The sequence below is a fragment of the Roseibium sp. MMSF_3412 genome, from assembly GCF_030733265.1.
In the GTDB taxonomy this organism is placed as follows: domain Bacteria; phylum Pseudomonadota; class Alphaproteobacteria; order Rhizobiales; family Stappiaceae; genus Roseibium.
In genome coordinates this window covers 1-56126 of the sequence record NZ_JASHJI010000026.1, presented here as the reverse complement: position 1 = coordinate 56126, position 56126 = coordinate 1, and the positions used below count along the sequence as shown (strand labels likewise).

General features: G+C 58.8%; 59 protein-coding genes (1 of these 59 running past the window's edge). 23 read left to right on the top strand and 36 right to left on the bottom strand.

Annotated elements, in window-relative coordinates; all coding sequences use genetic code 11:
- The 12 genes from RBB49_RS28030 to RBB49_RS27975 form a co-directional block, all read right to left on the bottom strand.
- On the bottom strand, positions 1-1084 hold the 5' portion of the coding sequence (locus RBB49_RS28030) for a cobalamin-independent methionine synthase II family protein (RefSeq protein WP_306146279.1). Its footprint begins 50 nt before the window's first position; the window shows 1084 of its 1134 coding nt (coding positions 1-1084); the start codon lies at positions 1082-1084; its stop codon lies beyond the left edge, outside the window.
- A 43-nt stretch (positions 1085-1127) separates the two neighbouring features.
- Entirely contained in the window at positions 1128-2093 is a 966-nt protein-coding gene (locus RBB49_RS28025; protein WP_306146278.1) for a cupin domain-containing protein, read from the bottom strand.
- A 21-nt stretch (positions 2094-2114) separates the two neighbouring features.
- Positions 2115-3083 (bottom strand): ester cyclase, encoded by a 969-nt coding sequence (locus RBB49_RS28020; RefSeq protein ID WP_306146277.1) that lies wholly within the window; start codon positions 3081-3083, stop codon positions 2115-2117.
- The gene (locus RBB49_RS28015) at positions 3070-4101 is read right to left on the bottom strand and encodes a LacI family DNA-binding transcriptional regulator (protein ID WP_306146276.1); all 1032 of its coding nucleotides are present in this window, start codon (positions 4099-4101) and stop codon (positions 3070-3072) included. The genes RBB49_RS28020 and RBB49_RS28015 overlap by 14 nt, the downstream gene beginning before the upstream one ends.
- Entirely contained in the window at positions 4101-4868 is a 768-nt protein-coding gene (locus RBB49_RS28010) for an SDR family NAD(P)-dependent oxidoreductase (RefSeq protein WP_306146275.1), read from the bottom strand. Before RBB49_RS28010 ends, RBB49_RS28015 begins: the two co-directional genes overlap by 1 nt.
- Complete coding sequence (locus RBB49_RS28005) at positions 4865-5914, bottom strand: ester cyclase (RefSeq protein ID WP_306146274.1); 1050 nt, start codon at positions 5912-5914, stop codon at positions 4865-4867. The genes RBB49_RS28010 and RBB49_RS28005 overlap by 4 nt, the downstream gene beginning before the upstream one ends.
- A gap of 1 nt (position 5915) precedes the next feature.
- A complete protein-coding gene (gene hisD, locus RBB49_RS28000; RefSeq protein ID WP_306146273.1) occupies positions 5916-7226 on the bottom strand; it encodes a histidinol dehydrogenase in 1311 nt (436 codons plus the stop codon).
- A gap of 144 nt (positions 7227-7370) precedes the next feature.
- Positions 7371-7907, bottom strand: a complete 537-nt coding sequence (locus RBB49_RS27995) for an ester cyclase (protein WP_306146272.1) — start codon at positions 7905-7907, stop codon at positions 7371-7373.
- Between the two features lie 41 nt (positions 7908-7948).
- Positions 7949-9106: a carbohydrate ABC transporter permease gene (locus RBB49_RS27990; protein WP_306146271.1), complete on the bottom strand. Its 1158-nt coding sequence runs from the start codon at positions 9104-9106 to the stop codon at positions 7949-7951.
- Entirely contained in the window at positions 9103-10128 is a 1026-nt protein-coding gene (locus tag RBB49_RS27985; protein WP_306146270.1) for a carbohydrate ABC transporter permease, read from the bottom strand. Before RBB49_RS27985 ends, RBB49_RS27990 begins: the two co-directional genes overlap by 4 nt.
- A gap of 132 nt (positions 10129-10260) precedes the next feature.
- Positions 10261-11466, bottom strand: a complete 1206-nt coding sequence (locus tag RBB49_RS27980; RefSeq protein ID WP_306146269.1) for an ABC transporter substrate-binding protein — start codon at positions 11464-11466, stop codon at positions 10261-10263.
- 77 nt (positions 11467-11543) lie between these two features.
- A complete protein-coding gene (locus RBB49_RS27975) occupies positions 11544-12599 on the bottom strand; it encodes an ABC transporter ATP-binding protein (protein WP_306146286.1) in 1056 nt (351 codons plus the stop codon).
- 195 nt (positions 12600-12794) lie between these two features.
- Here RBB49_RS27975 and RBB49_RS27970 point away from each other — a divergent pair, with 195 nt between their 5' ends.
- Entirely contained in the window at positions 12795-13733 is a 939-nt protein-coding gene (locus RBB49_RS27970) for an ester cyclase (RefSeq protein ID WP_306146268.1), read from the top strand.
- A 47-nt stretch (positions 13734-13780) separates the two neighbouring features.
- Here RBB49_RS27970 and RBB49_RS27965 read toward each other — a convergent pair whose 3' ends face one another.
- The 5 genes from RBB49_RS27965 to RBB49_RS27945 form a co-directional block, all read right to left on the bottom strand.
- A complete protein-coding gene (locus RBB49_RS27965; RefSeq protein WP_306146267.1) occupies positions 13781-14305 on the bottom strand; it encodes a ricin-type beta-trefoil lectin domain protein in 525 nt (174 codons plus the stop codon).
- Positions 14306-14351: 46 nt separating this feature from the next.
- A complete protein-coding gene (locus tag RBB49_RS27960) occupies positions 14352-14927 on the bottom strand; it encodes a cupin domain-containing protein (protein WP_306146266.1) in 576 nt (191 codons plus the stop codon).
- 16 nt (positions 14928-14943) lie between these two features.
- Positions 14944-16836, bottom strand: a complete 1893-nt coding sequence (locus tag RBB49_RS27955; protein WP_306146265.1) for a TRAP transporter fused permease subunit — start codon at positions 16834-16836, stop codon at positions 14944-14946.
- Positions 16837-16913: 77 nt separating this feature from the next.
- Positions 16914-17840, bottom strand: a complete 927-nt coding sequence (locus RBB49_RS27950; protein WP_306146264.1) for a TAXI family TRAP transporter solute-binding subunit — start codon at positions 17838-17840, stop codon at positions 16914-16916.
- 115 nt (positions 17841-17955) lie between these two features.
- Entirely contained in the window at positions 17956-18225 is a 270-nt protein-coding gene (locus tag RBB49_RS27945; protein WP_306146263.1) for a hypothetical protein, read from the bottom strand.
- A 218-nt stretch (positions 18226-18443) separates the two neighbouring features.
- On the opposite strand from RBB49_RS27945, the gene mscL reads away from it, so the two are divergent.
- Entirely contained in the window at positions 18444-18878 is a 435-nt protein-coding gene (gene mscL, locus RBB49_RS27940) for a large conductance mechanosensitive channel protein MscL (protein ID WP_306146262.1), read from the top strand.
- Positions 18879-18945: 67 nt separating this feature from the next.
- On the opposite strand, the gene adhP is transcribed toward mscL, so the two are convergent.
- The 5 genes from adhP to cyoA all read right to left on the bottom strand — a co-directional run bounded on the left by adhP (position 18946) and on the right by cyoA (position 23962).
- Complete coding sequence (adhP, locus tag RBB49_RS27935) at positions 18946-19962, bottom strand: alcohol dehydrogenase AdhP (protein WP_306146261.1); 1017 nt, start codon at positions 19960-19962, stop codon at positions 18946-18948.
- Between the two features lie 121 nt (positions 19963-20083).
- A complete protein-coding gene (gene cyoD, locus RBB49_RS27930) occupies positions 20084-20389 on the bottom strand; it encodes a cytochrome o ubiquinol oxidase subunit IV (protein WP_306146260.1) in 306 nt (101 codons plus the stop codon).
- 8 nt (positions 20390-20397) lie between these two features.
- The gene (gene cyoC, locus RBB49_RS27925; protein ID WP_306146259.1) at positions 20398-21003 is read right to left on the bottom strand and encodes a cytochrome o ubiquinol oxidase subunit III; all 606 of its coding nucleotides are present in this window, start codon (positions 21001-21003) and stop codon (positions 20398-20400) included.
- A complete protein-coding gene (locus RBB49_RS27920) occupies positions 21003-23042 on the bottom strand; it encodes a cbb3-type cytochrome c oxidase subunit I (protein WP_306146258.1) in 2040 nt (679 codons plus the stop codon). Before RBB49_RS27920 ends, cyoC begins: the two co-directional genes overlap by 1 nt.
- Positions 23042-23962: a ubiquinol oxidase subunit II gene (gene cyoA, locus RBB49_RS27915; RefSeq protein ID WP_306146257.1), complete on the bottom strand. Its 921-nt coding sequence runs from the start codon at positions 23960-23962 to the stop codon at positions 23042-23044. The genes RBB49_RS27920 and cyoA overlap by 1 nt, the downstream gene beginning before the upstream one ends.
- A 395-nt stretch (positions 23963-24357) precedes the next feature.
- On the opposite strand from cyoA, the gene phnX reads away from it, so the two are divergent.
- From phnX to RBB49_RS27890, 5 genes are all read left to right on the top strand, one after another.
- Positions 24358-25140 (top strand): phosphonoacetaldehyde hydrolase, encoded by a 783-nt coding sequence (gene phnX, locus RBB49_RS27910; protein WP_306146256.1) that lies wholly within the window; start codon positions 24358-24360, stop codon positions 25138-25140.
- Between the two features lie 189 nt (positions 25141-25329).
- Positions 25330-26151 carry a serine protease gene (locus RBB49_RS27905; RefSeq protein WP_306146255.1) on the top strand — a complete coding sequence of 274 codons (822 nt, stop codon included), beginning with the start codon at positions 25330-25332 and terminating at the stop codon, positions 26149-26151.
- Positions 26148-26309, top strand: a complete 162-nt coding sequence (locus tag RBB49_RS27900; RefSeq protein WP_306146254.1) for a hypothetical protein — start codon at positions 26148-26150, stop codon at positions 26307-26309. The genes RBB49_RS27905 and RBB49_RS27900 overlap by 4 nt, the downstream gene beginning before the upstream one ends.
- The gene (locus RBB49_RS27895; protein ID WP_336623448.1) at positions 26299-27087 is read left to right on the top strand and encodes an NAD kinase; all 789 of its coding nucleotides are present in this window, start codon (positions 26299-26301) and stop codon (positions 27085-27087) included. Before RBB49_RS27900 ends, RBB49_RS27895 begins: the two co-directional genes overlap by 11 nt.
- A gap of 104 nt (positions 27088-27191) precedes the next feature.
- A complete protein-coding gene (locus RBB49_RS27890; protein WP_306146252.1) occupies positions 27192-27716 on the top strand; it encodes an Hpt domain-containing protein in 525 nt (174 codons plus the stop codon).
- Positions 27717-27721: 5 nt separating this feature from the next.
- On the opposite strand, the gene RBB49_RS27885 is transcribed toward RBB49_RS27890, so the two are convergent.
- The 5 genes from RBB49_RS27885 to RBB49_RS27865 all read right to left on the bottom strand — a co-directional run bounded on the left by RBB49_RS27885 (position 27722) and on the right by RBB49_RS27865 (position 33037).
- Entirely contained in the window at positions 27722-28615 is an 894-nt protein-coding gene (locus RBB49_RS27885) for a DMT family transporter (protein ID WP_306146251.1), read from the bottom strand.
- Positions 28616-28756: 141 nt separating this feature from the next.
- Entirely contained in the window at positions 28757-29788 is a 1032-nt protein-coding gene (locus RBB49_RS27880; protein ID WP_306146250.1) for a DUF2336 domain-containing protein, read from the bottom strand.
- Positions 29789-30011: 223 nt separating this feature from the next.
- A complete protein-coding gene (locus RBB49_RS27875; RefSeq protein WP_306146249.1) occupies positions 30012-31247 on the bottom strand; it encodes a transglycosylase SLT domain-containing protein in 1236 nt (411 codons plus the stop codon).
- Positions 31248-31836: 589 nt separating this feature from the next.
- Entirely contained in the window at positions 31837-32439 is a 603-nt protein-coding gene (locus RBB49_RS27870; RefSeq protein WP_306146248.1) for a flavin reductase family protein, read from the bottom strand.
- Between the two features lies 1 nt (position 32440).
- Entirely contained in the window at positions 32441-33037 is a 597-nt protein-coding gene (locus tag RBB49_RS27865; RefSeq protein ID WP_306146247.1) for a nitroreductase, read from the bottom strand.
- 402 nt (positions 33038-33439) lie between these two features.
- Here RBB49_RS27865 and RBB49_RS27860 point away from each other — a divergent pair, with 402 nt between their 5' ends.
- Complete coding sequence (locus tag RBB49_RS27860) at positions 33440-34465, top strand: hypothetical protein (protein WP_306146246.1); 1026 nt, start codon at positions 33440-33442, stop codon at positions 34463-34465.
- A 328-nt stretch (positions 34466-34793) separates the two neighbouring features.
- On the opposite strand, the gene RBB49_RS27855 is transcribed toward RBB49_RS27860, so the two are convergent.
- From RBB49_RS27855 to RBB49_RS27845, 3 genes are all read right to left on the bottom strand, one after another.
- Positions 34794-35750, bottom strand: coding sequence for a lysophospholipid acyltransferase family protein (locus RBB49_RS27855; protein WP_306146245.1), 957 nt, complete (start codon positions 35748-35750; stop codon positions 34794-34796).
- A gap of 36 nt (positions 35751-35786) precedes the next feature.
- Positions 35787-37757: a threonine--tRNA ligase gene (thrS, locus tag RBB49_RS27850; protein WP_306146244.1), complete on the bottom strand. Its 1971-nt coding sequence runs from the start codon at positions 37755-37757 to the stop codon at positions 35787-35789.
- A gap of 151 nt (positions 37758-37908) precedes the next feature.
- The gene (locus RBB49_RS27845; protein WP_306146243.1) at positions 37909-38355 is read right to left on the bottom strand and encodes an Lrp/AsnC family transcriptional regulator; all 447 of its coding nucleotides are present in this window, start codon (positions 38353-38355) and stop codon (positions 37909-37911) included.
- Between the two features lie 130 nt (positions 38356-38485).
- Here RBB49_RS27845 and RBB49_RS27840 point away from each other — a divergent pair, with 130 nt between their 5' ends.
- On the top strand, positions 38486-39385 hold the full coding sequence (locus RBB49_RS27840) for a DMT family transporter (protein ID WP_306146242.1): 900 nt from the start codon (positions 38486-38488) through the stop codon (positions 39383-39385).
- On the opposite strand, the gene RBB49_RS27835 is transcribed toward RBB49_RS27840, so the two are convergent.
- The 3 genes from RBB49_RS27835 to RBB49_RS27825 all read right to left on the bottom strand — a co-directional run bounded on the left by RBB49_RS27835 (position 39380) and on the right by RBB49_RS27825 (position 42086).
- The gene (locus tag RBB49_RS27835; protein ID WP_306146241.1) at positions 39380-41161 is read right to left on the bottom strand and encodes a radical SAM protein; all 1782 of its coding nucleotides are present in this window, start codon (positions 41159-41161) and stop codon (positions 39380-39382) included. The two genes, RBB49_RS27840 and RBB49_RS27835, sit on opposite strands and share 6 nt — an antisense overlap.
- Before the next feature lie 83 nt (positions 41162-41244).
- Positions 41245-41604, bottom strand: a complete 360-nt coding sequence (gene yidD, locus RBB49_RS27830; RefSeq protein WP_306146240.1) for a membrane protein insertion efficiency factor YidD — start codon at positions 41602-41604, stop codon at positions 41245-41247.
- A gap of 29 nt (positions 41605-41633) precedes the next feature.
- Positions 41634-42086, bottom strand: a complete 453-nt coding sequence (locus RBB49_RS27825) for an iron-sulfur cluster assembly scaffold protein (protein WP_306146239.1) — start codon at positions 42084-42086, stop codon at positions 41634-41636.
- A gap of 288 nt (positions 42087-42374) precedes the next feature.
- Between RBB49_RS27825 and folE the strand changes: the two genes are divergently transcribed.
- From folE to RBB49_RS27775, 10 genes are all read left to right on the top strand, one after another.
- On the top strand, positions 42375-43007 hold the full coding sequence (gene folE / locus RBB49_RS27820) for a GTP cyclohydrolase I FolE (RefSeq protein WP_306146238.1): 633 nt from the start codon (positions 42375-42377) through the stop codon (positions 43005-43007).
- A gap of 49 nt (positions 43008-43056) precedes the next feature.
- Positions 43057-43512, top strand: coding sequence for a phosphoribosyl-AMP cyclohydrolase (gene hisI / locus RBB49_RS27815; protein WP_306146237.1), 456 nt, complete (start codon positions 43057-43059; stop codon positions 43510-43512).
- 373 nt (positions 43513-43885) lie between these two features.
- Entirely contained in the window at positions 43886-44407 is a 522-nt protein-coding gene (gene napF, locus RBB49_RS27810) for a ferredoxin-type protein NapF (protein ID WP_306146236.1), read from the top strand.
- Entirely contained in the window at positions 44404-44706 is a 303-nt protein-coding gene (locus RBB49_RS27805; protein ID WP_306146235.1) for a chaperone NapD, read from the top strand. The genes napF and RBB49_RS27805 overlap by 4 nt, the downstream gene beginning before the upstream one ends.
- The gene (napA, locus tag RBB49_RS27800) at positions 44693-47185 is read left to right on the top strand and encodes a nitrate reductase catalytic subunit NapA (RefSeq protein WP_306146234.1); all 2493 of its coding nucleotides are present in this window, start codon (positions 44693-44695) and stop codon (positions 47183-47185) included. The genes RBB49_RS27805 and napA overlap by 14 nt, the downstream gene beginning before the upstream one ends.
- A 27-nt stretch (positions 47186-47212) precedes the next feature.
- Complete coding sequence (gene napG, locus RBB49_RS27795) at positions 47213-48025, top strand: ferredoxin-type protein NapG (RefSeq protein WP_306146233.1); 813 nt, start codon at positions 47213-47215, stop codon at positions 48023-48025.
- Positions 48022-48945, top strand: a complete 924-nt coding sequence (gene napH / locus RBB49_RS27790; protein ID WP_306146232.1) for a quinol dehydrogenase ferredoxin subunit NapH — start codon at positions 48022-48024, stop codon at positions 48943-48945. The genes napG and napH overlap by 4 nt, the downstream gene beginning before the upstream one ends.
- A 5-nt stretch (positions 48946-48950) precedes the next feature.
- The gene (locus RBB49_RS27785) at positions 48951-49403 is read left to right on the top strand and encodes a nitrate reductase cytochrome c-type subunit (protein ID WP_306146231.1); all 453 of its coding nucleotides are present in this window, start codon (positions 48951-48953) and stop codon (positions 49401-49403) included.
- Positions 49404-49433: 30 nt separating this feature from the next.
- Positions 49434-50141 (top strand): NapC/NirT family cytochrome c, encoded by a 708-nt coding sequence (locus tag RBB49_RS27780; protein WP_306146230.1) that lies wholly within the window; start codon positions 49434-49436, stop codon positions 50139-50141.
- Between the two features lie 39 nt (positions 50142-50180).
- Positions 50181-50474, top strand: coding sequence for a hypothetical protein (locus tag RBB49_RS27775; RefSeq protein ID WP_306146229.1), 294 nt, complete (start codon positions 50181-50183; stop codon positions 50472-50474).
- A 169-nt stretch (positions 50475-50643) separates the two neighbouring features.
- Here the strand turns inward: RBB49_RS27775 and RBB49_RS27770 are convergent, their stop codons facing one another.
- Together RBB49_RS27770 and RBB49_RS27765 are read right to left on the bottom strand one after the other, a co-directional pair.
- Positions 50644-51075, bottom strand: coding sequence for a CBS domain-containing protein (locus tag RBB49_RS27770; RefSeq protein ID WP_306146228.1), 432 nt, complete (start codon positions 51073-51075; stop codon positions 50644-50646).
- Positions 51076-51189: 114 nt separating this feature from the next.
- The gene (locus RBB49_RS27765; RefSeq protein ID WP_306146227.1) at positions 51190-51975 is read right to left on the bottom strand and encodes a rhomboid family intramembrane serine protease; all 786 of its coding nucleotides are present in this window, start codon (positions 51973-51975) and stop codon (positions 51190-51192) included.
- Positions 51976-52511: 536 nt separating this feature from the next.
- Here RBB49_RS27765 and RBB49_RS27760 point away from each other — a divergent pair.
- Together RBB49_RS27760 and RBB49_RS27755 are read left to right on the top strand one after the other, a co-directional pair.
- Positions 52512-53156 carry a PAS domain-containing protein gene (locus RBB49_RS27760; RefSeq protein WP_306146226.1) on the top strand — a complete coding sequence of 215 codons (645 nt, stop codon included), beginning with the start codon at positions 52512-52514 and terminating at the stop codon, positions 53154-53156.
- 321 nt (positions 53157-53477) lie between these two features.
- Positions 53478-54107, top strand: coding sequence for a PilZ domain-containing protein (locus RBB49_RS27755; protein ID WP_306146225.1), 630 nt, complete (start codon positions 53478-53480; stop codon positions 54105-54107).
- A gap of 93 nt (positions 54108-54200) precedes the next feature.
- On the opposite strand, the gene RBB49_RS27750 is transcribed toward RBB49_RS27755, so the two are convergent.
- Positions 54201-54386, bottom strand: a complete 186-nt coding sequence (locus tag RBB49_RS27750; RefSeq protein WP_306146224.1) for a hypothetical protein — start codon at positions 54384-54386, stop codon at positions 54201-54203.
- A 361-nt stretch (positions 54387-54747) separates the two neighbouring features.
- On the opposite strand from RBB49_RS27750, the gene RBB49_RS27745 reads away from it, so the two are divergent.
- Positions 54748-54963, top strand: a complete 216-nt coding sequence (locus RBB49_RS27745) for a dodecin domain-containing protein (protein WP_306146223.1) — start codon at positions 54748-54750, stop codon at positions 54961-54963.
- A 499-nt stretch (positions 54964-55462) separates the two neighbouring features.
- Positions 55463-56077: a transglutaminase-like cysteine peptidase gene (locus tag RBB49_RS27740; protein WP_306146222.1), complete on the top strand. Its 615-nt coding sequence runs from the start codon at positions 55463-55465 to the stop codon at positions 56075-56077.
- Positions 56078-56126: the final 49 nt, after the last annotated feature.

Genomic DNA, 56126 nt, shown 5'->3' with positions numbered 1-56126 from the left:
TTGCGAACGCGATCTCCGGGTCGACAGCCCCATAGCCTGCAAATGTGCCGAAGCCGCAGTCGGAACCGGCAATCACCCTGTCCATGCCGACGATCTCAACGAAGCGGTCCAGCCGCTGCGCAACCACTTCCGGGTGTTCAACGAAATTCGTCGTCGTGTCGACAACGCCCGGCACCAGGATCTTGTCATCCGGGATTTCCGATTTCCGGTCGCGAAAGACCGTCCATTCATGCGCGTGGCGCGGGTTGGAGGTCTCAAAAAGAACGTAGCGCGCGCGTGCCGACATCAGCGTCGAAAAGACCTTGTCCATGGAAATGTCGCAGACATGCGGACCTTCGTAGTTGCCCCAGCAGATATGGATCCGCACCTTTGCCGGGTCGATATTCTGAAGCGCATGGTTGAGCGCATCGACATGGCTTGCCGCAATCTTCAGGAATTCGTCATCCGACAGGTCTGTGAACAGCATGTGCCGGGACAGCGCGAGATCCGGACAGTCCAGTTGCAGATCGAGACCGGCGGCGACGATCGTCTCGTATTCGTCCTTCATCACATCGGCCAGCGCCCGCAGATAGGCCTCGCGTGTCGGATAGTGATCATTTTGCAGGAAGAGCGAAATCACACCCGGTGAAGCGGCATTCATGAATCCGCTTTCCACGCCGTGTGTCGCCATCGCATCCTTGAGATGCTTGATGTCCTTGATCAGTTCCCCCTGTCCCTTGGAGCGCACCTCGCCCGTGCACATCGGACGGGCATATTGGGGCGTGCCGCCGCTTTCCGCGATCCGTTTCAGAAAGCTCGGATAAAGCTTCAGATCCGCCGGCGCGTTGCGGGGGCTGTCACCGGAAAAGCCGGTGTACCGGTCCTTTACATAGGTGGCGTACGAGATCTTCGAGGTCTCGCCGTCGCTGACGATCGTCACCCCGGCGTCCACCTGCTTGCGCACGGTTTCGGAAACCGCCGATGCCATCGCCGCGTCGAAGGAAGCTTGGTCAAACGGCTCGCCTTTTTCGCGGGCAAAGATGAAGTCCACGACTTCCTGCGTGCGCGGCAACGAGCCGACATGGGTCACATCGATCTTGCTCATGGGTCCTCCCAGCTGCTGCGGCGGGGTCACCCCCGTTCTGTTGTTATCCCACCCAGGTCGGACCTGCCGGGTCGTCTGTGTTCATGACACGGAAAAGGCTCGCCTCACCGCTCATGGACGGAACAAGAGTGTGCTCCAGTCCCGGCGGAACAGCGCAGGTATCGCCCGGAGCCAGCACCTTTTCGCCACCGCACCAGCCGAGTTTCCAATGGCCCCGCATGACCATGAGGATCTCGTGGCTGTAGAGGCTGTAGCTCGCCTCGGGGATCGACCCGCGGGTGAGGAAATCGACTTCGAAGCCGGGACGATCTTTCAGCAATCCATGTTCGCCAATCACCCGGCACGGTGCCTTGGCCCCGAGCGCCATCATGTCCCAGTAGCGCGCGACATAATCTTTCACGACTGCATCGTTTCCAGGCTCCGGAAACGCCTTCAGTTCCTCGTCGCTCAAAAGCGGCATCGGGCTGACACCTTCGGGCAGGGCCTGGCCTTTCTTGCTGTCGTAGAGAACGCCGTTCTGCCCCAGAACAAGGCCATGGTCGCTGGCATCCTCGATAACCTGTGGTGCCCAGGTCACCCCGCCACCGGCGTCATCGCCGCCAAGGATCGCCATGATCATTCCGTAATCAGTGCCGATGTTTTCAAAGCCCCGGAAGATGCCAGTCGGGATATTGAAAATATCGCCTTCCTCGAGCACAACTTCTCCGGCCGTTCCCCAGCGCCCCCAGAAGAACCGCCATCTGCCCTTCAGGACAAAGAACACTTCCGCTGTCGTATGCGAATGCAGCGAGTTGCGGCATTTGGGCGGCTGACCGGCCGCACCGATATTGAAACCCGGCGTATCCTTGATGTGGACATGCTGGTCCGGGCTTTCGGAGACACCGCCGCCGATAATCGTGAAGTTTTCCTTCTGATCCGATCCTGGCGTGTGGGCATCGATGAAAGCGGTACGGCACGGCTTGAGATCTCCGTAGCGTACAATCCGGGTTTCCATTTCTTCAGGGCTCATAACCAAACCTGTTCTTAAAAATTATCCGGTCTTCAGGGCGATCTGTTTCCAGACCGCCGTTTCGTCAAAAAGCGTGTATTCGCGGCGCAGGCCCCAGGGCCCGAATTCGGCATGCGAGGCGCCCATGACATAAACCTCGGCCCCGCTCGGCTCGCCAAAAGCACCCCAGCCGTCGTGCCTGCCGTGCAGCGACCAGCGAATGGCGGCTCTTGGCGGCATCAGCGGGTCGTCCCGGCCGATGCGGTGCTCGACCCTGAAGTCGGCGGAGGGAAAACTCGCGCGCAGACCCATCCAGAAACGGTCGGCGGCACCAAACGAGTGACCGTTGACACCCCCCGGGTAAAACAGCGCGCAGGCCCGGTCGTATTCGGCCTCGATAACAGCGATGTCCGCCGCCATGATGCGCGACAGGATATCCGCGTAGCGTTCGCCCCATTCATTGTCGTTGCCCTTGCCCTTGTAGGGGCCCGGCTTGTCGATGGCGGGGGTGAAAGGATGAACACAGGTGTCCGGACCGCCCTCACGCGCAATCAGATCCAGCGCGTATTGCTTCGGATCCCAGCCCATCTGACGAACGATCGCGCCCTGGTCCCTGATCAGCCATTCATCGTTGATCTGGTTGTTGATGGCGTGGCAGTCGGCAATGATCCGGTACTGGAGCTTCTTGCCGCTGGCCGCCCCGTAGACGCCGTCGCCAAGATGTGTCGCGGTCGATATGATCCTGTGAGATGAAAGCATGCCTTCTTCCGGCGAACCGGACCAGATCACATCTTCCCCCAGAAGGGTCCTGTCAGGAAACTCGGCGAGCGTTGCCATGGTCGCGCCGATCACGCCCTTGTTTCCGACAACGACGGAAGCGGGCGAGCGCACGACAATGTCGTCCGAATAGTAGTGATGCAGGGTCGCAATCTTGCGATCTTCCCAGATTTCCCTGGTAATCCCGATGATGTAATCGGGGAAATCCGTCCAGCGAGGGTCAAAGCCTTTCATCGGGCCATCCTTGGGGTATGCGTGCGGAACCGCGGATCATCAGCGGTCCGTCTATCTGAATTTTTCGGACATCGTTGCTGCCCTCCTCGATCCACCCGAGCAGCGTGGAGACCGTTGCCTCCACCATCCGGTTCGAGGGTTGCCGCAAGGTTGTCAGGTCGTAGGCAGGCCAGGACGCGAGCGGTACGTCGTCGTAACCGACGACCGAAACATCACCCGGCACGTCCAGCTTGAGTTCGAAACGCAGCACGTCCATGACCGCGAAGGCCATGTGGTCATTGCCGACGAAGACCGCGTCCGGGCGGTCCTTACCGGAAAAGAGCTCGCGGGCGGCGGCGGCCGCGGTCTCGCGCTTGTACATGCCGTCGATACAGGCGACAGGCTCGACACCGGCTGCTGCCAGACCGGCACGAAAGCCGGCTTCGCGGTCGCGGCCGGTGGAAGACCCGGACCAACCTGCAATATGAGCGATTTTTGTGTGTCCTCCGGCCAGCAGGAATTCCGCGATCTTGCGGCCGCCCGCCAGGTTGTTGGACGTGACCTGGTTCAGTCTCTCGTCGTCCTGGCCACGGTTGAACAGAACCACGGGCACGCCGGCGGCCGAACACCGCGCTGCAAGAGCATTCGACATTCCGACTGACGCCGTGATGATGCCGTCGACCTGATAGTCCAGCAGTTCTCCCATCACCTTGTCGACGCTGGCATCGTCGTTGGAGACCATGAAAACCAGAATGTGATAGCCGTGTTCCTGCAGCGCCGTGGAGAGCTTTTCCAGTGCGTCCGGGTAGAACTGGTTTTCCAGATAGGCGACGACAAGGCCAATGATCTTCGACCGGCCGGTGATCAGCGAACGGGCAAGCACGTTGGGACGATAACCGAGTTCGTCGGCGGCTTTCAGAACCTTGTCCGCCATCTTCGGAGACACCGATGCGCCCGGCGTGAACACACGGCTGACTGCCGACTGGCTGACACCGGCCTTTTTGGCAACGTCAACGGAAGTAACTTTCTCGGAGCGCATCAGTCCGCTGTCCAACCTCCATCGACTAGAAGCGAGGTTCCGGTGACCAGAGCGGAGGCATCGCTTGCCAGATAAAGCACCGCTCCCATGATGTCCTCGACGACACCCGTACGGCCAAGCTTGATCTTCTCCTCGATCCACTGGACGCGGTCCGGATTGTCGAAGGTCTGCTCGGTCAGCGGTGTGCGAATGAATGTCGGGCAGATGGTGTTGACCCGGATCTTGTGCGGTCCGAACTCGAGCGCCATGGCCTTGGTGAACCCTTCGACCGCGAATTTCGACGCACAGTAGACCGCACGGTCAATGCCCCCGACATGTGCCATCTGCGAGCTCATGTTGATCAGCGACCCGGATCTGCCCGCCGCGATCAGGCCTTTCGCGACGCATTTCGTAACGAAGTAAGCCCCGCGCACGTTGACGTTCATGACGGCATCGAAATCCTCGGGCGTGGTGTCGACGGCCGCACTGTGGCGCGCCAGCCCGGCGCTGTTGACCAGGACGTCGAAAGGCCCGTGTTTCTCGATGCTGACCTGCACTTCAAGGACGTCGGCAATATCCAGCTGCAACGCGGACGCCTTGAAGCCTTTCGCCCGGATCGCTTCGACGGCCTCGTCGAGCTTCTCCGTCCTGCGTGCTGCCAGGACCACCTCTCCTCCCGCCTCCGCCAAGGCGACCGCAGAAGCAAGGCCGATGCCTGAAGACGCTCCGGCAACAAGCACTTTTTTGCCTGCAAGGGAAAAGCTGGGAGTGGAAGGAAGGTCGATCATGGAAGCGCAACTCCGGTTTCCGGGTCAAAGCCCACACGGGCCTTGTTGAAATCGCGAAGTCGGTTGAAAACGTCAACACCCAATTGCGCATAAGCGTCGAGAAGGTCGACCATGACCCAGTTTTCACGGATCAGGCCATTTTCCACGCGCCAGAAATCGAGGCTGCGCATGGTGATTTTCCTGCCCGCCGGCGCAATACCCATCCAGCCGTCATGGGTGACCGACTGGATCATGTCGGGCCACCCGGTGACAGCGGCATAGTTGCGGTCGCCGAAGAAGTGATACTCGATCTGATCGACATATTGGCCGCGATCCGGCATGGCCTTTAAAAACGGGATCTGGTGCCACTTGCGGAAACCGTTTATCCCGCGTCCGGTACCAATTCCCGACGGCCCGTACCAGCTCATGCGCGGATGCCAGAATTTTGGCATCTCCATCACCTCGGGCCCGCCCTGTGACGGATGCCGCTTCATGTGTTCCAGCATATCGACAATCAGCTGGCACGTCTCTTTGCCCGAAGCCTCGTCATAAGGGCCCGGCACGATCCCGTCTTCGGTCGCCGGCCCAGGTACATGCCATTCGCGGCCAAGGCTCGGAGCCATTGGCCAGGCACCTGCCTGCATCATCACTTCCGGTAAATCCCAGAGCGCCTGAAACTCGACGACCTTCCCGTCGACGAAGCGATAGAACTCGTGAAACCGCATGGCCACCTGATGGCCTGTTGCCGGAACATCCTGCCACGGTCTTTCGAAGGAGCCCGTGTAATAGCCGCCGCAGCCGACCCAGTCATTGCCTTCCGGTGTCGGCCCGGCCATGACGATGGTGTCGCGCCTCTCAAGATCCGGGATCGCCCTGAACAGGGGCGCATAGGCCTTGTCGTAAAACGCGTCCGTTCCGGCGGTGTCGCCGAACGGGTGGCACAGCCTGAACAGGACATCGGGCGTGCAAATGTCCGCGAGCGTTTTGCGGACCGAAGTCTCCTCAAAGTCGTACATGGCCGCCCGGAGCGGCGCGATCAGCTGTTTGTGCCGGGTATGCCTGTCCATGCTATTCGGCGGCCTCTCCGTAAGGCACGTTGCCGCCGCCATACCTGCGGACACGCACATTGGCCTGTTCGGCATGACCGACAAACCCTTCCAGCATGCAAAGCCGCGAGCAGTACGCGCCGATCTCGGCTGCAGCCTCGTCGGTCAGAACCTTCTGATAGGAATGGGTTTTCAGGAACTTGCCGACCCAGAGCCCGCCTGTATAGCGCCCGGCCTTCTTGGTTGGCAGCGTGTGATTGGTGCCGATCACCTTGTCACCATTGGCGACGTTGGTGCGCGCGCCCAGGAACAGGGCGCCGTAGCAGGTCATGTTCTCCAGGAACCAGTCGTCCCGGTCGGTCATGACCTGGACATGTTCCGAGGCAATATCGTCGGCAACGGCCAGCATTTCATCGTAGGTGTCGCAGACGATCACCTCGCCATAGTCCTCCCAGGACTTGGACGCGGTGTCGGCTGTCGGCAGGATCTTGAGCAGGCGCTCGATTTCAGAAAGCGTTTCTGTCGCCAGTTTTCGGGAATTGGTCACAAGGACCGCCGGCGAATTGTAACCGTGCTCGGCCTGACCGAGGAGATCGGTGGCGCACATCTCCGCATCCACAGTGTCGTCGGCGATGACCATTGTTTCCGTCGGCCCGGCAAAGAGATCGATACCGACACGGCCGAACAGCTGACGCTTGGCTTCTGCAACAAAGGCATTGCCCGGCCCGACCAGCATGTGCACTGGATCGATCGTCTCGGTTCCGATCGCCATCGCGCCAACCGCCTGAATGCCGCCGAGGACGTATATTTCATGCGCCCCGCCAAGATGCATGGCGGCAATCACCGCCGGGTTTGGCGCGCCCTTGAACGGCGGCGTCGCCGCTATGATGCGCGGCACCTCCGCCACCGATGCGGTCGCCACCGACATGTGCGCCGAAGCCACCATCGGAAACTTGCCGCCGGGTACATAACAGCCGACCGATTGCACCGGAATATTCTTGTGGCCGAGGATGACGCCCGGCATCGTTTCGACCTCGATATCCAGCATCGACGCACGTTGTGCCTCGGCAAATTTGCGCACCTGCTCCTGCGCGAACTTGATGTCTTCCATGTCGCGTGCCGAGACCTGGTTCATCAGGGCCGCTATCTCCGATCCGCTGAGCCGGAACGAGGACGGAGCGTAGTTATCGAATTTCTCGGACAGTTCGCGCACGGCGGCATCGCCGCGGGTTTCGATCTCCTTGAGCGTCCCCTCCACGATGGAGCGGACCTTGGCATCGTCTTCGGAACGCTCGGCTTCCGGCTTCCCGCGCTTCAGATACTCAATGGCCATGTTTCATCCCTTTCAAAGCGCCGGCGGACCAGTTTTTCAAGGTCTCTTTTCACCGCAGCACCCGTCTTTTCCATTCAATTTGCATACGTATGCAGAAACTTCAAGCAACAAACAACGCTGCACGAAATACTACGTAATCCAAACTCAGGCGGCCTTGGTCGGCGCAGGTGGGTTGCGCTCGCCACGGTCGAAGGCCTCCCAGCCCTGCCCTTCAAAAACATCCTTGCCGAGTTGCGCCAGAACATGCGGGAAGTCGACCATGACCCAGTTATCGACAATCTTGCCGTCGACGACCTTCCAGAAATCCATGTAGCGGATCTCAACCCTCTTTCCGGTCGGTGCAAGCCCCATGAATTCGCCTGAATGCGTTGCCTCCTGACGCCCGAACGCAGCCGCCCACTCGCCCATGTAGAGCCGGGCCTCGTCAACGCACACCTTGTCGGAAAAAGCTGCCTGGAACGGTTTTTGCCAATTGTCCTGAAACTCCTTCAACCCGGTCTTGGTGCCGCAACCTGTGTTGCCGAGCCAGCGGAAGCCGTCGGAGAAAAACTCCCCGATATCGGCGATCCGATGGTCGTTGAGTCCATCGACCATGTCTTCGATGACACGGCGCGTATCATCCGTCTTGCTCATATCCGTGTCGCGGCTCAGCACAGCCTGTTCGGGACGCGAACCCTTCATGTTTCACCTTTAGGAACGTGTGTTTCAAAAGAGCGCATGGCCTAGCCCTTCACCGCACCGGCCGTCAGACCGCTGACGATCTGGCGTTGGAAGATCATGATCAGCAGGAACAGCGGAGCGATGATCGAAACGGCGGCGGCCACGGCTTCAACCTGGTCGGTTGTCGTCGTCTCGCGGTTGAAATAGCCCGCAATAGCCGGGACCATCGTCTGGTTCTGGGCGTCCAGAAGCAGCGAACAGACGAGATAGTCGTTATAGGCCAGGAGGAAGCTGAACAGCCCGGTCGTAATGACCCCTGGCCACATGACCGGCATGATCACCCACCTGAACGCCTGGAAATGGGTGCAGCCGTCGACGCGCGCCGCTTCATCCAGCTCGTTCGGGATGTTCTGGAAGAATGAACGCAGCATCCAGATCGTGAACGGCTGGTTGATGGAGACCAGCACGGCAATCACCGCCCACGGCTTGCCGTAGAGCGTCGGTGCCGCCTCCCCGAGGATCGGGCGCAGGATTTCCGCCGAATTGATGAAGGGCGGAAGGTAACCGGCAACAAGAACCGAATGCGGCAGCGCCCGGAACACCAGTGCGACGATCAGGATCCAGAAGGCAAGGCTGGAACCTGACCGGGCCAGGCCGTAGCCGGCCAGCGTGCCGACGGTAAGCGATACCGTGACAACCCCGACGGTAATGATCAGCGAGTTGATGAAATTCTCGTAGAACGCATTCTCGGCCCAGACCGCCTGGTAATGCTCGGTCGTCAGCCCGAGGATCGGCTTGCCGAGGGGACCAAGCACCGAATTCAGAACACCCAGGACCGGCGGCAGAATACCGAAGAAAACGATCAGGAAACCGAGCGCAAACACCACCGCGCCGATGATCCAGCCCGGCACGATCAATTCCGGCGGCGTAAGTTGCGTCACCACGCGTGGAAGTTTGGTAACGGCCAGGTGCACGGTGTACCAGAGAACGGCAGCGCCGACGACGATGCTGACGATCGACAGGCCCCGCCCGGTCGCGACCGTTTCCGGCCCGAAGATGACGCTGAGAGGGTTCGAGGCGAACGCATCGATCGGATCCTTGAAGCTCATCACCGCGATCCAGAAGATCGGGAACGACGCCAGGAGGCACCAGAAAGCAAGGAAACCGGCAGAGGAAAGGCGCAGCGCCATCGGTTGCTGCATGGATTTCGGCGAACTCATACCCGTCCCCCCTTGTGATCGCGCCAGGTCTTGCGCAGGAGCGGCACCAGCAGCACGACAATTCCGATCATGGTGAGCATTGCGCTTGCAGAGGCGCGTGAGATGGAGCGGTTGCCGCTGTCGTCAGGCGTAAGCAGATCGTAGGTCAGCCACTGCAGCGAGATCCTGTACGCCTGACTGGAGAACCCGACGATCTCCTCAAAGACGCGGTAGGAATCCATCAGGTGGATGAGCGAGATGAAGACAATCAACGGCATCAGGTGCGGAATAACGACATACCGGAGCCGTTCCCAGCGGCTGGCACCGTCGATCACGGCCGATTCCAAGGTATCCTGGTTGACGGTCTGAAGGCCGGCATAGAAGACCACGAAGGCAAATGGCGCCACGTGCCAGACCCGGTAGAACATCATCAGGAGTTCGATCGTCCAGCCTTGCGCGAACATGGATATGTCGCGCGCGAGCCACCATTCCAGAAACGCGGTCATGATGCCGTCACCGATGAAAAGCCAGCGGATCGACAGCGCGCCGATCACCGGTGTGATGATGAACGGCAACAGGGAAATGAAGATGATGGGGCCGCGTATCATGCGGGTGGCGTTGTTGACTGTTATTGCGATCGCCAGCCCGACGCCGATCACGAGCGGAAGCGTTACCAGCGTGAAGGTCAAGGTGAAGCGGAGGGCTTTCCAGAAATCGATCGTCAGCAGGGAACCGAAATCCAACGCCTTCAGTGCCGCCCAGGCGCGATCGGGTTCCAGAACGTTCACGTAGCTTTCCAGGCCGACATACTTGACGGTGGTTATCACTTTACCGTCCTCGCCCAGGACCGGTTGCACCTTTTCCTCGGTCACACAGGTCTGGTTCGGAAAACCGGGCGTGCAGGTTTCGACCTGCACCGTCTCGAAGACGGGCTGGGTTATATAGAAGCTTTGCATGAACACGCTGATCAGCGGCGCAGCAATGAAAAGCAGCATCAAAAAGATGGACGGGCCGACAAAGGCGGCAAAGGTCTTGGCATTCATGCTGCCCTCCCTTGAAACGCGCGGTGATCGTGGCCGGAGGCCTTTTGAGGAATACGTGGCTGGCCGCCCCGAATTCTTCAGAAGCGCTCCAGGGCGAAGGGCGCGAACGCCCTTCGCGGAGGCGTCAGCGGCTTACTTGATCAAGCCGGCTTCCTTGGCGGAGGTCGTGTACGCCGCGGAAATATCCTTCAGCGTCGTCTGGGCATCCTTGGCGCCGGTCAGATAGTCGGCGACACCGTTTCCAAGCGCGGTGTGCATAAGGCCCATCTGCGAGCTTGCCGGATAGGGCAGCGCGCCGGCCTCAGCCGTCTGGACCACACCAAGTGCAAGCGGACCCGGCTCGTAGCCTTCAACCAGCCAGACGGCGACATCGTTGTTTGCCTTGACCATTTCCGGCGTCATGCCGTTCATGGCAACACGGAAAGCAGCTTCTGCCTCTTCGTCCGATGCGTTCTTGGCAATCACGATCCCGTCCCACCAAAGGGTCGAGGCTGCGCGGGCATTTGCTGTCGGTGCACCGGCCATCTTGACCTTGCCGACGACCTGGGACTCGTTCGGATCATCCATTGCGCCGGCACGGCTCGCCCACAGGTTCGCCATGGCGATCTTGCCCTGCTGGAATTGCTGCTGGACATAGGTGCTGTCGGAGACGAGATATTCCGGATCCATGTACTCGGTCAGCTTCTTGAGCATTTCGAGCGATGCAACGCCCTGCTCGTTGTCGATGGTTGCCGAATTGTCCGGACCGAAGAACTCGCCGCCCATGCCCAGATACATGTTGACGAATTCCTCGCCGAGGTTCCAGCCGGTCTTGAACGTGCCGCCGATCGGATAGTCGACGACGCCCGCGTCCTTGATCTTGGCTGCCGCTGCCAGCACTTCGTCATAGGTCTTGGGAACCGGAATACCGAGATCGGTGAGGATGTCTTCGCGGTACATCAGGTGCTGCGCGTTGACCATCATGGCAACGGCCATGGTCTCGCCGTTGATCTTGATGAGCTGGTTCGCCGTGAGGTTTTGACCGTATTTCTCGATCAGGCTGTCAAGCGGACGGATCGTGCCTTCATTGAGCAACGGAACCAGCGTCCCGTTAGCAACGCCACCGATCTGGTAAAGCGACGGATCGGCCGCGAAAGCCGCTGGCTGTTTGGTCCGGAACTCCTGGTCAAGTTCGGCTTCGAAATCGCCGCACTTGGCCATGAAAGAAGTGACCGCCTTCCAGGCTTCAAAGCCGGCGGAGAGCGATTTCACCGGCGTCGTATTTTCAAAATCACACGCGCTTGCCGCACCCGTGACTGCCAGTGTCATTGCACTGGCGAGAAGAAGTTTCTTGAGCATGCGTCAGGTCTCCCTGCTGTTCCATGCGCCCTGTGGCGCTCTTCTGGTTTTCGGCTATGCGCCGGGTCCGGACAGGCTTACGCGTCGATGCGCGCGCCGGTCTCATGATTGAAAAGGTGGCAGATCTCCGCCGGAATATGCAAACCGACCGTCTCGTCGATCTCGATGCGGTAGTCCTTGTTGGCCTTGACCGACACCAGCGCTCCGCCGGCTTTCACCGTGATCATCGTGGCATCGCCCAGGAGTTCCATCGTATAGACGGGAGCGCTGATCTCCGCCTCGGCGCTCGAACCGGCAACCGCCGCATCCTCCGCACGGAAACCGAGCGTGACCGGACCGTCAGGCGCATTCAGACCGGATATCGTCACGTTCTCGCCGGTAAAGGTGCCCCCGGCAAGCGTGCCTTGCATGAGGTTCATCGCCGGCGACCCGATGAAGCTGGCAACGAACGTGTTGGCAGGGCGATCATAGATTTCGGTTGGCGAGCCCACTTGCTGGATGATCCCGCGCTTCATCACCACGACCCGATCAGCCAGCGTCATCGCCTCGATCTGGTCATGCGTGACGTAGATGGTGGTGACCTTGAGCTCGTGCTGGAGGTTCTTGATCTGCGCCCGCGTCGACACGCGCAGTTTTGCGTCAAGGTTCGAAAGCGGCTCGTCCATGAGGAACACATTCGGCTCCCGCACGATCGCACGTGCGAGCGCGACACGCTGGCGCTGACCGCCTGAAAGTTCCGCAGGCTTGCGGTGCAGAAACTCGTCCAGTTCGACCATCGCGCTTGCCCGGCGCACGCGTTCATCATGCGTTGCCGGGTCGACCTTGCGAACTTTCAGGGGAAAGCGAATGTTCTCGTAGACATTCATGTTCGGATAAAGACCGTAGGACTGGAATACCATGGCGATATCCCGGTCTTTCGGATCGAGGTCGTTCACGACCCTGTCGCCAATAACGATCTCGCCGCCGGTCGCGTCTTCCAGTCCGGCGATCATGCGCATCGTTGTCGTCTTGCCGCAGCCGGACGGGCCGAGAAGTACCAGAAACTCACGGTCGGCGATCGTGAGATCGAAATTGTCGACGCCGACAAAGGATCCCCACCGCTTCGACACATTCTTGAGCTGAATTTCTGCCACAGCCATCCCCTCTTCGACTGTTTTCAGACCAATTTTGCATTCCTATGCAAAACAGCTAGACACAGCAAAAAGACTTTGGCAACGATTTTTTGCATACGAATGCAAAATTGTTGCTATACCTTCATAGCTCTGAAACTCGCAAGGTATCCAATGTCCGATTTCCGGCTCGCTCCCCATGGCTTTTTGAACACAGTATTGACCTCACCGGTGCATGAGACCGGCGACCTTCTCGCCCGGCACCTGAAGGAAGACGTGACCTTCGATGTCGCGCACCCGGTGAACCGTCTGACCGGGCGCGAGAGCGTTCGCGATGCCTTTTTCGAGCCGCTGAAAGAGGCTCTCTCGCATGTACGCCGCCGCGACGAGATTTTTATCGGCGGGCCGAACCGGCGCGAGCCCGGCGGCCACTGGTGTGCATCTTTCACTCACTATCTCGGCAATTTCGAAAAGCCGCTCTTCGGCGTCAAACCGTCGAACCATCTGGTGTTTCTGCGTTCGGGCGAATTCTACCGCGTAGAAGAGGACGGGCGGATCTCGGAAGCCAAGATCATCCTGGACCTGATCGACCTCATGCGTCAGGCCGAGCGATTCCCCCTGCCCCGTCTGCTCGGAACGGAGATGCTTTTCCCGGGCCCGGCGACCCATGACGGCGTGGTTCCCGTGGGTCAGGGAGATGGCGAGAAAACCCTCGACCTGTGCGAGGCGATGCTGGCCGACCTGAAAGCCTTCGACCCTGAAAACTTCACGTCCAAGGGTCAGACCGGCGACGACGGTTACTGGCATGAAGACATGCTCTGGTACGGACCGGGCGGGATCGGCTCAAACTACCGCTGGAGCGGGTTTGAAAAGGATCACCGGGCGTCCTTTCTGACGGCGTTTCCCGACCGTGTCGGCGGCAACCACTATTGCCGGATCGGCGACGGCAACTATGCTGCTGTCAGCGGCTGGCCTTCCATGACAATGACCCACAAGGGCGACTATATCGGCGTTCCGGCCACCAACAAGGCGCTCACGCTTCGCGTCATGGACTTCTACCGATGCGCAAGTGGCAAGATCATGGAGAACTGGGTCATGCTCGACTACCTGGATCTGTTTGCGCAGATGGGCCGGGACCTGATCGGCGAACAGGCCTGATCCTGCCGCGCTTGACAACTGCCCGTCGAAAAGGGTCTTGAGCGCGCCTATTTCCTTTCGCGCCACGTGATGACTGCAGGATCGGCAGTCTCGCACGGAGCAAGGATCAGGTCACGAGACATGAACGGGCCGGCAGCCCGGCTCGCTGCCCCGGCAGCAACGCAATCCGCGGGCTGGCTCCCGGGGGTGATGTGCCCGCTCGCCGGATCGAAGGCGAACACCTGCTCCGCCTTACCGTCGGCGCAGTCGCGCAACCCGAAGGCTATCGCAGGATCTCCCGGTGCAATCAGTTCCATGCATTTACCGTCGAAGGCAACGGAACGGATCTGCCCGGATGCCGCGTCGAAGGTGAACTGAACATCCCCTCCCCGGGGCTTGCACGAATGGGCATGGAGATTTTCACCGAACCCGCGCCCTTGCGTGTCGATACACCAGCCGAGATTGTCGGCCTCGTCGAGATTGTCGGCGAGATAAATCACCGGCGCGGGAGTCTTGAGATCGGGGGCTTCGGCAAGCGCCGGCAATGAAACGGTCATCGCCAGAAAGACAAGGCACGGTCCGTTTATGCGCATGTGATGATCCTCTCCGGATTGAAAAATGAGCTGTCGCCCGGGTGCTCTATCTCTTCGGAATGCCTTTCAGGTCTTCCGGCTCTGCTGAGCGTTGGGTCACGCCATCAACCAGGACGAAGGCGATTGAACATGGTTCCGTGCCGCGGTTTGACCAGGCGTGATTGGTGCCGCGCTGGACAACCACATCGCCGGCCTTCAAGAGCACATCCTCCTCATCCATCAGCATGTAGATCTCGCCTGTGAGGATGACCGCATAGTCGACGCTGTTGGTTCGGTGCATCCAGGGATGCCGCGCGTCCTGCACGACATTATCGCCCGCGCCCATTTCCGCAAAAGCCGCCTTCCCGTCCAGCGTCTTCATGACTTCGGGATCTTCCGGCATGAATTCGACCACCCGGAAAACGCTGCCGTTTTGCGGCGGATGAAGGACAAACGGTCCTTCACAGGTTTCGACAGGGCCGTCATATTCCGCCGGCGTTCCGTCAGACAGCCAGAAGTTGGTCAGCGTGACGCCGGGCCGGTTCTCTCTTTGCAGCCTGTGGGTCGCAATGCCGTCGCTTTCAACAATGGCAACCCCGTTCTTGTCATGGCCGGTTACCACACGTCTGAATTCTCTTGCCATATCCGTTTCGCTCGTTTCAGGATTTCAGGGACATTTGGGGAAGCGCCTTTTGCTGGATCAGCAGGTAGGCGAGAAGCACGAGGCCGAGGACCAGCGTCGGCCAGGACTGAACCAGAAGGCAAAGACCTGCGCAAAGCGCAGCCGCCCGGTTCAGGCCGGACAGCGGACGGATCGCGCAGCCGATAACACCGGCGGCAACCGCACCCACGCCGGCGAACCCCGTGACGATGGCAAGCGCATTCGCGGCAACACCGTCCTGCATCAGGAGGCCGGGACCAAACACAAAGGCAAAAGGCAGCACAAAGCTCGTGAGCGCGTAGGAGGCCGCGGTCCAGCCGACCTTGTTGACGTCTGCACCGGCAATGCCGCCGGCAACATAGGACGCAAGGGCCACCGGCGGCGTGATGGTCGAGATGCAGCCATAGTAGAAAACGAAGAAGTGCGCGGTAAGCATCGGCACACCCAATTTGACCAACGCGGGCGCGACCACGGTTGCCAGGATCAGGTAGGCCGCCGTTGTCGGCAGCCCCATGCCCAGAACGATCGAGGCGATCATCGTGAACATCAGTGCCAGGATGAGGTAGCCGTTGGAGGCAACGTCGATCAGCAGCGCAATCTTGGAGCCAAGTCCGGTGATCCCGAGCGTACCGGAAATGATGCCGGCGGCGGCACAGGCAGCCGAAATCGTGATGACGTTGCGCGCACCTTCCGAGATGCTTCCGGCAGTTTTTGCAATCAGGTCCCTGTCGATGCGGCGCGTTCTGGCGACATAAAGTGCGATCAGAACCCCCATGCCCCAGAGCGACGCCTTGAACGGCGAAAACCCGGCGAGCATCAACGCAAGCAGAACGGTGAACGCCCCGATAAAGGGCGCCCCTTCCAACAGCACAACATGCAGCGGCCGCCCATCGCTCTGATCCGTCTCCCTCGGCAAGATGCCGGAGCGCACCGCCTGGAGATGAACCACGAAGAACGCGGACCCGAAGAACAGCAATGCGGGGAGGATCGCGACCGCCATGACGGAGGTATAGGGAACACCGACGATCTCGGCCATGATGAAGGCGGCGGCCCCCATGACCGGTGGCATCAGCTGACCGCCTGTCGATGCGACGGCCTCGATCGCACCTGCCTGGTGCGGCTGATAGCCTTCGCGCTTCATGATGGGGATGGTCACTGTGCCGGTAACTGCGACATTCCCTGCGGCGGATCCGGACACCATGCCGATCAGCGTCGAGAATAGCACGGCGGATTTGGCGCTCGCGGCCCTGAGGCCCTTCGTCAGCCGGATGGAAATCTCGAAAAAGAAATCCCCTGCGCCGAAACGCGACAGCATTGCGCCAAATATGGTGAAGACGATGATGTAGGTGGCGGCAACGCCGATGGGAATGCCGTAAACGCCCTGGGTGTCGGTCGTCAGGAACAGGACCATGCGTTCCAGCCCATATCCGCGCCCGCTAAGTATCCCCGGAAGATAAGGGCTCACAAACGGATAGCAGAAGAAGACCAGTGTTATGAGGGCCAGCACCAGCCCGACACCTCTGCGGGCGGCCTCGAAAACCAGCACAAGAATGACGAACCCTGCATAATAGTCCCCGTCTGTCGTCAGCCCGCCGCTGAAGGCGATCGCCTTCCAGCGTGACAACAGCCATGCACTCGCGCCGATCGCGGCCGCAATCAGGAACAGCGAAAGAACCAGATCCGTCTTCGTGCCTGCCAGCCGCGCGGTTGCTGGCCTTAGCGCGAACAGGAGCGAAAACGCCATGGCGACATGGATCAGCCGAAGCGGCATGGTCGAGATAGAGACCACGCCGGAAACGACGGCAAGATGGAAAAGCCCGAGACAAAGGGCGGCGGTGTAAACCGCGGCCTCTTTGCTGATGAACACCTTTCGGAAATTGTGGCTCGTCACCGGGACGCCCTCTTGCCGGGTCGGGAAGCGAGCCCTCGTGAGCGGGCCCGCGTTCGTTCACGATCGTTGCGGTGACGCTATTTGTTGAAGTAGCGTGCCGCACCCTCGTGCAGCGGAATGGCAAGATTCAGGGAATTCGCCGGATCGATCTGTTTCGCATTCGCGTTTTCCGCCTGAAATTCCTCAAGATTATCGAACACCGACGACACGACCTTTTCGACGACATCCGCCGAAAGCGTATTGGGCACGATCAGCATGTTGTTGACGCCGATCACAGTCCCGGGTTCAGCAGTGCCATAAACATCCGCCGGGATTTCCACGGCTTTGAACGCACCGTTCTTTTCCAAGGCCTTGTCAAGGATGCCGTCCGAAAAGCTGATGAAGCGCAGTTTGTTGCCTGCCGCGGCCTGCATCACCGCGCCGGCCGGATACCCAGAGAGCGCAAAGGCGGCGTCGACATTGCCGTCGCTCAGCTGGCTGAAGCCGTCCGAATAGGAAAGGAAACTCGGCGTTATGTCATCCATGGACATGCCGTGAAGCGGCAGCAGGAAGTTCATGAAACCAAGCGTACCGCCCCCCGCAGGACCGACGGCCACGCGTTTGCCCTTGATGTCCTCGATGGTCTGGATGTCCGAGCCTTCCAGCACGATCATGTGCAACACGCTCGGGTGCAGCGCCGCAACCGCGCTCATCTCGATCGCGCCGGTCTTGTAGGGGCCCTTCCCGTTGACGGCCAGCACAGCGAGATTGTTGTTGGTTATCGCGATCTCAACCTCGCCGCTATCGATGAGACGCGGGTTCTGGACCGATCCGCCGGTGACGACCGGCACCATCGTGATATCTCCACCCGCATATTTGTTCACCAGGTTGGAGATGCTCTGCCCCATCGGGTAAAAGGCGCCGCCAAGGCTCGCCGTGCCGATGCGCAGCTCTTCCGCCTGCGCCATCGATACCGAGAAAAGCAGTCCGCACGCGAGACCGGCCGATTTAATCATATCAAACATCATGTCCTCCCGATTTTGTGATCAGGATAGACGATAATTTTATCTTTTCAAATTTTTTATCGATATTTTTGTGTTTGATCGATTTTCTGAAGGTCGTGTTTCCAGACCTCGTGCATCACTCGACATTGCCCATTCGCTTCGCCTCGTTGATCAGTTCCTGGCACTTGTTTTCGTTGCCTGCCTTGCGTTCCTTGTTGGCGTCTTCAAGCAGAGCCCGCATCCTTTCGGCGTCGGTAATATCGATGCCCGTGCGCTTGGCATGATCGATTGCGTACTCGACCTTGCTGATATCGGCGGCACAATCCGCCATCGCATTTTGGGGCAGGCTTGCCAGGAAAAGAGCGGAGCAAGCCAACAAGGCCGTGCGGGTGGAAAACAGCTGCATGGGGTTTCTCCTATCGGTTCGATCCGGTGAAGCCTGACAAGCGATTGTGAAATTCTGGTGTCCGAGCGCAGATCTGATGTTGATGCGGAAGGGTTCCCCACGTTCGCAAGGCCAAGGGATTGGCGCATTCCAACAATACAGCACTGTAAATTTTTAGTAGGCTTCGCATCCGCAGGGCCGGACGGGAACCGGTTGCGAAAATAGGGTTGGAGGGAATTGTGATTAATGAATTCAAGGATTTCATTGCCAAGGGCAATGTCATGGACATGGCGGTCGGCATCATCATCGGCGCCGCGTTCACCGCAATTGTAACGTCGCTTGTCGGGGATCTCATAAACCCCATCATCGGACTGGTATCCGGCGGCGTCGACTTTACCAACAATTACGCGGTTCTCGCCGGGGAAGTACCCGCGGGAGCTTCGCTTGAAGCCGCGCGCGAAGCCGGCGCATCCGTTTTTGCCTATGGTGCATTCATCATGGCAGTGATCAACTTCCTGATCATCGCATGGGTCGTCTTCATGCTGGTCAAGTCCGTCAACCGGATCAAGGACGCGGCCACGCCCGAGGAAGAGCCCGCACCGGAAGAACCGAAGGGGCCGACAACCGAGGAACTTCTTGCCGAAATCCGGGACGTGCTGAAGGCAAAAGCCTGACGACGTGACCAACCGATGGCCGGCGTCTTCTTGAGAGCTGCCGGCCATTGATTTTTTTCAGATCCGCTCAGATCGCCATGACGATCCTTCCATCGATCGTGCCTGCTTTCATCCGGTCGAAAATGCTGTTGACGTCTGAGAGCGTTTCTTCCGTGTAGTGCGATTGCACAAGGCCTTCGGCGGCAAATTGCAGCGACTCGGCAAGGTCGAGCCGCGTTCCGACGATGGATCCACGGATGGTCTTGCGGTTCAGGACGGTGTCGAAAATGGACAGCGGGAAGTCCTCGGGCGGCAAACCGACGAGGCTCATCGTCCCGCCCCGTGCCAGCATCCCGACGCCCTGCTCGAACGACTTGCCCGCCACCGCGGTCACAAGAACGCCCTCGGCACCGCCGCCAGACTGCACTTCCGCCACCGGATCGGTTTCCATCGCATTGATGACCTGGTCTGCTCCCAGAGACTTGGCCAGCTTCAGCTTGTCGTCGGCAATATCGACCGCGATCACGTGCAGTCCCATGGCCTTGGCATATTGAACGGCCATGTGCCCCAACCCGCCAATGCCGGAAATCACCACCGTTTGCCCCGGCCTGGTATCCGTCTCCTTGAGCCCTTTGTAGACGGTCACACCTGCGCACAGAACCGGCGCGGCAGGCGCAAATTCAAGCCTGTCCGGGAGATGCCCGACATAATCCGGGTCCGCGAGAACATAGTCTGCAAATCCGCCGTTCACGCTGTAGCCGGTATTCTGCTGATCGTTGCACAGCGTTTCCCAGCCGCCCATGCAATGCCTGCAATGCCCGCAGGCCGAATGAAGCCAGGGAATACCGACCCGGTCCCCCTCTTTCACGGATGTGACCCCAGCGCCGACTTCTGCGACAAACCCGACGCCTTCGTGTCCTGGAATGAAGGGCGGACTCGGTTTCACCGGCCAATCGCCGTTTGCCGCATGCAGATCGGTGTGGCAGACACCCGATGCCACGACTTTCACGACGATCTTGCCGTCCTTGACCTCCGGTTTTTCAACCTCGCACAGGTCAAGCGGCGCCCCGAACTCACGAACAACGGCAGCGTTCATCTTTGCCATGACCGATCCCTTCTTCTAAAGGCCTAACACAGGCTCTTGATCCCACGGGATACGGGCCGGCGTCATTGATCGAGAGCAATCTATCCGTGAAATGCACTCCGGATGCCCGCGCGTGCGCGCATCACATCATCCGGTGATGCAGGTCCATCATGATCCAGAGGCTGCCGCCAACCATGATGCAGATCAGAACGGCGGCAAAGCCGAGGAAGAAGAGGTTTTCGCCCGGAGTGGACTTGAAATTCATGTGCAGAAAGAACACCAGGTGGACCACGACCTGTATCACCGCGGCAACCGCAATGACCACATAAACCGCCGGGCCGGTCAGCAGACCACCCCAGACAAGTGCGAACGGGATCGCGGTCAGAACGACCGCGAGCGCAAAACCGGTCAGGTAGGTCGACAGACTGCGTTCAGCTGAATGGTGCATGGTGCCTCCTACATGACGCCCGGCAGGTAAACGACGGAAAAGATACCGATCCAGACGATATCGAGGAAATGCCAGAACAATCCGAGCCGAACCAGGCGTGAGCGCACCGGCAAGGTCAGTCCCTTGACCAAAACCTGCCCGATCACCACGCAGATCCCTATAGCGCCGAAGGCGACATGAAGCCCGTGTGTTCCCACAAGGGTGAAAAAGGCGGACAGGAACCCGCTGGTACCCGGCCCGGCTCCCTGCGCGATCATCCCGTGAAACTCGAGCATCTCCATTGCAAGAAAGCCGAGGCCGAGGATAAGGGTCACGAAGAGCCACTGAACGACGCGTCCCGCCTGATCCGAAGTCATCGCGATTGTCGCGAGACCGAAGGTCAGGCTCGACAGCAGAAGCAGCGCCGTTTCACCTGCCGTATGCCCGAGATCGAACAGATCCCTCGATGTCGGGCCTGCGGCCGAATTTTTCGAAAGCACGACGTAGGAGGCAAACAAAAGCGCGAAGATGACGGCATCGGTCATCAGGTAGACCCAGAAGCCGAACTCACGCGATTCCAGGGACTTTTTCTCTTCGTGTTCGAGGAGTTCACTGTTCAGGGCTGTCTCCGACATCACGCCCTCCCCGGCAGTGGTGCGCCGGACGCGGGCCCGACCGGTTGGAAATCGCGCATGTCGTGCATGTCGGCAGACGTGATCTGTCCCAGATGCGCTCCCTCGATCCGTGCGACTTCCGCCGCCGGGATGATGAATTCGCTCTCATCGTCGCACGCCCGGATGCCGACACAGACAAGCGCAAGGACGAAGGCCAGCGCGGCGAGCCACCAGATGTACCAGACCATGGCAAACCCGAGCGCGAATGACAGTGCCCCGAGGACCGGCCCAAGCCCGCTGCTCTTCGGCATGACGATATCCTCGTACGCTGCCGCAGGCTGGTAGGCGGTGCCGCCAAGCTTCATGTCGTGGAAGGCATCAATGTCGCGCACCGTCGGGACAATGGCGAAGTTGTACGGCGCTGCCGGAGATGCGGTTGCCCATTCCAGCGTCCTCCCGTTCCACGGGTCACCGGTCAGGTCGCGGGCCGAACCCCAGTTTTTCGCCGAAACGTAGAGCTGAATGGCGATACAGACGATGCCGAGCAGCACGCAGACTGCGCCAAGTGCCGCAACAATCAGATAGGGCTGCCAGTTCGGGTCGGCGTAGTGTTCCATGCGCCGGCTCATGCCCATGAAGCCGAGCACGTAGAGCGGCATGAAGGCAAGGTAAAATCCGATGATCCAGAACCAGAAGGAGCGGATCCCCCACTTGGCATCGAGCTTGAAACCGAACGCCTTCGGAAACCAGTAGTTCAGACCGGCGAAGTATCCGAACAGAGCACCGGGGATCAGCATGTTGTGGAAATGCGCCACAAGGAAAGTGGAGTTGTGCATCAGGTAGTCGGCCGGCGGCAGCGCGAGCAGAACACCCGTCACGCCTCCGATCACGAAGGTCACCATGAAACCGATCGTGAAAACCATTGACGGATGGAACTCGATCCGGCCCCGGTACATGGTGAACATCCAGTCGAAGATTTTCACACCCGTCGGCACGGCAATGATCATGGTCGCGATCCCGAAGACCGCGTTCACATTGGCCGAAGAACCCATGGTGAAGAAGTGGTGCAGCCAGACAGTGAAGGACAGGATGGCGATACAGGCAGTCGCGTAGACCAGCGATTTGTATCCGAACAGACGCTTGCGGGAAAACGTCGCCACGACTTCCGAGAAGATGCCGAATGCCGGCAGGATCAGGATGTAGACCTCCGGATGGCCCCAGATCCAAAGAAGGTTGGCGAACAGCATCATGTTGCCGCCGTCCCCGTTGGTGAAGAAGTGAAAGCCGAGCGTCCGGTCGAGAGCCAGCTGCGCGGCAACGACGGTCAGGGCCGGAAAGGCGAACGCGATCAGGATGGAAATGCACAACGTCGTCCAGGTGAACATCGGCATGCGCATATAGGTCATGCCAGGGCACCTGTTCTTGACGATGGTGACGATGAAATTGATCCCGGACGCCGTGCTGCCAACACCGCTGACAATGAGCGCCCAGAGCCAGTAGTCGACACCAACGCCGGGATTGTAATCAATCCCCGAATAAGGCGGATATCCCGTCCAGCCGGCCGTCGAGAACTTTCCGATCGCAAGGGAAATCAGGACCAGCCCCGCCCCGGCTGCCGTTAAAAAGAGACTGACGGAATTCAGGAACGGAAACGCAACGTCGCGCGCGCCGATCTGCTGCGGCACGATGATGTTGATCAGCCCTGTCAGAAACGGCATCGCCACGAAGAAGATCATGATCGTGCCGTGCGAGGAGAAGATCTGCTCAAAGTGCTCCGGCGGCAGGTAGCCTTCGTTGTTGAGCGCAATGGCCTGCTGTGCGCGCATCATGAGGGCATCGATGAAGCCGCGCACGAGCATGACCAGGGCAAGCACCACATACATGATGCCGATCTTCTTGTGATCGAGACTGGTCAGCCAGTCGGTCCACAGCACCTTCCAGGCCCTGAGATAGGTAATCAGGAGAAACACAGCGATCCCGCCACCGACGGTCACCGCTGCACCGCCCATGGCAACCCAGGAATAAAGCGGTATTGCCTCGATTGTCAGGCGTCCAAGCATCACGCAGCCCCCCTGCAGATGAGTTCGGCCGCCTCGCTTTCATAAGGCCCAACGATCGGCGCGTATTTTCGAAGTATCAGCTTGAAAAGGTCGGTCTCGAAGGACGAATAGTAGGCGACCGGATTGGCAATACTCTGCTTGTGCAGTTCCAGATAGGTTTCCGCGTCAAGTGACGTCCCTTCCCCCGAAACCTTCGCCTTCCAGGCGGTAAAGTCCGCTTCGCTCATGGCATGGGCCTTGAAGTGCTGATCCGGGAAGCCGTCGCCGGAATACATCGTGTTGCGGCCCATGAACACGCCCGGATCGTCCGCAAGAAGGTTGAGTTCCGAGCGCATGCCCGCCATAGCGTAGATCTGACCGCCAAGCGCCGGAATCATGAGTGAATTCATGACCGTATCTGACGTGATCTCAATGGAAAGCGGGCGGTCCGCGGGAAAGGAAAGCTCGTTGACGCTGGCCACACCGAGTTCGGGGTAAAGGAACAGCCACTTCCAGTCGAGGGCGATCGCCTGAACCTTGAACGCGGGTTTGTCCGAAGCGATTTCCCTGTATGGATCAAGCTTGTGGGTGGATTGCCAGACCAGCGTTCCCAGAACGACAATGATCGCGGCCGGAACCAGCCAGACCACCGTCTCGACCTTCCAGGAACTGTCCCATTCGGGTGCGTAAGCCGCCTTCTTGGAACCGCTGCGATAGCGCCAGACGAAGAAGAGCGTCAGCACTATCGCCGGGATCGCAACAATCATCATGATCCAGAACGCCGTAAAGAGAAGGTCGCGCTCTGCCAGGGCAATCGGCCCTTTCGGATGAAGCACCGGGGCGTCCGACAGACCACAGCCCGGCAGAAGCAGGCACATCCCCAGGACACCGGCGATCCAGATCCGTTTCACGGTAAGGCGGAAGAATTGCGGAATATTCACGTTGGCTTATGCTCCGCCGTTCGGGGTGATAACCACCCCAGCTTTTTCCGGAACACTGAAGAAGTCAGCCATTGCGACCTTCCTCATTGTTGAACGATATCAACGGCAACGAAAAACCCTGAACCGAATGGAATCGAGCGTAGCCGAGCCGTCTCTGCTTTGAAAGGGTCGCGTTGCGGAAATTCGATGAACAATTCGGTTGCGGGAAAAAGAAGCGGATCACTTATGATGGCTTCACCTCATCGTCATTCGATCGTCGTATTGCAAATGACCGGCCTGCGCTGTCCACCATTGAAGCGTTGCGCCTGTTGAGCCTATCGACGAGCGGCCAACAATCTGGCACTGCACGAAACTGGTGAAAAATTACCTCGGGCTTCAGATGACAAGGACAGGAAATGAGCAAATTCAAAGCCGTGGTCTTCGACTGGGCCGGAACAATGATCGATTTCGGATCGTTCGCTCCCATGGGCGTGTTCGTCAAGGTATTTGAAGAGTTCGGTGTCTCCGCAACAATCGAACAGGCTCGCGAACCGATGGGCAAGCCCAAGCGGGACCATATTCGCGACATGATGGGCGATCCGGATATCGCGGCTCAATGGACGGAAAAATACGGTGTGGCTCCGACGGAAGCCGATGTCGACAGGGTCTATGAAATCTTCGTTCCGATGAATGAGGAAGTTGTCGCGGATTACGCCGACCTCGTGCCGGGCGCTGCTGATATGGTCGGCTCGCTGAGGGCAAGGGGCATCAAGATAGGCTCCACGACCGGTTATACGCGGTCGATCATGCAACGGGTCCTGCCACGGGCCGCCGAACAGGGCTATGCACCGGACAACCTTGTCTGTTCCGACGATCTTCCAGAAGGCCGACCCGGTCCGCTGGGCATGTACAAGTGTTTCATTGACCTTGTCGCCTATCCCCCTTCTGCCGTTATCAAGGTCGATGACACGGAACCCGGCATCGCGGAAGGGGTCGCGGCGGGGTGCGTGACGGTCGGCCTTGCGCTCTCAGGCAACTATGCGGGCAAAACGCCCGAAGAACTTGAACTGCTTCCGGACGCCGAGGTCGATCTTCTCCGGCAGCGTGCAACGGCAAAATTGAAGGCTGCGGGTGCAGATCATGTAATCGATACGGTTGCGGATCTTGTAACGCTGATCGACAGGCTGGACGCCGAGTGAAGCCCGGCCGAAAGATGTGCCGATGCCTGTCTTTGCCCATTTGGGTGGATCCTGCCCTGCGCGTGAACAACGATTGGCAAGAAAGATGGTCTGTGACTACTATCGCAGGCAAACGCCAATTGCCGCAATCTCGCGCCATCAACCCGGCGCAGCCGTGCGCGCGAAACAGGATCGGACAAGATGCGCCCAATGAGACGCAAACATCAGCTTCGCCGCTCGGGCGGTTGGCTTCTTGCCTGTACATCGGTCTTCGTGGCCCTGGCCTGCACGCTTTTCGCGCAACCGGCACATGCCAAAGGCGAACTCAAGGTCATCGACAGCACGGATTATCCCTGGCATTCGATCGGCCGCGTCAACCGGGCCGGCTACAAGTCTGTTTCAAGTTGTACCGGCACCCTTATTGCGCCAAATCTCGTTCTGACCGCAGCGCATTGCATCGTTTCTTCGAAAACAAAGAAGAAGCTGCCTGCCGACGAAGTCCTGTTCATCGCCGGAGTGCGGCGTGACGAATACGCCGCCAGGCTGGAGGCGGAATGCCTTATCGTGCCGGATGGATACGTTCCGGCAGGCCGGCCGAAAATCAGCGACCTCCACAAGGATCTGGGCCTGATTGTGCTGAAGGAGCCGAGCACCCTGTTTCCGCTTCCTCCGCTGACACCGGATGAGTCCCGGAGGTTGCCCCAAACGACTCGTTTTCTCTCCGTTGGATACCGCCGGAGCAGGCCATATCTGCCCACGGTCGTCTCGTCCTGCTCAGTACTCGGGAGCCAGAAGGATGTCTGGGTAACCGACTGCAACACCGAATCGGGTGCCTCCGGTGGCCCGCTTATGGTCAACACGATTTTCGGTCCACGGGTCGCCGCTGTCATGTCTTCAAAAATCAATGACGAGCGTTCGGTTGTCGTCCCTTTCCCGGAATGGCAGGATCTCATTGCCTCTGCGTCCTGCAATGGCGAACTCGAAAGCGAAGTCCCTTCGCTGAACGACGGCCAGGAGCAGGAGACGAATTGAAGGATCTGAAAAAAGGCGCTGTTCCTGCTTTCAATTGCCGCTATGCTGACGATCGGTTGCCGCAAGGAAGCCGACCGGTGCCGGACATCCGCGCACTCTTCAGCAATGCAAGACAGTTCGACCATGAACCAATCCGCACCTCCTCCGATGTCTGCTGAAAGTCAGGTCCTGTCGACAGGAAAACTCTGCTTCGTTGCAAGCGATACCGAGGATGCGCAGCGCGCACGCGCTGCACTGTCGGATCGCTACGGCAATGTCGATGCGGATGACGCCGATATAATTGTTGCTCTCGGCGGCGACGGCCTGATGCTGCAGACGCTTCATGCACATATGGAAAGCTGCAAGCCGATCTACGGCATGAACCGCGGTTCGGTAGGTTTCCTGATGAACGAGTATCGCGAAGACAACCTGCCGGACCGGCTAGCGAAAGCGGATGTGACGACCATACGCCCGCTCGAACTGACAGCGCTCGACGAACACGGCAACGAGCACATGGCACTCGCCATCAACGAGGTCTCGCTGCTGCGTCAGACTTCCCAGGCAGCCCGTCTGCGCATTTCGGTCGACGAGAAAGTCCGGTTGGAAGAACTCGTCTGCGACGGCATCATTGTCGCAACACCTGCAGGCAGCACCGCGTACAACCTGTCCGCCCATGGGCCGATCCTGCCGATCACGGCGCAGTTGCTCGCCCTGACGCCAATAAGCGCCTTCCGTCCGAGGCGATGGCGCGGAGCGCTGCTGCCGAACGGGGCGAAGGTGGACATCGATATCCTTGAAGCGGACAAACGCCCCGTGAGCGCTTCCGCCGATCACACGGAAATCCGTCGTGTGACGCGCGTAACCGTCAGGGAGTCGTCCCGGGCGAAAGGCGTGATCATGTTCGATTCCGACCATGGCTGGGACGAGCGCATTCTGTCGGAGATGTTCCGCTACTGAGCGATTCTTTTGAAAATCTCATCCTGGCAAGAGCCTGTTAAGCGACTGCGATCATACTCCGGAGACGTTTGAAATCGCATCCGTTGACAAAAGGCATTGCTAGCATGGCCGAAACAGCCGAGGACAAGGACTACGAAATCCTGTCTCCCCCGACCAATCTGCGCAGCAAGGTTCGGGTTCTGTCACCGCGGGAAGCCAAGAAGTTTGATCCGGTAAAGGCTGCCGAAGCCGCCATGAGCCGGCTATCGAGCCATTTCGGCAGCTGGATGGTCAATGAAACGGTCACGCTCAATCAGGCCTGGGAAAATGTGCCGCCGGACGGCCTCTCAGAAGAGACGATCGCCCCCTTGTTTCACGCGGCGCACAACATCAAGGGACAGGCCCTGACCCTCGGCTTTCCGCTTGTCGGTCAGGTCGCGGCAAGTTTCTGCCATCTGATCGAGACGGTTCCCTCACCCGACAAGCTGCCGCGTGAACTGGCCGGGCGCTACGTCGAAGCCATTCGTGCGATGGTCATGGAAGGTGCCAAGGATGAAGGCAATTCGACCGGAGTCGAGCTGCTTCAGACACTGGAAAACGTCACAAATGAATTCCTGAAGCAGTTTCCGGCGGAACCGGAAACCGCCTGACGGCGTCAGCCCGGACTTTCATCGGCGAGCCGCTGCTCCCGGAAAACGATATAGCAGCCGCTGAGGATGATGAACGCTGCGCCGACATAGGTCAGCAGATCCGGAATCTCCTGCCACACAATCCAGCCGAGCAGCGTCGCCCACAGCAGCGCACTGTATTCAAATGGTGCCAGTGTTGCCGACGGTGCGAAACGGAAGGCTTGCGTGATCAGCGTGATGCCCGCAGTTCCGAAGACCGCGATACCCATGAAAAGCCACATGTCCTCGGCGCGAATGTCGACCCACACAAAGGGAGCCACCAATGCGCTCAGCAAGGCACCGGCGCCGACAAGATAGAGCATCAAGGTCCAGACGCTCTCGCGCGGATCGACCCAACGGGCGCTGATCATGAGAACGGCGTAGAAGAATGCGACGACAATCGGCAGCAATGACGCGCTCTGGAACGTCCCTGCCCCCGGTCTGACAATGATCAGCACACCTGCAAAACCCGCGAGCACCGCGAGCCAGCGGCGCCAGCCGACCGTCTCCTTCAGGAACAGTGCCGAAATCGCGGTGATGAAAACAGGTGCCATGAAGACGAGGGCCGTTGCTTCGGCAATTTCCAGGTATTTCAGGCTGGTGAAAAAGAGACCCGCCGCGATCAGCCAGAGCACACCGCGCAAAAGGTGCGCCGCCGGGCGATAGGAGCGCAGGGCACCCGTGCCACCCATTTTCAGCGCAATCAGCACGGCAAACGGCAAGGCAATGAGATTGCGCATGAACAGGATCTGTACGGGTGTGTAGGAAGACGTCAGCTGCTTCGCAATCGCATCGCTGAGACTCAGGGAGGCGATGCCTGCACACATGAGAATAATACCCATCGAGGCCTGTGACCGCGCGCCGCCCGTCGCTGATTGCATGACGCCACCTTTCCAGTTTAGGAGCGGCACCTAACCACCGCCCGAAACCGGCGACAAGCCACTTTTCAGCCGGAAGTGTCCGGCAAAGAAAGAATCGCTATTGCCGGACGACCGTCCGCTTTGACAGGGATGGGAGAAAGGTCAGGCAGCCGCGGTGATATGCAGGGACCCGTTCTTCACAAGCAGACGGGCTTCCAGGCGTGCGACCTCGATCGCGAAACGGCGCAGGAATGCGGCGACATCTTCGTCGGCGCCAAGGGCTCCGTCCTGCATTTCCTCAAGCAGCGTTTCTGTCAGCATCCGGGCTTCGTCGAGAGCCAGATCGTACGTGAAATCGGCTTCGGCCTGGCGCGCAATGTCGATGGCCAGCAAGAACGCCTGATGGGAACGGATTGGCAGGCCTGCCTTGCGCAGGATCGCCTGAAGCGCCGACCGGCGAACGGTGACAAGCAACTTGCAAAGTCTCGGCAGCGGCACCTGGCCCAGATTGGCAAGAGCTGCCGCAAAGAAGCGCAGGCGGCCACAGCAGACCGACCGCAGCAACAGCCTCGTGTTCAGTTTTCCCCGGCTTCTCAGATGCTCGACAAAATCAGGCAGTTCCTCTTCGCTCGCTTCCAGAGCCAGCCTCAGGACAACTTTGTCTTCCGCGTCGCTCAGGAAGGTATGCCGTTGGTTCTCCGGCACCCGCTCCAGAACGATCGGGTGATCATCAAGGCTTTCGGCGAGCCTCATAAGCAGTTCATAACGATTCGCCAGGGGCAGATCCCGTGTCCGCAGCAACTGGTCGCAGATATCGGGACGGTTCTCGAACCGCTGTGCCAGTCGCAAAAGCGACGATTGCAGGACCTCTGCGCTGCCATTGTCGAGCAGAACCTGACAGGCACGCTCGCTGGCAACTTCGCAGATCGCCGCGCTGATGGAGGCAGGCAGGCCGGCGCGCCCTGCAATGGCACACTGAACGGTCTCACTGCCCTGGGCAAGCAGATCGACAAGCTCTGCTTCGGTGAGGATCGGCGATTCTTTCAATACCGGGACGGCGACCTCGTCAACATCGCTTGCGAGCGACCGCACGACATGGGCAGGCGCGTAGGCACTTGATGCCAAAGTCTTAGAGATCGCCTTGCGGATCGCGCGGCTCGGGTCGTCCAGAAGAACTGTAAGAGCTGTTGCCATGCTGGCCCGGTCCTGACTGCCGTGTTCGGCTTGCAAATAACGTTCTGCGAATTCCCTAGCGGCAGCGACGTCGCGCTCGGGAGTGTGATCATCTTCGAAAAGCAAAAGGTCGTGTGCGGTCATGATGGCAATCAGTGTTGTTTGAGTGTCGACTCACACCCTGCCAGCAAAGACTTAACGATCTGTTCACTATAATTTTCACGAGGCCTGTAAAAATACGCAATCAGGCCGGTGGCAGCAGATCCTTCTGCTCTTCTTCCGCTTTCAGCCTCAAGAACCGCGTCAAATCGAGAGGGCTGCCCTGATCTGCAAGCGCCAGTTCCTGTGCGGCGACCTGATTGGAAATCCCGGTGAAGGTGCTGAACATTCCGGCTTCTTCGACTGCCGCGAAGGCGGAAGCGAATCGCGGGTTCAGATCGGCCTGAGACGAACCCTGGTCATTTCTGAAAAGAGCTTCGAAAGGACTGTCCGTTTCCGTTGCCTGGAACGCGGAAACGACTCGTTGCGCCGCCGCCGGGTCCGCCGGGTTTATCGAAGCCTCCCGCGGATCTTGCGGTGCCGGGTTCTGCGCCTCCGCACCGCGCGGCAAAGATGTCGTGGCTTCGGCAAGCTGTACCGGATTGCGGTCTGGCAGCTCCGCCTGCATGCGGGCCAGTTCTTCCGGCCCCGGCGGTTTGGAGCGCATTGCAAACGAGGCCGCCGTATCACCGGCAAGGTGGTCAAAATTCTGCGGATCGGTTCCCGGCATCGCATGCACAGGCTTCGCGGTCGGCAGAGCGGCGACATTCAGAAGCTCACCGGACGTGCGCAGATCGGTTTTGCCGCTCGCCTGGGCGATCATTGTCACTGCGTCATGTTTGGAAACGATGACCTCGTAGACTTCCTGCATCGAACGCGCTTTGCCATTCCCGTGGAAGAAGATCGGCTTGTTGGCCCGCGCCTGCGCCGAGAACATCTTGTCGGCACGCATGTCCGGATTGGCATTGGTCGCATCGATCAGGCGGCTGGCGCCGTGCGCTCCCAGGAAATGCGCCATGTAGAGCTCGCCGTCAGTCGGCTCTCTGCCGATCTTGCGTTCCAGGTAGGCAGCGTTCTTCTGGGTCAGCGCACCGGCCATCATCGAGGAAATTTCAGGGTCCTTGCGCAGATCGAGAATCTCGCGTTTTACCTCCGGATCCTTGACGTAGTACTTGCCGCTCTTCGTTTGCAGGATCTGGTCTGAATATTTATCAAGCCCGTGTTTTGGGCCCGCCTCTTTCATGGTCTCCAGCCAGGTCGATTCGATGAACTGGAACAACCCGGTCGCACTCGAAGTTCTGGCCTTCGCCGACGGATTGAAAGACGACTCGCGCGCAGCGGTCTTCACCAGGTACTCGAACGAAGTACCCGTGGAACTACTCGCAGACTGAAACGCTAGCTCGATCCGAGACGCGACCGAGGGTGTGTCAGTCACATGCATGACCTAGTCTCCTCGACGGAACTGATTATGACTTTGTTAACTTTCACGCCGGAATGGTTAACAAAGTCTTAACAGTGCACAGCTAGCCTTAATTCTTCTGGGAAACAGCCTCGAAAGAGACGTTGGGTAAGCAAAATACACGATACCGAAACCCTGCCCGTTTCGAGCTTGCCTGTTTTCCTGTCGCTTCCTGAAGGCAGCACTGCAGGCACTCGCGTCGGCCGGATTCGTTTTTCCGCTGATCACCGCTCATGCTGCGGCGAAACAGGAAACAAACCCGGGCCGCTTTGTCCTAGAGCATTTTCCGACCACTTTGGATCATTTGATGAGGATATCCGGTTCACGCGGCCAAGCGGGTCACGAGGCGCGATGCGGTGCATCGTGCAAGTGGCACAACGCAGCCGGCGGGCTGGATATCCTCACCCGTTGTGGAACGCATTCAAGCGGCAGACATCAAGATTGGCCGGGCCCTTTTCCGCTCTGGCATCGTTGGTCCACCCTTGTGGTGGGAAGCACCGCGGCGGGCAAACCGTCTTGCCAGCGCGAAAAAGGGCCTCGGTCAAATGACCCTCATTGGTCGGAAAATGCTCTAGACGTTCGGCCGAACCATTTCAAACACTTCGGTAACAGCTGCGTATTCCATGTAACCCAGTCTGGAAAGCGGCTTGAAGCGGGTAACGTCGACCTTCCCGTCAACGAGGATGCTCTCGTCGATATGAACGCCGACAACCTGCCCGAAAACAATCCAGTTGTCGGTTTCCACGCCATCGAGATCCTTCAGCTTGAGCGTCTGAAGGTGCCTGCACTCAAGCGCTGTTGCGGCCTTTGCAACACGCGGTGCCTTGACCAGACGCGAAGGCGCCATGTCCAGGCCCGCCAGCTCAAACTCGCTGGTGTCTCCTGAAACGGGGGCTGAAGACACGTTCATTTCATCCTTCAGGTCCCAACTGGCCATGTTGCAGACGAATTCGCCGGTCGCGTCCACGTTTGCGGCACTGTCCTTGTAGCCGGACGAGGAGAACATCACGATCGGAGGCCGGTCCCCGACGGCGTTGAAGAAGCTGTATGGCGCAAGGTTGGTACGTCCGTCAGCATCGAGCGAAGAAATCCAGCCGATCGGCCTGGGCGACACGATCGCCTTGAAGGGGTTGTGAGGCAGGCCGTGGTCGTTTTTGGCGGTTTCATAAAACATCTCAGGTGTCTTCGCTCCATTCACTGACGAGGTCGGCCAAATCGGGCCGTGGTCTTTCAACCGGCGCCTGCGTGGGTGTGCCCACATGCACGAAACCGGCAAATTGCTCATCATCGCGGGCACCGAGAAACTGCGCGGCTTCCTTGTCGAAACTGTACCATTCGGTCAGCCACTGCGATGCGAATCCGGCCGCCGAAGCAGCCGTGACCAGGTTCATGCAAACGGCACCGGCAGACAGTTGCTGCTCCCAGACCGGTATTTTGGGATGCAGCGCAGCCATGCTCACGACACCGATGACAAGGGGAGCGCGTGTGAAGCGGGTCAATTCCTTCTGGCGCTGATCATCGTCAAGAGGACCCTGTCTTTCCTCGAGTATCGCAGCCAGCCGGCGTCCGACCGCCTCCCCTTGCGCCGTTCGAAAGAGGACAAACCGCCATGGAGCAAGCTTGCCGTGATCCGGAACCCGAGCGGCAATCGTCAGAAGATCCCTGACCTGGTCCTCATCCGGGCCGGGTTCCGACATCGTGATTGATGGATGGGAACGGCGTTTGCGCAGGAATTCCAGGACACCGGGTGCGGGTTGGCTGAAAGTGGACATGCGTTTCACACTTCTCGATGTTTCAGTCGTTTCACTGGACGTAATTCATTGAGCGCAATTGTCAACTTCGATTCGATGTCTTGAATTCGCCTGATTTTCAAGCGCATTTGAGAGGGCCGGACAGGGCTGCCAGGCGCGGAACAAGGTGGTACGGCTTGCATTTACCGGGAATGCCGGGGCAACCTCCCCTGATCGAGGCTGCAAACGACTTGCCCCGATTCCACCGGGAAAAAGCTTGGACATATTGCGGTATATCGTTCCGGTCTGAATTGGTATAAAAGTCAACGGACTGTAACTTGTCACAGTCAACAAGAATAAGAAGTGGGCATGTTGGAAAAAGGTTCGACACCATTTGCCGCGGCGGCAAAGCGTTTGGCGAGAAATGCCGCGTGCGGACTCCTGATGGTTTTCCCCGTCGCGATTTCCACGAGCGCCGTCGTCCATGCGCAAACCGCCGAGGCCCCGATGCCACCGAGGGCGAAACCCGACCCGAATGCCCCCACAGCTGCCGGCAGCGACCAGATTATCAATCTTCTGGATCGTGAACCGGAACCGCTTTTTTCAGACGTCGAACTGCCCTATGCCCCTGCGTCCCGTTCGGTTTCGGCAGGAACAGGCGATGGTCTCGATCAGGGTGCCCTTTACCTGATGGCAAAGCTGACACGGGACAGCAAGCCCCTCGATGACGGGCTGATCTGGCGCATCTATTCCGAAGCGGCCAACGCCAATGGAAGATTGGAACTGGTTGCCACCTCCATGGGGGGAGACGCGGAATTCAGGCTCAATCCCGGCGCCTACCTGGTTCACACCGCCTACGGCTACGCCCAGTCGACAAACCGGGTCGTCATTGGTCAGGATGTTCAGTCAAAGATGCTGACACTGAATGCGGGCGGCATCAAATTCGGCGCTGCCATGAAGGACGGCGACGGCATCGACGAAGCCCAGGTCACATTCGACGTTTACGGGATGACGTTCGACGAGCGGGGTGAGCGCAACAAGATCGTCGGAGATATTGCTCCCGGTGCGATCGTCAGGCTCAACGCGGACACATACCACGTGGTCAGCCGCTATGGTGACGTGAACGCGGTGATCCGTGCCGACATTCAGGTACTGCCAGGAAAGCTGACCGAGGCAACGATCTTGCACAAGGCAGCGGATATCACCCTGAAGCTGGTCAACGAGCGCGGCGGCGAAGCGATCGCCAACACCACGTGGTCGGTTCTGAGCGCCGGTGGCCATGTCGTCGTCGAGGCAACGGGCGCGTTTCCGGATTTTGTGCTGGCAGCAGGCGAGTATGAAGCGCTGGCGAGGAACAACGGCAAGACCTACCTGCACAACTTTGAAGTCGCTCCGGGTCAGGATCGGGAAGTCGAAGTTGTGACGGCCGTCAGTGAACTGGAAACCCAGGAAACGACCAGCAGCAACTGATCCATCCCTGCACGCGCGAATGCGCCTCCGACGCAAAGTCTAGGGCACGGACCCATAAATGAAGCCGATTTGGCGGCAGAAATGGCAAAACCTCGCCAGGAAGCGCGAGTAGAGCGGGCTTTATGCCCGGTCAAGCGCGGTGACGCTGCGAGGTGAGGCCATTTTGCCGTCCTTCGGATTCGGCCGTTTCAGCCATCTGCGGCGTCGCGAAAGGCTTGGAAATGAAGCACATTTTCTGCGCTTTCGCTCCTTGCAGTTGGTCAAAACGATCCAAACCAAATTGACTTCATTTATGAGCCCGTACCCTAGCGACTTTCCGGATATCGTCTCAGCGGCTACGGCCGAGCAGGCCCCTGACAGAGGTGGCCGGCCCCATTTCCATGACTTTCGTCTGAAGAAAATCCATGATTTCCTTCTGGTCCTTGAAACCGGAGAGGGTTTCGAACGGGATCGCCTGCCCGGCCCGCGCCGTTATGACGGAGCCGAGAATCCGGCGGAATTCCCTCACCAGAAGTGACAGGCGCAGGGTCAGCGAATACTTGCTGACGAGATGAAAAAGCCAGGAATTCTGACCTTCGAAATAAAGCGGCAGCACGGTTGCCTTCGAAGACCGGATCATCTTCGCAGTGAACGTTTTCCAGGGCAGTTCTTCAGCGCGTCCGAAAGGCTTTGCAGCGGTCGCGACACCACCTCCCGGGAAGACGATAATGGTCGTGCCTTCCTGAAGCAGGCGCAGCGCTTCCTTGCGGGTCTGCATGTTTGTCTTGAGAGCCTGCTTGTTTTCCTCAAAATCCACCGGCAGGGAGAATGGCCGGACTTCCGGAACCTTCAGGAGTTCGTTGTTTATCAGGATCTTGAAAGGCCGCCCGAGCTGTTCCGCCAGCGCCAGGATCGCAAGACCGTCACCAATGCCGTAAGGGTGGTTGGCGATCAGAACAAGCGGTCCCTCGGGCAGGTCTTTCGGCGGCCACTCGCCATCTTTCACGGCGACATTCAGGTTGATGAGACCCAGAAGGTCGCTCCAGATGTAGTCCGAAGTCCCGACCATCTGGTTTTTCCAGACTTCGTAAAGATCAACAAGCTTCCGGCGGCCCGAAATGCCCTCGATCGCCCGTATCGTCCACCGCTTCAGGGGCGGATGGTCAGGATTGGCGTAGCTGAATTCTGCGTAATCCACGGCAACCATCGTCTCGACAGGGTGTTCGGGTAAATCCGGAACCAGATACCAGAACCAGTGTTTCAGGAATGTGACAGCACATTGCCCTAGCGTAAGGGCAATGTGCAAGCTGTAACTTATCCCCGTATTTTGGTGCTCCGGAGATTATTTCAAGTCCGGCGGCGTCGCCTCCTGGACAAACGCCTCGACGGCTTCTTCAAGCCCCATGGAGCGCTGGTCTTTCGAGCCGAGACGGCGGACATTGACGGTGCGTTCCTCAGCCTCGCGCATGCCGCAGACAATGATCACGGGGACCTTCGCAAGCGAGTGCTCGCGAACCTTGTAGTTGATCTTCTCGTTCCGGAAATCGGTCTCGACCTTCAACCCCTTCGCCTTCAACAGGTCCGCAACTTCCTGGCCATAGGCATCGGCTTCGGACGTGATGGTCGCAACGACGATCTGCAGGGGAGCGAACCAGAGCGGGAAGTGTCCGGCATAGTTCTCGATAAGGATACCAAGAAAGCGTTCCATGGAACCGCAAATCGCGCGGTGCACCATGACCGGTGTTTTCTTTTCGCCGTTGCTGTCCACATAAAACGCACCGAAACGTTCCGGCAAGGCGAAGTCGACCTGCGTCGTGCCACACTGCCACTCACGCCCGATTGCATCTCTCAGCGTATATTCGAATTTCGGACCGTAGAACGCCCCCTCGCCCGGCAGAATATCGGTCTTGACCCGGCCTTCCGACTGCGCTTCGATCTTCTTCAGAACATCCGAGAGAACTGCTTCCGCATGGTCCCACATCTCATCGGTTCCAACGCGCTTTTCAGGGCGCGTGGAAAGCTTGACGACGACTTCGTCAAATCCGAAATCCTTGTAGACCGACAGGATCAGGTCGTTGATTTTGAGACACTCTTCCTCAAGCTGCTCTTCGGTGCAGAAGACATGCGCGTCGTCCTGGGTAAATCCGCGCACACGCATCAACCCGTGGAGCGCACCTGACGGCTCGTAGCGGTGGACGACACCGAATTCCGCCAGACGCATCGGCAGGTCGCGATAACTTTTCAGCCCGTGCTTGAAGATCTGAACGTGGCCGGGACAGTTCATCGGCTTGAGCGCGAAGACACGGTCATCCTCCGCGTCCGGATCGGCACATTGCACGGAGAACATGTTCTCCTTGTACCAGGTCCAGTGACCGGAGGTCTCCCACAAGGACGTATGCAGCACCTGGGGTGCGTTCACCTCCTTGTAGTCGTCCTTCAGAACGCGCCGCTTGTAGGCAATGAGGTTCTGGAACATGTCCCAGCCCTTGGGATGCCAGAACACGACGCCGGGGCCCTCTTCCTGAAAATGGAAAAGGTCCATCTCCCGCCCGAGCTTGCGGTGATCGCGCTTTTCGGCTTCCTCCAGCATGCGAAGGTAGCCCTTCAGCTCCTTCTCGTTGTGCCACGCGGTCGCGTAGATCCGGCTCAGCATTTCATTGCTGGAATCGCCGCGCCAGTAGGCACCGGCAACCTTCATGAGCTTGAAGGCATCGCCGATCTGCCGGGTGGAGGCCATATGCGGACCACGGCAAAGGTCGAGCCACTGGCCCTGCTTGTAGATCTTGAGTTCCTGATCTTCGGGAATCGCGTCGACAAGCTCGACCTTGTAGTGCTCGCCCTTAGCGGCGAAATAGGTCTTGGCTTCCTCGCGGGACCAGATTTCCTTGGTGAACTGCGCCCCGCGGGCAATGATCTCGCGCATCTTCTTCTCGATGACCGGCAGATCATCGGGATGGAATGGCCAGTCGTCTCCGCTGTCGGGATGAACGCGCTTGAAATCGTAATAGAACCCGTTCTCGATGACGGGACCGATCGTGACCTGTGTTCCCGGCCAGAGTTCCTGCACGGCTTCAGCCATCACATGCGCGGCGTCGTGCCGGATCAATTCAAGGGCGCGCGGATCGTCACGCGTGACGATTTCGATGCTGTGATTGGCCGAAATGGCATCGCTGAGGTCCCTCAGCTCACCATCCAGTGTCATCGCGACCGCTTTCTTGGCCAGCGATTTGGAAATGCCTTCGGCGACGGCAAGGCCGGTGGTGCCTGCTTCATAGTCGCGCACGGAATTGTCGGGAAAGGTCAGTTGGATCATGTCGCGTCTCCTGCTCACTCCTGCAGACCATGCAGGTAAGCTGTTCGGTTTTTTGGACGGCCTGCTGATAGGGCATTCCGGGGAAAACGGCAACCCTTTCCGATAGTTTGCCCGGCCTTTGACGCATATTGGTCACATGGGCGTAGCGTTTCTAACCTGTGACGAGCGGCGGTGGACGGCGGCGGATCGGCTGGGACTTCACGATAGAGGTGCTCGTTTCGGCCTTGTCGGCGATCACGTCCAGAATGTCGTCCAGCTGCTCTATCGACGGAACGGCCAGGCGCGCGATGAAGCAATCGTCGCCGGTGACCTTGTCGCATTCGCAGAATTCCGGGATCTCCTGAATGAGCTGCCGAACGATATGAAGCTTCCCGGGAAGCGGACGGATGCGAACGATGGCCTGCAGGCTGTAGCCCAGCGCCTTCGGATCGATCTCCACCGAAAACCCGCGAATGACCCCGCGCTCCTGCAGCCGCCTGATCCGTTCCGAAACACCGGGAGACGACAGACCGGCATGGGCAGCAAGGTCCTTGAGCGACATGCGGCCGTCCCGGATCAATGCATCAACTATTTTGGCGTCCGCTTCATCCAACTTCACAATATCACCTCAAATCATGTCTGGACCTCACATTATAAGAGAAATTCGTGAATTTCCCTAATTCCTCGCATGGATGCGCAAGCAATCGTTCTTCATCCTTGTTCCTGGTTCAGCACAAGGCGGAAAAGACATGGACAAGACCCTTCGCGGTGCGGCGGAGATGAGCGCTGCAATGACAATTCTCGGCACCATCGGTTTTTTTGTCGTTCTTTCAGGACAAATGGCCATCGATGTCGTCTTCTGGAGATGCGCCTTTGGCGCTCTTGCCCTGTTGCTGATCTGTGCGTTGCAGGGGATGCTGCACCGGCGCATAACCTTCCGCCAGATTGCAATCGCTGCACTTGGCGGTGTCGCGATTGTTGCGAACTGGGCCATGCTGTTCAGCGCCTACGGCAACGTCTCGATCGGCGTTGCCACCGCCGTCTACAACACGCAGCCCTTCATACTCGTCGGCTTCGGCGTCCTGTTTCTCGGAGAGCGTCTGTCGGCGGCAAGGCTGTCTTGGCTTTCGGTCGCGTTTCTCGGTGTGGTTCTTATCGTTCAGGCGAAACCGGTGGGCGCGGCAGCCGACGGGACAAACTACACGCTTGGGATCGCACTGGCTCTGGGCGCAGCTTTTTTCTGGGCGGTCGCCGCGCTCCTTGCCAAGAAACTGAACGACATGCCTCCACAGCTGATTGCCCTTGTCCAGGTCTGTGTCGGGATCGTGATGCTGGCCCCTTTCGTCAGTTGGACGTCGCTGCCCGATGACGGCGTTGCCTGGGGGGCCTTGATCACGCTTGGCGCAGTTCACACCGGCTTTGTGTACATCCTTATGTACGGTGCCGTGCAGAAACTGCCGACCTACCTGCAAGGCGCGTTTTCCTTTGTCTATCCGGTTGTTGCCATCCTTGTCGATTACATCGCCTTCGGGCAGGCCTTGCACTTCTCGCAGCTTCTCGGCGCAGCCGCGATCATTCTGTCCGCCGCAGGCCTGACACTCGGCTGGACGGTGTTTGCAGGAAAGACAGCTTCAAAATCGGCGCTATGAGGTGGCAGCCCGTTTCTTCGCCGCCCTGACGATCGATGCATCGCGTGCGGTCTTGGCCACGGCCTCGACCCCGCCGCGTGTTTCCTGGATCATGGCAAGGGCTTCCTCACCATCCCCCTCGATCTCCCTGATGGCAATGTCCGAATAGCTGCGCCGGTCCGGCGATGCCTTGACCTTTCGATAGATCCTGTAGACCCGCCAGGTCGCGGACACATAGGCCCAGTGTTTTGTAGCAATCTCCCAGATGTAGCGCGGATAGAACGCCAGCGCGCTTTCGACCGGCAAGCCACTGCGCCTGTCCTTGCGAAACTTGAGCCGGAAATATCCACCCTCCAGCGGATGGACGCCCTCGCACTGCACCATCAGCTTGAACCACATCATGAGAAACAGCTTGTTGCCCGGCCGCCCCTTCCGATGCGCGGCCGCACGCTTCAGGACTGTCTCGATATGGGCATCGGAATAATAGCTCGCCCAGGCTTCCTGGTAGGCTTCTTCCCATTCCGTATCGGTCATTTTCGGATGGTGGGACACCCGATGATTGAGGTCGTATTTGTTGAGGTCCGGGTCCATCCAGGTTCCCTTGGACAGAAGCACCTTGTGGTCTTCTGAACCGGGAAGCGGTGTCAGGTAGAAGAATTCAAGCAGGTCGAGCGGGAGCTCGTTCTTGATGATCTCGACGTCGCGAAGAACGGCTTCTTTCGTATCCCCGGGAAAGCCGATGATGTAGCCCGCATAGGTGGTTGCCCCATGTGCCCGCCATTTCTGCAGCATGTCCCGGTATTCGGTGATCTTGTTCTGGCGTTTCTTGGCCGCCAGCAGGTTGTCCGGGTTGATGTTTTCAAGGCCGATGAAGACGCGGTTCACCCCTGCGCGGGTCGCTTTTTCGATGAAATTCTCGATCCGGTGGCAAAGCGTGTCGACCTGGATGATGAACTTGATGTCGAATTTTTCCTCTTCGCGAAGGCAGATCAGCCTGTCGAACAGCGGCTCCCATTCGCGGTTGCGGGCGAAATTGTCGTCAGTGATAAAAAACCGGTTGATGCCCTGCTCATAGTTGTCCCGGATGATCTGCTCAAGATCGTCGGCCGATCTGAACCGGCTCTTGCGACCCTGAACGTTGATGATCGTGCAGAAGGAACACTGGAACGGACAGCCGCGCCCGAGATCGAAGCTCGAATGCGATCCGGCCGTGAACTGGATATGCTTGGTGGGCAGGATGGGCGTCGGTTCGCCTTCAAGAGAAGGCAGATCGGCCATGAAATTGTAGAGCGGCTTCAGATCGTCGGCCCAGGCGTCCCGGAACACCTGGTCAAGCCGGCGGTCTTCGGCTTCGCCGGCAAAGTAGCTGACCCCCTCGGCCTGCAGCTCAACCATTTCCGGGGGCATGTCGTCGAGCATGGAGATGCAGCCGGAGACATGGAACCCGCCGATTGCCGTTTGCAGGCCTTCCGCCATGAACCGGCGCGCCAGATCCGTGGCGCGTGGAAACTGGTTCGACTGAACACCAACGAGTGCGATCATGGCCTTGCCGCCTTTGCGGCGAATGTCGCCGGCTATCTTTTCTGGCCGGACACGTTTGTTGGTTTCGTCATAGGTGTGAAGGTGTATACGCACGCCCTCGCCAAGCGCCTTGCGTTCAACCGCAGCCTCCGCAAGACCATTGAGACTGGCAAGCGTGTTGGAGGGAATGGCAGATCTCAGCCACTGGATCGGATAGCCGTCATCGTCATAATGGGTCGGCTTGATCATAACGAAATGGAAGTCGCGCACGTCCATGTCCCCTCATCTGCCCTTCAGCTGACAGGTGAGCGTTGCATTCGCATTCCCCTAGGTCAATGCCCTAATGTGCTTCGGCACACCTAGTCTTCTGCATCAAGCCGGAACTCTTTCGCGATATGCTGTCCGGTCCAACGGCCGTAACGCCAGGGCGTATACCAGTGCGCATTTTCAGGAAGGTTCTCCGGAATTGGATCGAACCCGGACGCGCCCCAGGGATTGCATCGGAGAATACGCGATAAACCGATCCAGCCGCCAACCCAGAACCCATAGCGCCGGATTGCGCTTTCCGTGTATTCGGAACAGGTTGGCGCGTAGCGGCATCCGCGCCCCATGAACAGCGACAGTGAGTGGCGGTAAATCCAGATGAGGCCAAGGGCGGCGCGGCCGGCAGGCGACAGCGTTTTGTCCTGTTCGCTCTGGCAACCGGGGTTCGGACACATGGCTTTGCTGCGGTGAGTGTGGCGCGGGGCTAGGCCGCCGCCCCGTCTTTCTTCGCCTTGGCGTCAATCTGATCGAGCGCATCGACGACGGCATCGAACGTCAGCAAGGTGGATGCATGGCGCGCCTTGTACTCGCGCACGGGCTCAAGGAACTTCAGATCTGCAAAACGCCCGGACGGCGGTTCACCACCCTGTTTGAGCATCGCGCGCATCGTTTCCTGAACATCCCGCAACTCCGCTGCAGACGCTCCGACCACATTCTGTGCCATGATCGAGGAAGATGCCTGTCCGAGCGCGCACGCTTTCACGTCGTGGGCGAAGTCGGTGACAACACCGTCTTTCACACAAATGTCAACAAGAACCGTCGACCCGCAAAGCTTGGAATGCGCCTTTGCCGTTGCGTCAGGTTGGTCAAGACGCCCGACGCGCGGGATGTTTCCTGCGAATTCTAGGATCTTCGCGTTGTAGATGTCGTCAAGCATTCTCGCCTCTTCGTGAAAGCCTGTGATGCGCGACACATTGATGGCGCTTTGCTTTCTTATATATAGATCAGACGCCACGGCAAATATCGCAAGGGGCAGAGTGGTCGCAGTTGGCAATTATGAGCGTGGCAGGTACGCTCAACGCTGGCTAAACCCGCTCAGAAACTGAGCGTTCGCATTTTGTGTGGAGTATGATAATGGTCCCCGGCTGACTGGCGGGGACTTCATGATCTGTGCAAGAACGAGCGCCGTATGACGAGTGACAAGGTTAAATTTGCGAGGGTCCCGATGGACGCAGTCCTCAAGCCGGTAGAAAAAAGATTTGAAAGAAAGTCGCCTGAACAATTGCTCAGGCCAAGCCGAGAAGAAGCCGAGGCCGCCGTGCGGACCATCCTGGCCTGGACCGGTGATGACCCCGACCGGGAGGGTCTGCTGGACACGCCAAAGCGCGTCGTAAAGGCTATTAGCCAGCTCTACGGCGGGTATTTCGAAGACCCGGCAGAGCATCTGGAAAGAACGTTCGAGGACGTTGGCGGCTACCAGGACATCGTGCTCGTGCGCGGCATTCCGTTCCATTCCCATTGCGAGCATCACATGCTCCCCTTCATCGGCGAGGCGCACATTGCCTATTATCCGGCAGAAGGTGTGGTTGGCCTGTCCAAGCTCGCGCGCGTCGTCGACATTTACGCCAAACGGTTACAGACGCAGGAAAACTTGACGGCGCAGGTCGCATCCGTCATTGACGACACCCTGGCACCGCGCGGACTTGCTGTCATGATCGAAGCAGAACATCAATGCATGACCATGCGAGGCGTCCAGAAACAGGGGGTCTCGACGATCACCACACAGTTTACCGGCGTATTCCAGGATGACCCGGCCGAACAGGCCAAGTTCATGAGCATGGTACGCAGCAAGGGCTAACGACCTGACGAGCCCTTGCTTCTTCGAAAAAGGCAAGGGTTTCGTTTTCATGTGCAACACGAGTTTCAGCGAACGCGGCGACAAGGAAACAGTCGAGAGCGGCGCTTTCCTGATGCCGAAATACGATCGTGACGGCCTGATCGTCGCCGTCGTGACCGACGTGGCATCAGGCGAAGTTTTGATGGTCGGCTACATGAACGAAGAAGCCCTGAAACGCACCATCGAAACCGGTGAAGCCTGGTACTGGAGCCGGTCGAGGCAGGGGTTCTGGAAAAAGGGCGAAACGTCGGGTCAGGTTCAGACTGTGCACGAAATCCTCACCGACTGCGACCAGGATGCGCTTGTGCTCAAGGTGAGCGTTGCCGGAAACGGCGCGACCTGTCATGTCGGCTACCGCTCCTGCTTCTTTCGCAAGATTACGACACCGACGGACGGAGCCGTCGGTCTCGAACGGGTCGAATCCGAAAAGGTTTATGACCCGGCCGAAGTTTATGGAAAAGGCTAGACTTCAGTTTCGCCGCGTTTCAGCGGATTGATTTGTTTTCCACGCAAGATCCTTAAGCCATAAATCTCAATATTTTATCATTATTTCGAAAGTAACGGAATAGCTGCATACGTATTTAAACTTATACCCGACGCAAGGTTGGTCAGCCTAAGCTCTTCCGAACGATAAGAAGAAGTCAAAACTCTTTTTTCTGTCCATACTTAGGGAGAGGCTATGGCAGAAGAGTGTGATCGAGCGCGGCTGCACGTCCCCGTACCGGCTCTTTGCCGTGTTTTTGCCGAAATATGTGTCGTTTCAAAGGATTTACCGGTTGCTTTCGCTCCGGTAAAGCGACCTGCGGGTCTCTGGCCTTGCGCGCCGCCTGTGTGACCTCATGTCAGAGCGATCCGACATCTCTGTCAGCAGGCGCGCCTTTTTGAAGCTGAGCACACGCGCAGAACCTGAGACCGTGCGGCCTCCGGGAACCAACGCCGCGCTCCTTTCCGAATATTGCAAAAGCTGCGGTGCATGCATGGAAGCTTGCCCGGAGCAGATCATCATCGCAGGCTCAGGACGATTTCCGGTTCTGGACTTTACCAGGGGCGCGTGCACGTTCTGCGGTGGCTGCCTTGAGGCCTGCCCGTCCGGCGCATTCTCTGAAGACATCTATGCCGAGTGGTCCTGGAAGGCCGAAGTGACCGACGCCTGCCTTTCCCTGCAGGGCGTTTCCTGCCGTGCCTGCGAAGATGCCTGCGACCCCCGGGCCATCCGCTTCCGGCTGGCACTTGGCGGAAAATCCGAACCGTTGATTGACCCGCATCAATGCACGGGTTGCGGCGCCTGTGCATATCAGTGCCCTGCTGCTGCGGTGACCTTCAAAAGAACCGAGCCGAACAAGAAAGAGAAACCGGCATGAATATTTGCGGCTGTCTCGTACATGCGGCTGTTCTGTCGCTTCCCGGAATTCGAGACCGGGTCGAGGCGATGAACGGTGTCGAAATCCACGCCTCAGATGACGAAGGGCGTCTCGTGGTTGTCGTTGAAGACACGGAAACCAACACGGCCTCCGAGTTGATCATGCAATTGCATCAGATCCCCGGCGTTCTCTCCGTCACCCTCACCTATCACCACTTCGAAGATCTCGCGGCTCCCCAGGCCGCGTCTCTGCCAGCCAAATCCAGCCAAGCCGGAGACAAGACCCATGACCATCTCTGAAACCCGCAGGACATTCCTGAAAGCGACTGCGGCCGCCGCAACGGCTTCGGCTGCCGGCATCTCGATCGGCAACGGACCGGCCCAGGCACAATTCCAGACAACCGGGATCAGATGGGACAAGGCAGCGTGCCGCTTCTGTGGCACCGGCTGCTCCGTCCTCGTCGGCACCAAGGATGGCCGCGTGGTCGCAACCCAGGGCGACCCGGACGCGCCGGTGAACCGGGGTCTCAACTGCATCAAGGGGTATTTCCTGTCCAAGATCATGTATGGCGAAGACCGCCTTACACAGCCCTTGCTGCGCAAAACCAACGGCGTCTACGACAAGAACGGCGAATTCGAACCCGTCAGCTGGGATGAGGCATTCGATGTCATGGCCCAGAAATGGAAGGAAGCGCTCAAGAAAAAGGGGCCGACCAGTGTCGGCATGTTCGGCTCCGGCCAGTGGACGGTCTGGGAGGGATATGCCGCCGCCAAGCTGATGAAAGCGGGCTTCCGGTCCAACAACATCGATCCGAATGCGCGCCACTGCATGGCCTCCGCCGTTGTCGGTTTCATGCGGAGCTTCGGCATTGACGAGCCCATGGGCTGCTACGACGATTTTGAACATGCAGACACATTCGTGCTCTGGGGTTCGAACATGGCGGAAATGCACCCCATTCTGTGGTCCCGCCTGACGGATACCCGCCTCACCAAACCCGGTGCGCAGGTGCACGTCTTGTCGACCTTCGAGCACCGCTCTTTCGAACTTGCCGACAATGGCATCATCTTCAAGCCGCAGACCGATCTGGCGATCCTGAACTACATCGCCAACCACATCATCTCGACCGGACGCGTCAACGAAGACTTCGTGTCGAAACATGTCAACATTGCCAAGACAGCGACCGATATCGGCTACGGCCTGCGCCCTGACAACCCGCTTCAGGAAGCGGCCGCGAACCCGGATTCCGGCGCAATGGAGGCAATCGACTTCGACGAATATGCCGCCTCGGTCGCCGAGTACACGTTGGACAAGGTTTCCGAGCTTTCCGGAGTTCCCGCAGAGCAGCTGGAGTTCCTGGCGGAGCAGTATGCCGACCCCTCGCGCAAGGTCATGAGCCTCTGGACCATGGGCTTCAACCAGCACACGCGCGGATCCTGGGTCAACTCGCTCTGCTACAACGTGCATCTGCTCACCGGCAAGATATCCGAACCGGGCAATTCCCCGTTCTCGCTGACCGGCCAGCCCTCTGCCTGCGGCACGGCACGCGAGGTCGGCACCTTTGCCCACCGTCTGCCGGCCGACATGGTCGTCAACAACGACGAGCACCGGAAAATCTGCGAGGACGCCTGGAAAATTCCTGAAGGCACGATCCCGCCGAAGCCTGGGTTCCACGCCGTTCTGCAGCACCGCAAGCTGAAGGACGGTGAGCTCAACGCCTATTGGGTCCAGTGCAACAACAACATGCAGGCGGCACCCAACCTCAACGAGGAAGGCTATCCGGGCTACCGGAACCCGGAGAATTTCGTCACGGTCTCCGACCCCTACCCGACCGTGACGGCGGTCTCCGCCGACCTGATCCTGCCGACGGCAATGTGGGTCGAAAAGGAAGGCGCCTACGGCAATGCGGAACGCCGGACCCAGTTCTGGCGTCAGCAGGTGCATGCTCCGGGAGACGCAAAGTCGGATCTTTGGCAACTTATGGAATTCTCGAAGCGTTTCACGGTCGAGGAAGTCTGGGGCGAGGAACTTCTTGCCAAGATGCCCGAGCATCGCGGCAAGACTATGTACGACGTCCTTTACGCCAATGGTCAGGTCGACAAGTTCCCCTTGAGCGAAACCGCTGAAGGTTTCGACAATGACGATGCCGAGCATTTCGGCTACTACGTGCAAAAGGGCCTGTTTGAGGAATATGCCGGTTTTGGCCGGGGACACGCCCACGATCTTGCTCCGTTCGAAACCTATCACAAGGCACGCGGTCTGCGCTGGCCGGTGGTCGACGGCAAGGAAACGCTCTACCGGTTCCGCGAAGGCTACGACCCCTATGTTCCGGAAGGCGAGGAAGTCCGCTTCTACGGATACAAGGACGGCAAGGCCAAGATCATCTTCGCGCCATACGAGGATCCGCCGGAAGTTCCGGATGAGAATTTCGACCTGTGGCTGTGCACGGGGCGCGTCCTGGAACACTGGCACTCGGGATCGATGACACGCCGTGTACCGGAGCTGCACCGGGCCTTCCCGCTCGCCGTCGTGTTCATGCACCCTTCGGACGCCGAAGCGCGCGGGCTGCGCAACGGTCAGGAAATCCTCATCTCCACCCGTCGCGGTGAAGTTCGCAGCAAGCTGGCGACACGTGGACGCAACAAGGTCCCTCAGGGTCTTGTGTTCATGCCGTGGTTCGACGAAGGGCAGCTCACCAACAAGCTGACGCTGGATGCAACCTGCCCCTTGTCGAAAGAAACCGATTTCAAGAAATGCGCCTGCAAGGTGGAGCGCGTCTAGGCGCGCTTCCCGGATCGGATTCCTGCCATGGCCACGCCACAGCTCGCACAATCCCGCCGCCGCTTCCTGGCCGACACGGCCCGGATGGCCGGCGGCTGCGCTGTGGCGGGTCTGGGGCTGGCCTACGTCGCCCGGGACGCAAGGGCTTTGCCAGCCGACGCTTTGCGCCCGCCGGGCGCACTGGCGGAAGACGATTTTCTGGGCGCCTGCATCAGATGCGGTCTTTGCGTGCGCGACTGTCCCTTCGACACGTTGAAACTGGCCGAGCTCGGCACGGACGGCCCGGCGACGGGGACGCCCTACTTCACGGCGCGCACGGTGCCGTGCGAAATGTGCGACGACATTCCCTGCGTTGCTGCCTGTCCGACCGGCGCACTGGACCCTGCCCTTGATGATATCGACGACGCCCGCATGGGCACGGCGGTTCTGGTTGATCAGGAGAATTGCCTGAATTTCCACGGTCTGCGCTGCGATGTGTGTTACCGGGTCTGTCCCGCCATCGACGCGGCGATCACACTGGAGGCCTCGCACGACGAGCGTTCGGGTCATCATGCGATTTTTGCTCCCACCGTACATGCCGGTCATTGCACCGGCTGCGGTCTTTGCGAAAAGAGCTGCGTCCTGCCGGAAGCGGCCATCAAGGTGCTGCCCGTGCGGCTGGCACGCGGAGAAGCCGCCGACCATTACCGGCGCGGCTGGGAGGAAAAGGAAAAGAACGGCGCTCCCCTGGTCGACGGGCTGATCGACCTGCCCGACCGGCTTCCCGGACCCGGAACCGACAATCTTGCGGCACCTGGCGGCTTTGAACCGGCCTACAAACTCCCGGGTGGCAGGCGATGAGCACACACGCGCAACTCCCTGTCGGCTTCGAGGCGCTCGAAACAAAGGGCTGGATCGGTTCCAGGCGCTATCTCCTGCTGCGCCGTGCCAGCCAGCTGTTCTTCCTTGCACTCTTTCTGACGGGGCCCTTGTTCGGCTTCTGGATCGCCAAAGGCACGCTCGCCGGCTCCCTGACGCTCGACTTTCTTCCGCTTGCCGATCCTCTGGTGGCGCTGCAAAGCATCGCGGCGGGGCACTGGCTGACGGCAACGGCCCTGACAGGCGCGCTGATCGTACTGGCTGCTTATGTGCTCCTTGGCGGACGGGCCTATTGCGCCTGGGTCTGCCCCATCAACCCGGTCACGGATGCCGCCCACTGGATGCACCGGCGCCTGGACCTGCCGAAGGGCTGGCAACCCAAACGATCTGCCCGTTACTGGTTGTTGGGCACAGTCCTCACCGCGTCCTTTGCGAGCGGGACAATCGCCTGGGAGATCCTCAATCCGGTCACGATGGTTCACAGAGGGCTTGTCTTCGGTCTGTCGGCCGCATGGCTGGTGGTTGCGGCGGTCTTTCTTTTCGACCTGTTTGTGTCGCGGCGTGGCTGGTGCGGCCACCTTTGCCCTGTTGGCGCTTTTTATGGCCTCATCGGCAAGACATCGATCCTACGCGTGAGCGCTCCAAAAAGGGCTGCCTGCGATGATTGCATGGATTGTTATGCCGTTTGTCCGGAGAACCAGGTGATTTCCCCTGCTCTCAAGGGATCTCCCGGGACATCTCCGATCATCCTTGCTGGTGACTGCACCAATTGCGGCGCCTGCATCGATGTCTGCGCCCAGGACGTTTTCAGATTTACCCACCGGTTCGACCGAAGACTTGCCGAACCGCCTTCTCAATTCGCGGCTGAACAAAGCGCTGCAAGCTTGATGCACAAGGAGTGAACTCGATGAAAAAGCCGGTACTCGCGGGCATCGCCGCTCTCGCCTTAATCACGGGCATTGGAGGACTTGCCATTGCGCAGCAGCAGGATGTCAAGGCCATGCGCTCTGACCCGGTCGACGCGCTGAACCGGCTGGGGCCGGACTTCAAGTGGGAAGGAAAGGAAGGGCGCATGCAGCGGAACTACCGTCAGCAGCCGCCTCTCATTCCGCATTCGATCGCTCAATACCAGATCGACATCCGCACCAATCAGTGCCTGTCCTGCCACGACTGGACAAAGGCCGGTGAACGCAGTGCACCGACGTTGTCGATGACCCATTATCTGGACCGCGACGGCAATGAGCTCGATCACATCGCAGGCACACGGTATTTCTGCAATCAGTGTCATGTTCCGCAAGCAGACGTGCCCGCGCTCGTCGACAACCGGTTCGAGCCCTCTTCTCCCATCCAAACCCGCTAACGCGCTCAGTCGCGACAAGGAGCCTTCAACATGGCTGAAAACTCCGAAAACGAGAAGCCGGGCAACCCGATCCGCCGAGCCTGGAACTGGTTCTGGACACCAACCAAGGTTTTGAGCGCAGGCTTCGTGCTGATTGCGGGGTTCCTGGGCGGCATCATGTTCTGGGGCGGATTTCACTGGACGCTGGAACTCACCAACACCGAGGAGTTCTGCACCAGCTGCCACAGCATGGAAACCAATCTCGCCGAGTATCGCACGACCATTCACTACAGCAATCATTCGGGCGTGAGAGCGATCTGCTCGGACTGCCACGTGCCTCATGAATGGCAGCACAAGCTCAAGGCGAAGATCATGGCCGTGAAGGACGTCTATCACGAAGTTGTCGGAACCATCAGCACGCCACAGAAATACGAGGAACACAGGGCCGCGATGGCCGCTGTGGTCTGGCGCAAGATGAAGCTTTCCGACAGCCGCGAATGCCGCAATTGCCATAACTTCAAGTACATGGACTTTACGGTGCAGGAAACACGGGCGGCTTCTGAACATCAGCGCGCGATTGACAACAACATGACCTGCATCGACTGCCACCAGGGCATCGCCCACGATCTGGCGCCCGGATACCAGGACCACTACCGCGAAGTCATCGAAGAACTCCAGGCGAGCAACGCCATTCCGGCCGAACCTGGGAAAAGCGTCGCCGCAATGCGGTCCTACGTTTCCGACCTGGCGGAAAAGTAAAGCTCACGGCGTCCGGGGCATCCGATCCCGGACCCTATGGTGTCCTTCAAGGAAAAAGGCAATCACATGCTCGGAATTCTCGATCTACTTGGAACCATTGGCGGAAACGTTCTGAGTCTGCCCGGAATCCTTGGCCTGGCGCTCGGCATGATGACCAGAAACTGGATCCTGGCCGGGATCATGGGCGCTATCGTCGGTGTTGCGGAAACACTCATTTTCGCCGGGTTCAACATGGCGGAGGTCCATATGTTCGATCTCTCCATAGCCATCATCGTTGGCGTTCTGGCCGCCAGTGTAGGTTGCGTGATCCGCCACAAGGGAGCGACGGTCTGACGAAACCGGCAGGGCGCAGCGAAGCCGAAGTCATCCGTGTGATGATTTGCAGGTGGAAATGTGGTCGCAACGGTGAGCGTGGGAGGACCGGCGCGACAGTTCCGTAAAAGACCGCAGCCGAGCCGGCGCCGGCCCTCGGCAGGCCAACCTGGCGATCAATGACGCACAATCAAGACATTGAAATGTAGTTGCGCATTTGCTCAGCTTCGAGTTCGACCTGCGCGATTTTGTGCTTCACCACATCACCTATGGATATGACACCGGCCAGTTTGCCGTCCTTGACGACGGGCATATGCCGGAAGCGTCCCTGGGTCATGCGCGCCATGACCTCATTGACGCTGTTGTCCTCGCTGCAGGTCACGACTTCCTTCGTCATCACGCTGGAAACCGGAAGGTTGAGCGAGGATGTTCCCTGGGTGCCGATTGCCCTCACGACATCACGTTCGGAGACAATGCCTTCAATGCGCTTGTCACCCGAACACACCACGACTGCGCCGATCTTGTGCTTTGCCAGGGTCTCGCAAATATCGCTCAGCGGCGTGTCGGCATTTGCAGTAATTGTCTCGTGGCCCTTACCACTCAAAATGGCGGCGACGGTCATTGTTGAACCCCTCTCCCGTGGCAGTAACAGACCCGGCGATGGCGGGTCTCTGACATCATGACAAAAAAAAGGGGTCAGGCAAACCTATATCGCAGCGGTATGCAAACCGAAGCGTCAGCCGCCTCTGCGGGGTACGGGATCAAGGAAGGGAAACAAGGCCAGCCCTGCCACGAAGCCACCGATATGGGCCTGCCATGCGACGCTTGCCGGCTCACCGGCGACAGGACCGCTCATCAGGCCGAAAAAGATATTGAGGCCGAACCACACGGCCACGAAGACAAGCACCTGCTGATTCTTGAAACAGTCCACCAGGGGCTGAGCCGGTACGAAATAGGCACGCGGGTCTGACCGACGAAACGCGCCGAGCGGTCCTCCCAATTCGAATACGAAGCGGAGTGCCGCGGCCATCTGGCCTGAAATTGCGGCAGACGCACCGATCATGGGAACCGTTTCACCCCAATGCGTCGCAAGATGCGCAAAAGCGCCGCCGACGGAACACAAGGCGGAGAAGACGAGAAACCGGCCGGTGCCGAACCGGCGCGCCACCGCGCTGCCGAAAATCGCCATCCAGAGAAGGTTGAAAATAATGTGCGTCGCACCGCCGTGAAGCAGCGAATAGGAGACGACGGACCACAGGGCGGCGATCATGTCGAAAACCGACAGACTGAAAAAGTAGGCGTATTTGACCGGCCAGAACGCGAACAGGGCCAGCACCAGATTATCCCAGGCCACAGGGAGAAGAAACACGCGCACGAGATGGATCGCAATCAGTATCCCGCTGAGCCAGACGATGATGTCCGGCAGATTGAGCGCAGGCGGCCCACTGGGAGTTTTTCGGGATTGTTCCCGTTCTGCTTGCTCACGACGGTTGCGTTCGTCGTCAAATTTGTAGACGTTCATGAATTACCGGCCTCTTCATCCTTCCTTCTAAGGAAGATCCTCGACAAAACAAGGGGTCGCCAGCATCGCAAAGGCGTGTTTCGGTAAATTTAACGAAATCCGTCCGCATTCTTTGCCGTGAAAAAACGAAATCGGCGAAAACCGGCCTTTCCTGCCGGTTTTCGCCGTTGGACGCGTCCCCACGCATCCCTGTTAAAAAATTTTTTTGCTTCGCGCCTTTTTCAGTACGCTTCCGGACAGGTTTTGTTGCCGCCCCTAAAACCGGCACCTTTGTCCGTTGCCAAACCATGTCGTGCCGTTGGCACCAGTATGAATAGAACGTAAACGTGCCATCCCCCGAGGCTCGGGACAAGCGTTACCCGGTTTTAACCTTAACCGATCCGGCCAAATGAAAATCACATAGCAGCCAATAACTTGGCACGCCCCCTGCTTTGTATTCGCCAAACAAAAACGAAACAGGTCAAACGCCCCATTTTGAAACAGAACCTGTCTTGAGACGGAACAAGGGGCGCCAGAAGGTTACGAGGCGAAGCAAGATGAAACATGGCGTGACACAGACACTCTATTCATACTGGGACAACCTGCGCGGTACACGCCCCGCTCCCAACCGCAGCGAAGTTGACCCCGGCGAGATCCGGGCTCTTCTGGGCGATACATTCATTCTGGAAACGAAAGGTGCGCAGGATGTGCGCTACCGCCTTGCGGGGACACGTCTTTGTTCCGCGCATTGCCGTGAGCTCAAGGGCCGCAACTTTCTGCGCGGCTGGAGCACAAAGGACAGGGAAGCTCTCGAGAGCCTCGTGGCCGCGATCACCGAGGATGCCGCTGCCGCCGTCGTTGGCGTAAGTGGGCACACGGAAAGAAACCAGGAACTTCACATGGAAATGCTGCTGCTGCCGCTCAATGTTCCGGGCGAAGGCAGAATTCGGATCCTGGGCAGTTGCACCCCGATGGACAAACCTTACTGGATCGGCCTGCATCCGATACTGAACCAGTCCATCAACAGCCTGAGGCTGGTTTGGCCGGACGAGCGGCCGTTCTTCATGGAGCCTTCGAATGCAGTCAATCCGATCCTGCCGCGCTTCACAGCCGAAGGCATGAACATGCCCGCAGCACCGCTGCCCCAGGGCGCTGAACGCCAGGTGGGACACCTGACGGTTTACAGCGGCGGAAAGTCCTGACGCCCAAACAGGCAATGAAATCGCGAAAGTCTTGCCGGTCTCGAGAAACCCGCCCGTCGGCGGGTTTTCTTTTTGGCGGTTTCCCGTCACCGAGGAAAACCTCAGGATTCAGGTGGCATCTGGAGCAGTCACAATCCTGACGTGTTTCTGCCATTCCCACGTCAGATTGGATTGTCAGAATTTTTTTCTCGATCAAACGCTCTCATATGTGCGTATTCTTACACATCGTTAACCCCATCTGCCTAAAGTGGTAGAGAGACGTTTGGAGATTCGGGTCTCGGTCAGAGGTGGGGCGAGACACACTGTTTGGATAGAGCGGGCATGGACGCCGGATTGGCAGCAGCACCAGAAGGAAGCAAAACGCTTCAGGTCACGGACCGCAGACGGCACCAGCGTGTTCAGGTCGACATACTTGGACGCTTCATGCTGGAAGATCGCCGGGAATATCCCTGCCAGATCATCGACATGTCACCAGGCGGCATGGCCATGATAACACCTGTTGAGGGCCGTGTCGGCGAACGGGTCGTTGCCTATCTCGATCATCTGAGCCGGGTCGAAGGACGGATTTCGCGCGTGATCGATGGCGGCTTCGCCGTTGAACTCCGAAACACCGCCCGCAAGCGCGACAAGATCGCGAACGTTCTCACATGGCTTGCCAACAGGGATGAACTCAATCTTCCTGAAGACAGGCGCCATGACCGGTTTGTTCCGAAAAACCCGATGACGAAGATGGTTCTGCCGGACGGCTCGGAGCATGTTTGCCGGATTATAGATGTGTCCCTGTCCGGCGCCGCGATCGCGACCGACAGCACGCCCGAGATGGGCGATCCGATCACACTCGGCAAGATGCAGGCACGGGTCGTAAGGCGGATAGAAGGCGGTATCGCCGTCGAATTCGCGGCTGTTCAGAGCCGCGAACTGCTGGAACACCATATTTCCGCACCAGACTGAAACAGCGCATGAGCCGCATCGCCGCGTGACGGTGCATCCGCCAGCATACTGGTCCGCTGCCAAGATGTTTTTGTTACTCGCCTCGCGCCCGCTTCACAGTTCTTCGGCAATCGCCCGCCCATCGCCGGTCAAGACGACATCAAGCGGCTTCGGCCCTACCCGTCTCAGGAGCCCAGCTTCGCGCAACTGTTCCAGCCTGAGACCATCGCTTGCGAACAAATAGACACGCCCGGCTGCCAGTATGCGCAGAAACCGCTTTTCTTCCGGCGTGAGGTCCATCACAAGCACTCCGTCTGACTGAGACCGCACCTGCCACGCGCAGTCATTTCTCCATCCAACGACAAGCACCTGCACAAGCCTCACTCACCGCGCTTCGGGGCCGTGTCGAGGATGCTTCGTAAAGGCGCGCTCCAGTTTGCAAGCCCAGGAATACCCATCGCGTAACCAGACCGGAATCGGCACGGTCGCTTGACCCGGCCGCCCTCTTCAACTTTCGGGCACCTGTCATGGCAGCTCCTTATAAGCACGAACTTATTCTATTTTTAGTTGCATTTTTCAATTATTCAATTACGCTACGGAATGTCTCGAGACACAATCAGATATTTGATGGAGGAATATTATGAGCGTAGATTAAGACGTTTTGCACATCCTTACGGTCACGGGATTTTCGGACGCCAGTTTCGACGATGCCGTCAAGAACGCGATCCAGGGCGGCTGGGACAACCATCATGAAGAGTTCTCCCGTTTCGTTTCATTTGAGGCCGGCAACTTCAAGGGCAGCATCGATACCGACTTGAAGCTGACGTACAGCGTTACGGTTGCCATAGGCGCAGTTCACAAGAAGCACAGCCACTGACAGCAGTCAGGCACCAGCGAGGGGAGCATTATGCCCCCCTCTTTTCATTGCCGTATCAACCAGGCGCCCCCCCTGTCAAAAGCGCCTACAGTCCTTGGGCCCTGGTGAACGGCCGCTCCCGTCCGGGTCTGCATCCGGGTGGATGCCACGGCAAGGACAAAGACGCGCCCGCAAGAATTTCAGCATGCCGATTGATTTTTTTTGCGCAGGAAAATGGGTTGAATTCTCCGCACGCTGCACGCAGTGACATGAAATCAGGCTCTGCCGTCCCTCGCCTCACGGCCTTGGAAAATTTCAAATCTTCAAGTGTTTCATGCCTTTCCGGGGGATCGATAAAATTTTACGAAAATTCGATTCAAGCTTGCCTTAAATGCAAATCTCATTTGAATAAAATGTATTTCAAAATAGATTAAAGTATAAATTAGGTTTTACTTCGTGAATTTTCGTGGAGTAAAAATGATTGAGTCATCGTTGCGTCGGCCTTGGGGAGGGCGTTACGATGAAATTACTTGGAAATATACTTGTCGCTGCAACAGTCTTTATCACCGGAACCATAGTCGGACATACCGCCAATGCTGATCCGGGCCGCTTCATGGACATGAAGTCCCCGGTGAGAGCTCCGATCGGACACAAGCAGTTTTGCCGCGACAACAGGTCAGCCTGCCCGAACGAGCGTTATCAGCCCGTCGTCGTCAAACTGGACGAGGCGCGGTGGAAGCAGCTGATTGCAATCAACGCCGAGGTTAACCGCCGTGTGCGTCCCATGACCGACGATGATCTTTTCGGCAAGGTCGAACACTGGTCGTATCCTGTGAACGGCTACGGCGACTGCGAGGAATACGTGCTGGAAAAGCAGCGGGTCCTCATCAAGGCCGGTTGGCCGAAAAGCGCGCTGCTCATCACCGTTGCCAAGGATATCGATAATGCCGGCCATGCGGTCCTGACAGTGCGCACCGACCATGGCGACATGATCCTGGACAACCAGGTCGAAGCGGTCCTGCCCTGGTACTCGACACCTTACCGCTACATCAAACGCCAGTCCGCGAGCTCGCCGGTCCGCTGGACCGGCATATCCGATACGCGCGTCACCACCGTCAGCAGCGTGTCACGATAAGGATAGGGATCGGCCCCTTCGGGCCGTCAGGACGATCCGGTCGCGTCCC

Coding starts and splice junctions, on each gene's coding strand:
- RBB49_RS28025 (WP_306146278.1), bottom strand. CDS start 2,093: ATGAGCCCTGAAGAAATGGAAACCCGGATTGTACGCTACGGAGATCTC.
- RBB49_RS28020 (WP_306146277.1), bottom strand. CDS start 3,083: ATGAAAGGCTTTGACCCTCGCTGGACGGATTTCCCCGATTACATCATC.
- RBB49_RS28015 (WP_306146276.1), bottom strand. CDS start 4,101: ATGCGCTCCGAGAAAGTTACTTCCGTTGACGTTGCCAAAAAGGCCGGT.
- RBB49_RS28010 (WP_306146275.1), bottom strand. CDS start 4,868: ATGATCGACCTTCCTTCCACTCCCAGCTTTTCCCTTGCAGGCAAAAAA.
- RBB49_RS28005 (WP_306146274.1), bottom strand. CDS start 5,914: ATGGACAGGCATACCCGGCACAAACAGCTGATCGCGCCGCTCCGGGCG.
- hisD (WP_306146273.1), bottom strand. CDS start 7,226: ATGGCCATTGAGTATCTGAAGCGCGGGAAGCCGGAAGCCGAGCGTTCC.
- RBB49_RS27995 (WP_306146272.1), bottom strand. CDS start 7,907: ATGAAGGGTTCGCGTCCCGAACAGGCTGTGCTGAGCCGCGACACGGAT.
- RBB49_RS27990 (WP_306146271.1), bottom strand. CDS start 9,106: ATGAGTTCGCCGAAATCCATGCAGCAACCGATGGCGCTGCGCCTTTCC.
- RBB49_RS27985 (WP_306146270.1), bottom strand. CDS start 10,128: ATGAATGCCAAGACCTTTGCCGCCTTTGTCGGCCCGTCCATCTTTTTG.
- RBB49_RS27980 (WP_306146269.1), bottom strand. CDS start 11,466: ATGCTCAAGAAACTTCTTCTCGCCAGTGCAATGACACTGGCAGTCACG.
- RBB49_RS27965 (WP_306146267.1), bottom strand. CDS start 14,305: ATGCGCATAAACGGACCGTGCCTTGTCTTTCTGGCGATGACCGTTTCA.
- RBB49_RS27960 (WP_306146266.1), bottom strand. CDS start 14,927: ATGGCAAGAGAATTCAGACGTGTGGTAACCGGCCATGACAAGAACGGG.
- RBB49_RS27950 (WP_306146264.1), bottom strand. CDS start 17,840: ATGTTTGATATGATTAAATCGGCCGGTCTCGCGTGCGGACTGCTTTTC.
- RBB49_RS27945 (WP_306146263.1), bottom strand. CDS start 18,225: ATGCAGCTGTTTTCCACCCGCACGGCCTTGTTGGCTTGCTCCGCTCTT.
- adhP (WP_306146261.1), bottom strand. CDS start 19,962: ATGGCAAAGATGAACGCTGCCGTTGTTCGTGAGTTCGGGGCGCCGCTT.
- cyoD (WP_306146260.1), bottom strand. CDS start 20,389: ATGCACCATTCAGCTGAACGCAGTCTGTCGACCTACCTGACCGGTTTT.
- cyoC (WP_306146259.1), bottom strand. CDS start 21,003: ATGTCGGAGACAGCCCTGAACAGTGAACTCCTCGAACACGAAGAGAAA.
- RBB49_RS27920 (WP_306146258.1), bottom strand. CDS start 23,042: ATGCTTGGACGCCTGACAATCGAGGCAATACCGCTTTATTCCTGGGTT.
- phnX (WP_306146256.1), top strand. CDS start 24,358: ATGAGCAAATTCAAAGCCGTGGTCTTCGACTGGGCCGGAACAATGATC.
- RBB49_RS27905 (WP_306146255.1), top strand. CDS start 25,330: ATGAGACGCAAACATCAGCTTCGCCGCTCGGGCGGTTGGCTTCTTGCC.
- RBB49_RS27895 (WP_336623448.1), top strand. CDS start 26,299: ATGTCTGCTGAAAGTCAGGTCCTGTCGACAGGAAAACTCTGCTTCGTT.
- RBB49_RS27890 (WP_306146252.1), top strand. CDS start 27,192: ATGGCCGAAACAGCCGAGGACAAGGACTACGAAATCCTGTCTCCCCCG.
- RBB49_RS27885 (WP_306146251.1), bottom strand. CDS start 28,615: ATGCAATCAGCGACGGGCGGCGCGCGGTCACAGGCCTCGATGGGTATT.
- RBB49_RS27880 (WP_306146250.1), bottom strand. CDS start 29,788: ATGGCAACAGCTCTTACAGTTCTTCTGGACGACCCGAGCCGCGCGATC.
- RBB49_RS27875 (WP_306146249.1), bottom strand. CDS start 31,247: ATGCATGTGACTGACACACCCTCGGTCGCGTCTCGGATCGAGCTAGCG.
- RBB49_RS27870 (WP_306146248.1), bottom strand. CDS start 32,439: ATGTTTTATGAAACCGCCAAAAACGACCACGGCCTGCCTCACAACCCC.
- RBB49_RS27865 (WP_306146247.1), bottom strand. CDS start 33,037: ATGTCCACTTTCAGCCAACCCGCACCCGGTGTCCTGGAATTCCTGCGC.
- RBB49_RS27860 (WP_306146246.1), top strand. CDS start 33,440: ATGGTTTTCCCCGTCGCGATTTCCACGAGCGCCGTCGTCCATGCGCAA.
- thrS (WP_306146244.1), bottom strand. CDS start 37,757: ATGATCCAACTGACCTTTCCCGACAATTCCGTGCGCGACTATGAAGCA.
- RBB49_RS27840 (WP_306146242.1), top strand. CDS start 38,486: ATGGACAAGACCCTTCGCGGTGCGGCGGAGATGAGCGCTGCAATGACA.
- RBB49_RS27835 (WP_306146241.1), bottom strand. CDS start 41,161: ATGGACGTGCGCGACTTCCATTTCGTTATGATCAAGCCGACCCATTAT.
- yidD (WP_306146240.1), bottom strand. CDS start 41,604: ATGTGTCCGAACCCCGGTTGCCAGAGCGAACAGGACAAAACGCTGTCG.
- RBB49_RS27825 (WP_306146239.1), bottom strand. CDS start 42,086: ATGCTTGACGACATCTACAACGCGAAGATCCTAGAATTCGCAGGAAAC.
- folE (WP_306146238.1), top strand. CDS start 42,375: ATGGACGCAGTCCTCAAGCCGGTAGAAAAAAGATTTGAAAGAAAGTCG.
- hisI (WP_306146237.1), top strand. CDS start 43,057: ATGTGCAACACGAGTTTCAGCGAACGCGGCGACAAGGAAACAGTCGAG.
- napF (WP_306146236.1), top strand. CDS start 43,886: ATGTCAGAGCGATCCGACATCTCTGTCAGCAGGCGCGCCTTTTTGAAG.
- RBB49_RS27805 (WP_306146235.1), top strand. CDS start 44,404: ATGAATATTTGCGGCTGTCTCGTACATGCGGCTGTTCTGTCGCTTCCC.
- napA (WP_306146234.1), top strand. CDS start 44,693: ATGACCATCTCTGAAACCCGCAGGACATTCCTGAAAGCGACTGCGGCC.
- napG (WP_306146233.1), top strand. CDS start 47,213: ATGGCCACGCCACAGCTCGCACAATCCCGCCGCCGCTTCCTGGCCGAC.
- napH (WP_306146232.1), top strand. CDS start 48,022: ATGAGCACACACGCGCAACTCCCTGTCGGCTTCGAGGCGCTCGAAACA.
- RBB49_RS27785 (WP_306146231.1), top strand. CDS start 48,951: ATGAAAAAGCCGGTACTCGCGGGCATCGCCGCTCTCGCCTTAATCACG.
- RBB49_RS27780 (WP_306146230.1), top strand. CDS start 49,434: ATGGCTGAAAACTCCGAAAACGAGAAGCCGGGCAACCCGATCCGCCGA.
- RBB49_RS27770 (WP_306146228.1), bottom strand. CDS start 51,075: ATGACCGTCGCCGCCATTTTGAGTGGTAAGGGCCACGAGACAATTACT.
- RBB49_RS27765 (WP_306146227.1), bottom strand. CDS start 51,975: ATGAACGTCTACAAATTTGACGACGAACGCAACCGTCGTGAGCAAGCA.
- RBB49_RS27760 (WP_306146226.1), top strand. CDS start 52,512: ATGAAACATGGCGTGACACAGACACTCTATTCATACTGGGACAACCTG.
- RBB49_RS27755 (WP_306146225.1), top strand. CDS start 53,478: ATGGACGCCGGATTGGCAGCAGCACCAGAAGGAAGCAAAACGCTTCAG.
- RBB49_RS27750 (WP_306146224.1), bottom strand. CDS start 54,386: ATGGACCTCACGCCGGAAGAAAAGCGGTTTCTGCGCATACTGGCAGCC.
- RBB49_RS27740 (WP_306146222.1), top strand. CDS start 55,463: ATGAAATTACTTGGAAATATACTTGTCGCTGCAACAGTCTTTATCACC.